The sequence below is a fragment of the Paracidovorax sp. genome, assembly GCF_057642795.1.
On sequence record NZ_JBXYZY010000015.1, the window covers coordinates 1 to 47839 of the forward strand.

Annotated in this window: 45 protein-coding genes, 1 tRNA gene and 5 pseudogenes; 17 read left to right on the plus strand and 34 right to left on the minus strand. The window is 62.5% G+C overall.

Annotation, left to right across the window (positions count from 1 at the left end; genetic code table 11):
• The 7 genes and pseudogenes from AC3A84_RS06040 to AC3A84_RS06070 form a co-directional block, all read right to left on the minus strand.
• Positions 1-201: pseudogene (locus AC3A84_RS06040) on the minus strand (energy transducer TonB); the annotation flags it as partial.
• A 104-nt stretch (positions 202-305) separates the two neighbouring features.
• Positions 306-578 (minus strand): (2Fe-2S)-binding protein, encoded by a 273-nt coding sequence (locus AC3A84_RS06045; RefSeq protein ID WP_487968730.1) that lies wholly within the window; start codon positions 576-578, stop codon positions 306-308.
• Between the two features lie 136 nt (positions 579-714).
• Positions 715-1857, minus strand: coding sequence for an alpha-hydroxy acid oxidase (locus tag AC3A84_RS06050; RefSeq protein ID WP_487968731.1), 1143 nt, complete (start codon positions 1855-1857; stop codon positions 715-717).
• A gap of 120 nt (positions 1858-1977) precedes the next feature.
• Positions 1978-2670, minus strand: a complete 693-nt coding sequence (locus AC3A84_RS06055) for a Fe2+-dependent dioxygenase (protein ID WP_487968733.1) — start codon at positions 2668-2670, stop codon at positions 1978-1980.
• Between the two features lie 66 nt (positions 2671-2736).
• Positions 2737-4959, minus strand: a complete 2223-nt coding sequence (locus tag AC3A84_RS06060) for a TonB-dependent receptor (protein ID WP_487968759.1) — start codon at positions 4957-4959, stop codon at positions 2737-2739.
• A gap of 270 nt (positions 4960-5229) precedes the next feature.
• Positions 5230-5538: an SWIB/MDM2 domain-containing protein gene (locus AC3A84_RS06065; RefSeq protein ID WP_092938961.1), complete on the minus strand. Its 309-nt coding sequence runs from the start codon at positions 5536-5538 to the stop codon at positions 5230-5232.
• A 211-nt stretch (positions 5539-5749) separates the two neighbouring features.
• Positions 5750-6703, minus strand: a complete 954-nt coding sequence (locus AC3A84_RS06070; protein WP_487968734.1) for a DMT family transporter — start codon at positions 6701-6703, stop codon at positions 5750-5752.
• A 35-nt stretch (positions 6704-6738) separates the two neighbouring features.
• Here AC3A84_RS06070 and AC3A84_RS06075 point away from each other — a divergent pair, with 35 nt between their 5' ends.
• The 11 genes from AC3A84_RS06075 (at position 6739) to AC3A84_RS06125 (ending at position 17181) form a co-directional block, all read left to right on the plus strand.
• Entirely contained in the window at positions 6739-7182 is a 444-nt protein-coding gene (locus tag AC3A84_RS06075; RefSeq protein WP_487968735.1) for a gamma-glutamylcyclotransferase family protein, read from the plus strand.
• Between the two features lie 266 nt (positions 7183-7448).
• Entirely contained in the window at positions 7449-8780 is a 1332-nt protein-coding gene (gene aceA / locus AC3A84_RS06080) for an isocitrate lyase (RefSeq protein WP_092938964.1), read from the plus strand.
• 351 nt (positions 8781-9131) lie between these two features.
• Positions 9132-11051, plus strand: a complete 1920-nt coding sequence (gene thrS / locus AC3A84_RS06085) for a threonine--tRNA ligase (protein WP_092938965.1) — start codon at positions 9132-9134, stop codon at positions 11049-11051.
• Positions 11052-11135: 84 nt separating this feature from the next.
• Positions 11136-11735 carry a translation initiation factor IF-3 gene (gene infC / locus AC3A84_RS06090; RefSeq protein ID WP_288513037.1) on the plus strand — a complete coding sequence of 200 codons (600 nt, stop codon included), beginning with the start codon at positions 11136-11138 and terminating at the stop codon, positions 11733-11735.
• Between the two features lie 204 nt (positions 11736-11939).
• Positions 11940-12143 carry a 50S ribosomal protein L35 gene (rpmI, locus tag AC3A84_RS06095; RefSeq protein WP_055402683.1) on the plus strand — a complete coding sequence of 68 codons (204 nt, stop codon included), beginning with the start codon at positions 11940-11942 and terminating at the stop codon, positions 12141-12143.
• Positions 12144-12168: 25 nt separating this feature from the next.
• Positions 12169-12528, plus strand: coding sequence for a 50S ribosomal protein L20 (gene rplT, locus AC3A84_RS06100; RefSeq protein WP_056667373.1), 360 nt, complete (start codon positions 12169-12171; stop codon positions 12526-12528).
• A gap of 101 nt (positions 12529-12629) precedes the next feature.
• Positions 12630-13682: a phenylalanine--tRNA ligase subunit alpha gene (pheS, locus tag AC3A84_RS06105; RefSeq protein WP_487968736.1), complete on the plus strand. Its 1053-nt coding sequence runs from the start codon at positions 12630-12632 to the stop codon at positions 13680-13682.
• Positions 13683-13769: 87 nt separating this feature from the next.
• Complete coding sequence (pheT, locus tag AC3A84_RS06110; protein WP_487968737.1) at positions 13770-16214, plus strand: phenylalanine--tRNA ligase subunit beta; 2445 nt, start codon at positions 13770-13772, stop codon at positions 16212-16214.
• 29 nt (positions 16215-16243) lie between these two features.
• A complete protein-coding gene (locus AC3A84_RS06115) occupies positions 16244-16570 on the plus strand; it encodes an integration host factor subunit alpha (protein WP_245785138.1) in 327 nt (108 codons plus the stop codon).
• Positions 16571-16660: 90 nt separating this feature from the next.
• Complete coding sequence (locus tag AC3A84_RS06120) at positions 16661-17077, plus strand: MerR family transcriptional regulator (RefSeq protein WP_487968738.1); 417 nt, start codon at positions 16661-16663, stop codon at positions 17075-17077.
• A 27-nt stretch (positions 17078-17104) separates the two neighbouring features.
• Positions 17105-17181: transfer RNA gene (locus tag AC3A84_RS06125), tRNA-Pro, on the plus strand.
• Between the two features lie 248 nt (positions 17182-17429).
• Here AC3A84_RS06125 and AC3A84_RS06130 read toward each other — a convergent pair.
• The 7 genes from AC3A84_RS06130 to AC3A84_RS06160 all read right to left on the minus strand — a co-directional run bounded on the left by AC3A84_RS06130 (position 17430) and on the right by AC3A84_RS06160 (position 23486).
• A complete protein-coding gene (locus tag AC3A84_RS06130; protein ID WP_487968739.1) occupies positions 17430-18815 on the minus strand; it encodes a hypothetical protein in 1386 nt (461 codons plus the stop codon).
• Between the two features lie 209 nt (positions 18816-19024).
• Entirely contained in the window at positions 19025-20305 is a 1281-nt protein-coding gene (locus AC3A84_RS06135; protein WP_487968740.1) for a hypothetical protein, read from the minus strand.
• Positions 20306-20479: 174 nt separating this feature from the next.
• Entirely contained in the window at positions 20480-21037 is a 558-nt protein-coding gene (locus AC3A84_RS06140) for a hypothetical protein (RefSeq protein ID WP_487968741.1), read from the minus strand.
• 57 nt (positions 21038-21094) lie between these two features.
• Positions 21095-21421, minus strand: coding sequence for a type I restriction endonuclease subunit M (locus AC3A84_RS06145; RefSeq protein WP_487968742.1), 327 nt, complete (start codon positions 21419-21421; stop codon positions 21095-21097).
• An 87-nt stretch (positions 21422-21508) separates the two neighbouring features.
• Positions 21509-22003 (minus strand): siphovirus Gp157 family protein, encoded by a 495-nt coding sequence (locus AC3A84_RS06150; RefSeq protein WP_487968743.1) that lies wholly within the window; start codon positions 22001-22003, stop codon positions 21509-21511.
• Positions 22004-22024: 21 nt separating this feature from the next.
• A complete protein-coding gene (locus tag AC3A84_RS06155; RefSeq protein WP_487968744.1) occupies positions 22025-23158 on the minus strand; it encodes a hypothetical protein in 1134 nt (377 codons plus the stop codon).
• 1 nt (position 23159) lies between these two features.
• Positions 23160-23486, minus strand: a complete 327-nt coding sequence (locus AC3A84_RS06160; RefSeq protein ID WP_487968745.1) for a type I restriction endonuclease subunit M — start codon at positions 23484-23486, stop codon at positions 23160-23162.
• A gap of 507 nt (positions 23487-23993) precedes the next feature.
• On the opposite strand from AC3A84_RS06160, the gene AC3A84_RS06165 reads away from it, so the two are divergent.
• Entirely contained in the window at positions 23994-24266 is a 273-nt protein-coding gene (locus tag AC3A84_RS06165; protein WP_487968746.1) for an H-NS histone family protein, read from the plus strand.
• A gap of 466 nt (positions 24267-24732) precedes the next feature.
• Here AC3A84_RS06165 and AC3A84_RS06170 read toward each other — a convergent pair whose 3' ends face one another.
• The 17 genes and pseudogenes from AC3A84_RS06170 to AC3A84_RS06250 form a co-directional block, all read right to left on the minus strand.
• The gene (locus tag AC3A84_RS06170) at positions 24733-24957 is read right to left on the minus strand and encodes a LysR substrate-binding domain-containing protein (protein WP_043741450.1); all 225 of its coding nucleotides are present in this window, start codon (positions 24955-24957) and stop codon (positions 24733-24735) included.
• 148 nt (positions 24958-25105) lie between these two features.
• Positions 25106-25795, minus strand: a complete 690-nt coding sequence (locus AC3A84_RS06175) for a LysR family transcriptional regulator (protein ID WP_487968747.1) — start codon at positions 25793-25795, stop codon at positions 25106-25108.
• A gap of 232 nt (positions 25796-26027) precedes the next feature.
• Complete coding sequence (locus AC3A84_RS06180) at positions 26028-27179, minus strand: S1C family serine protease (protein WP_487968748.1); 1152 nt, start codon at positions 27177-27179, stop codon at positions 26028-26030.
• A 23-nt stretch (positions 27180-27202) separates the two neighbouring features.
• Positions 27203-28168: a zinc metalloprotease HtpX gene (locus tag AC3A84_RS06185; protein ID WP_487968749.1), complete on the minus strand. Its 966-nt coding sequence runs from the start codon at positions 28166-28168 to the stop codon at positions 27203-27205.
• Positions 28149-28643 carry a heat resistance protein PsiE-GI gene (gene psiE-GI, locus AC3A84_RS06190; RefSeq protein ID WP_382259474.1) on the minus strand — a complete coding sequence of 165 codons (495 nt, stop codon included), beginning with the start codon at positions 28641-28643 and terminating at the stop codon, positions 28149-28151. Before psiE-GI ends, AC3A84_RS06185 begins: the two co-directional genes overlap by 20 nt.
• Positions 28640-30355, minus strand: coding sequence for a heat resistance system K+/H+ antiporter KefB-GI (gene kefB-GI / locus AC3A84_RS06195; protein WP_487968750.1), 1716 nt, complete (start codon positions 30353-30355; stop codon positions 28640-28642). The genes psiE-GI and kefB-GI overlap by 4 nt, the downstream gene beginning before the upstream one ends.
• Positions 30356-30358: 3 nt before the next feature.
• Entirely contained in the window at positions 30359-30799 is a 441-nt protein-coding gene (gene trx-GI, locus AC3A84_RS06200) for a heat resistance system thioredoxin Trx-GI (protein ID WP_176087790.1), read from the minus strand.
• Positions 30789-31934: a hypothetical protein gene (locus AC3A84_RS06205; protein ID WP_487968751.1), complete on the minus strand. Its 1146-nt coding sequence runs from the start codon at positions 31932-31934 to the stop codon at positions 30789-30791. The genes trx-GI and AC3A84_RS06205 overlap by 11 nt, the downstream gene beginning before the upstream one ends.
• 79 nt (positions 31935-32013) lie before the next feature.
• Positions 32014-32625, minus strand: a complete 612-nt coding sequence (gene hdeD-GI, locus AC3A84_RS06210; protein ID WP_016451631.1) for a heat resistance membrane protein HdeD-GI — start codon at positions 32623-32625, stop codon at positions 32014-32016.
• Between the two features lie 89 nt (positions 32626-32714).
• Positions 32715-33602: a heat resistance protein YfdX2 gene (gene yfdX2 / locus AC3A84_RS06215; protein WP_131660562.1), complete on the minus strand. Its 888-nt coding sequence runs from the start codon at positions 33600-33602 to the stop codon at positions 32715-32717.
• A 102-nt stretch (positions 33603-33704) separates the two neighbouring features.
• Complete coding sequence (yfdX1, locus tag AC3A84_RS06220) at positions 33705-34619, minus strand: heat resistance protein YfdX1 (RefSeq protein WP_487968752.1); 915 nt, start codon at positions 34617-34619, stop codon at positions 33705-33707.
• Between the two features lie 22 nt (positions 34620-34641).
• Positions 34642-35099 (minus strand): annotated as a pseudogene (gene hsp20-GI / locus AC3A84_RS06225) (small heat shock protein sHSP20-GI).
• A 78-nt stretch (positions 35100-35177) separates the two neighbouring features.
• Entirely contained in the window at positions 35178-37007 is a 1830-nt protein-coding gene (gene ftsH, locus AC3A84_RS06230) for an ATP-dependent zinc metalloprotease FtsH (RefSeq protein ID WP_487968753.1), read from the minus strand.
• A gap of 27 nt (positions 37008-37034) precedes the next feature.
• Entirely contained in the window at positions 37035-38465 is a 1431-nt protein-coding gene (cls, locus tag AC3A84_RS06235) for a cardiolipin synthase (RefSeq protein ID WP_104609723.1), read from the minus strand.
• Positions 38466-38481: 16 nt separating this feature from the next.
• Complete coding sequence (gene clpK / locus AC3A84_RS06240) at positions 38482-41331, minus strand: heat shock survival AAA family ATPase ClpK (protein ID WP_487968754.1); 2850 nt, start codon at positions 41329-41331, stop codon at positions 38482-38484.
• A gap of 92 nt (positions 41332-41423) precedes the next feature.
• Positions 41424-41993, minus strand: a complete 570-nt coding sequence (locus AC3A84_RS06245) for an Hsp20/alpha crystallin family protein (RefSeq protein WP_207372978.1) — start codon at positions 41991-41993, stop codon at positions 41424-41426.
• Positions 41994-42028: 35 nt separating this feature from the next.
• On the minus strand, positions 42029-42391 hold the full coding sequence (locus tag AC3A84_RS06250) for a helix-turn-helix domain-containing protein (RefSeq protein ID WP_487968755.1): 363 nt from the start codon (positions 42389-42391) through the stop codon (positions 42029-42031).
• Between the two features lie 202 nt (positions 42392-42593).
• Between AC3A84_RS06250 and AC3A84_RS06255 the strand changes: the two are divergent.
• Positions 42594-42887: pseudogene (locus tag AC3A84_RS06255) on the plus strand (IS110 family transposase); the annotation flags it as partial.
• Between the two features lie 121 nt (positions 42888-43008).
• Here AC3A84_RS06255 and AC3A84_RS06260 read toward each other — a convergent pair.
• Positions 43009-43438 (minus strand): annotated as a pseudogene (locus AC3A84_RS06260) (transposase domain-containing protein); the annotation flags it as partial.
• 140 nt (positions 43439-43578) lie between these two features.
• Between AC3A84_RS06260 and AC3A84_RS06265 the strand changes: the two are divergent.
• The 4 genes and pseudogenes from AC3A84_RS06265 to AC3A84_RS06280 form a co-directional block, all read left to right on the plus strand.
• Positions 43579-44532, plus strand: a complete 954-nt coding sequence (locus AC3A84_RS06265; RefSeq protein ID WP_262246028.1) for a LysR family transcriptional regulator — start codon at positions 43579-43581, stop codon at positions 44530-44532.
• A gap of 493 nt (positions 44533-45025) precedes the next feature.
• Entirely contained in the window at positions 45026-45784 is a 759-nt protein-coding gene (locus tag AC3A84_RS06270; RefSeq protein ID WP_487968757.1) for an ATP-binding protein, read from the plus strand.
• A 141-nt stretch (positions 45785-45925) separates the two neighbouring features.
• On the plus strand, positions 45926-46144 hold the full coding sequence (locus AC3A84_RS06275) for an AlpA family transcriptional regulator (RefSeq protein ID WP_129323691.1): 219 nt from the start codon (positions 45926-45928) through the stop codon (positions 46142-46144).
• Positions 46145-46184: 40 nt separating this feature from the next.
• Positions 46185-46376 (plus strand): annotated as a pseudogene (locus tag AC3A84_RS06280) (ParA family protein); the annotation flags it as partial.
• Between the two features lie 108 nt (positions 46377-46484).
• Here AC3A84_RS06280 and AC3A84_RS06285 read toward each other — a convergent pair.
• Both AC3A84_RS06285 and AC3A84_RS06290 read right to left on the minus strand, forming a co-directional pair.
• Complete coding sequence (locus AC3A84_RS06285) at positions 46485-46769, minus strand: DUF4124 domain-containing protein (RefSeq protein WP_487968758.1); 285 nt, start codon at positions 46767-46769, stop codon at positions 46485-46487.
• Between the two features lie 16 nt (positions 46770-46785).
• The gene (locus AC3A84_RS06290; RefSeq protein ID WP_487968760.1) at positions 46786-47706 is read right to left on the minus strand and encodes a restriction endonuclease; all 921 of its coding nucleotides are present in this window, start codon (positions 47704-47706) and stop codon (positions 46786-46788) included.
• Positions 47707-47839 lie beyond the last annotated feature (133 nt).

A 47839-nucleotide genomic window follows, 5' to 3' on the forward strand; every position in this document is an offset into this window, starting at 1 on the left:
GACCTTGGGCGGTGCGGGGGGGGCGGGCGGGGCGATGAATTCGCTGAGCACCTCGGCCGGCACGATCACCTCGGCCGCCTTGCGCACCAGGCCAGATTGCAGGGCCCAGATGCCGGCTACGTGCAGCGCCACCACGGAGCCGACGATCACGGCATTGCGGCTCACACCGCCGGGGGGAGCGAAACGATCAGGGTGAGACATAAAAAGAAAGGAAGGGCAGCGCCGAACCCCCACATAGGGCCGGCGTTGCCGAATAGACCCGGACTATTTGCGAAAGATCCACCAGGCCGAACCGGCGACCAGGATCAGGCTGCCTGCGAGGCCAGAGAGGAGTTCCATGACTTGCTTTCCAGGATGGAGCTGGCAAGCTGGATCGTCTGCGGCACCGCGTCGTTGCGCAAGGCGGCTACCGGCTGCGAAACACTGCACTGCGCCACCACGTCGCGGGCGCAGCTTTCGCAGCATCCGCATTGGGTGGCCACGCCCAATTCGAACTGGATCTCATCGAAGCTCAGGCCTGCGCGCGCATGGCGGGCAATCTCTCGGTCCGAAACCCGGTGGCAAACACAGACGATCATGGCGGCAGGCAGTATGGCTGGCTGTTGAAAGGATGATCGGCATTATAAATACGAATATATCGCATTTGCAATAAATCATTCCTGCTGAAAGGGGGAAGGGTGAACCGGCCTCTCCAGGGGCGCAGGTGCCCCGGCCTCAGACCGAGCGCGATGGGGCCACTTGCTGCCCATCCAGCAGTGCCGACGTGGCATCTGCCAGCGTGGCGCACCCCGTCAGCGCCATGGCAACCTCCAATTCGTCGCGCAGCAGGCGCAGCACGTGGGCCACGCCCGCTGCCCCTGCATTGGCCAGGCCCCACACGGCAGGGCGGCCCACCAGCACGGCGGAGGCACCCAGTGCCATGGCCTTGAGCACGTCGGTGCCGCGCTGGATGCCTCCATCCACCAGCACCGGCACCGCGCCGCCCACGGCCTGCGCCACCCCGGGCAGGGCGGTTGCCGTGGCCGGGGCGGTGTCGAGCGTGCGGCCACCGTGGTTGGACACGATGAGGCCCGCCGCCCCCAGCGACACGGCCTGGCGCGCGTCGGCGGGGTGCAGCACGCCCTTGAGCAGCACCGGCAACCGGGTGATGGATCGCAGCCAGGCGATGTCCTCCCAGGTCGGCGCATGGTGCAACAAGCCGTCGAACAGGGCGCTCTGGCCGGGGCTCAGTGCTGAGGGGGCCGGCGCCCGCAGGCCGGCCAGGTTGACGGCGCCCACGCCGGCCGGCAGCCGAAAGCCCGCGCGCCGCTCCCGGTCGCGCACGCCGCTGGTGGGGGCGTCCACCGTGAGCACCAAGGCCTCGTAGCCAGCGGACTCGGCACGCTGCACCAGCGCCTCGGTGAAGCCCCGATCGGGCTGTAGATAGAGCTGAAACCACAGCGGGCCGCGCCCCGGGTCCGGCAGCACGGCCTGGGCCACCTTCTCCAGCGGCACACTGGCCTGGGTGCTGAGCACCACGCCCGCGCCCAGCGCCGCTGCGGCATAGGCCAGGGCCAGTTCGCCATCAGGGTGCGCCAGGCGCTGGAAGGCCACCGGTGCCAGCAGGATGGGGTGCGCGAGCGTGCGGCCCAGCAGGGTCACCCGCGTGTGCCCACCCGCGAGCGGTCGCAGCACGCGGGGCCACAGCGGCAGGGCGTCCCAGGCGCTGCGGTTGGCGCGCAGGCTGATCTCATCGGCCGCGCCACCGCTGAAGTAAGCCCAGGCGTTGTCGTCCAGTTGCGTGCGCGCATGCTGCTCGTGGTCGGCCAGTGTGACCACGCCCGGAGGAATGCCTTGTCGTGCAGGAAATTGGGTCATGCAAACAAAAATAGCACCCAGCGCTGGTGCAGTATGCGCTGGGTGCTATCAAATTTATAGGTGGATGGCAGGTGTTTCGAGCCTTCGGCCGCGGCCTGGGCTGAGTGCGCCGGCCGTGCTTCACACATCGGCCCACATGCGCAGCAGGTTGTGGTACGTGCCCGAAAGCGCGATGGCCGACGGATCGGTTTCGCCATGGGCCTGGCGCAGCTTGAGCAGTGCCATGTCCATGTCGAACAGCAACTGGCGCTGCTCCAGCCCACGCACCATGCTTTCGACCCAGAAGAAGCTGCTCACGCGGTGCCCTCGCGTGACCGGTGCGACCTGGTGCACGGTGCTGCTGGGGTACAGGATCATGTCGCCCGCTGGCAGCTTGATGCGCTTTTCGCCCAGGGCTTCGGTAATCACCAGTTCGCCGCCGTCATAGTCTTCGGGCGGGGTGAGGAACAGCGTGCACGACAGGTCGCTGCGTACCCAGCAGCTGTCGGCGCGGGAGTGCATGACGGCGCTGTCCACATGGCTGCCATAGTAGTTGGCTCCATCGCCATACTTGTTGAACAGTGGGTTGTAGATGCGGCGCGGTAGCGCGGCCGAAAAGAAGAGGGCGTTGCGATTCAACGCGGCCTTGACCAGGCCCTGGAGCTGGGCGGACAGCTCGCTGGCTTGCGCGAGCTGCAGGTTGTTTTTCTGGTGCACCGCCTGGCTGCCCGCGCTGCGTGCGCCGTCCACCCAGGGGGCGTCGGCCGTCCAGAGCTTTTGCCGGAAGAACGCAACCTCGTCGGCGGTGAGAACGTCTTGGATGTGCAGGAGCATGGAGCCATTGTGAACCGGCCCCGGGCGGTGCCGGGGCCGGTTCATTCGAGGGACTTCAGGGGTGCGTCAGAAGCGTGTCTTCAGCGTCAGCTGCACGGCGCGGGGAGCGCCGGGCGTGTAGAAGCCGCGGTACAGGCCTTCGGCATACGTGCGGTCGAACAGGTTGCTCACGTTCAGCTTCAGTGAGGTCTTGTCGTCAAACGCGTACTCGGCCATGGCGTCCACCACCGCAAAGCCGCTGGCGTACACGGCGCGCGAGCCTTCGGGGTTCTGCTTGGCGCGGTACGTCACGCCAGCGCCCACACGCAGCTTCGAGGTGGCAGCGTAGGTGCTCCACACGCTGCCGCTGTGCTTGGGGGTAAGCCCGGGGCGATCGCCCTGCACCTGTGCGCCGCCGCCGTTGGACGCCAGCACCACGTTGCTCTTGTCGATCTTGGCGGACGGGATCCAGGTGTGGTTGAAGAACAGTTCCCACTGGGGCGTGAGGCGGCCCGCCAGGTTGAACTCCATGCCCGTGGCGTGGCGCTTGCCCGAGAGCAGTTCCTGCGCGGCGGCGGTGTCGGGGTCGGTGTTGCGCTCGTTGTACTTCTGGCTGTAGAAGGCGGCCACGCCCAGCAGCGCACGGCGCTCGAACAGCTCGAACTTCCCGCCGACTTCGACGTTGCGGCTCTTCTCGGGCGGCGTGTTGGACGCGCGCGCCGTTGTGTTGCCAGGGTTGCCGAACTGGTAGGTGTCGCCCGAGGTGTTGTACGAAGTGCCGTACGAAAGGTAGTACGACGTCAGCTCGTCAGGCTGGAAGATGAGGCCCGCGCGGGGGCTGAACAGGCTGTCGGAGCGGGAGTTGCTCAGGCTGCCCGTGGCGTTGCGGTACGAGGCGCGGAAGTTGTCGTGGCGCAGGCCGCCGACGAGCTTGAGCGTGTCGGTCAGCGAGATCGTGTCCTGGAAGTACACGCCCAGATTGCGCGACGTGAACGTGTTCCATTGCACCGGGGCGCGGCCGTCGGCTACCCACGCGCCGTCGTTGGGCGTGCCCACCGTGGTGGTAGGGCGAGGAGTGGTGTTGGGGTAGTTCTGGTTGCGCTTGGCGTCGTCGTCGTAATAGTCCACGCCGGTCAGCACAGCGTGCTTGCGGCCACCCCAGGTGAAGGTGTTGCTGTAGTCGCTTTGCAATTGCAGGACATCGCTCTCCCCCAGCCGGCCCTTGGAGCCACGGGTCAGCACCGTGTTGTCGTTGATCTGCCCCAGCGTAATGTTGCCATTCTGGAAGCCGATGGTGCTGGCCAGCAGGTCGCGTTCATACTGGCCGTAGCGCAGCCGCGTGGCCAGTTCGCCGTTGTCGTCGAAACGGTGGATGTGGCCAAGCGTGACGTACTGAGACGAGGTGTCGTTGTGGTCGCTGGCCAGGCCGTAGTAGTTGCGGGCGTCCAGCGGCGTGTTGATCTTGCCGTCCGCCGAGAGGCGCCAGGGGTGGTTGTACAGCGGGCGGCCCTTGGATTCGAGGTAGTACAGCCCGATCGAGAATTCATCGCGCGTGCCGATGCCCCATGCGAACGTGGGCGCGATGCCGCGCTTGTCCTGCTTGGCTCCGTAGTTGTCGTACTCCTGAACCATGGCGTTCAGGCGGAAGGCCGCGTTCTCACCGGTCTTGAAGTTGAAGTCGCCCGTGGCGCGGTGGAACTGGCCGGTGCCGAAGGTGTAGCTGGCTTCGTGCTGGTCGATCAGCAACGGGTACTTGTTGACCTGATTGACCACGCCGCCGGTCGAACCCTTGCCGAACAGCATGGAGGCCGAGCCCTTGAGGACTTCGATGCGGTCGTTGTTGAAGGTGTCGCGCTCGATCAGCGGCGCGTCCTTCATCCCGTCCACATAGATGTCGCCCGCCAGACCCAACGAGAAGCCGCGCAGACGCACGTCTTCTTCACCCGTTTCGCCGGACTGGAACGTCACCCCGGCGGTGGTGCGCAGCACCTCGCGGAAGTCGTCCTGGTTGCGGTCGTTCATCAGCTTTTCGGTAAACACCGTCACGGACTGGGGGATGTCCTTGATGTCCTGTTTGCCCTTGCCCACCGTCGTTTTTTTGATGAGCAGGGTGTCCTTGCCCTGGACGTCAGCGGCTTCCTTCACCGTCACGGTGGACAGGGTGGTATCGGACGTGCCGGTCTGTGCCATGGCGCCCATCGAAGCAGCCAGCATCAACGCGCCCAGAGGCAGCACGGCCCTGTCGGACTGTGCCGCCTGCGAAGGCGCTGCGGTGGGGGAAACAAGAAATGCGGGAGCAGAGCGCAGCATGCCGCTGCGACGCTGGGCGCGAGATTTAGCCAAAAGGGCCTCCGTCAATAGGGGTGTGCAGGTGGTGCGCAGGGGCGCCAAGAGCAGGCGAGAGGCAGTGGCTAGATCAACATGGCTGTGCGTCGGCGTGCTGCTTTATGTTACATCAAATGCGGCTCGTTCTCATTTGCATTGATGCCTGCGCGCTACACTTTTATGACGCAGGGACGTAAAAAAACCGGCTGGGCCGGTTTTCTTGCTGAAGCGACACAGGTCGCGAAGCGCCTTCGCTTACTTCACGTGCTTGCCGATCAGGCCGGCCATCTCAAACATCGAGACTTGGGGCTTGCCGAAGACTTCCTTGAGCTTGGCGTCGGCGTTGATCATGCGCTTGTTGGAGGCATCCTGCAGGTTGTTCGCCTTGATGTAGACCCACAGCTTGCTGATGATTTCGGTACGCGGCAGCGGAGCTGCGCCGACCACGGCAGCCAGTGCGGGGCTGGGGGTCAGGGCCTTCATGAAGGCGGCGTTCGGGGTGCGCTTCTTAGCGGGAGCTGCGGCCTTGGCCTCGGAGGCGGGCGCTTTTTTTGCAGTTGCCATGTTGGGTTTTCCTTGTTGGAAGTGAAATACGGGACCAGCGAAAACCTGCTTCTCCACTGGCCCGCAGATGCTAATGGCAAAAAAACGCCTTTCCAAGGGAGAGAAGTGATTTTTTGCCTCCAGTTGTTGCGGTCCTGCCCGCCCGGCGCGCTGCGTTGGCGCAAGGCGGGCGCAGTAGTCGGGCCGGATCGCTCCGTGCGGGCGGCCGCCTTCAGTGCACCGGACGGGCGGTCGCGGCGCGGGATGCTCTTGATGGAAGCGTAGCCAGCACCACGCTGGCCAGTGCGATGCAGAAGGCCAGCACCTGCATTCCCGTGAAGCGTTCTCCCAGTGCCAGCACCCCAACCAGTGCGGCGCTGACGGGCAGCAGCACCGTAAATATGCCGCCCTGGGCAGCGGGCACGGCTTTGAGCCCGGTCATCCAGAGCCAGACCGTCCATACGCAAGCCGCCAAGGCATAGAACACCAGAAGCAGCCAGGTGCCGAGACTGACCGCTTGGAAGTCGAAGCCCCAGGCGGTGTAGAGCCCCAGGGGCGTGGCCAGAGCGAATCCCCACGCATTGATGAGCGACGTGATGCGCCTGGGCCCCAGCGTGCCCGTCAGTTTCTTGCCGATGACCGAGTAGGCCGCTTCGCAGATCGAGGCGGCGAGCAGCAGCAGGTAGCCGATCCACGCGGCATGGCCGGGTCCGTGAGCGCCCGGTGCGGCGTCCACAGCCCCGTGGGCGCCTGGCTTGGAAAGCGCAAAGAGCAGGATGCCGACCACCGCCAGCACGACCGAGCACCAGGTGCGCGGTGCCACTCGCTCACGCAGGAACAGCCAGCTCATGACGGCCACCGCTGCCGGGATGGAGGCCATGATCACTCCCGCCGATGTGGCGCTGGTCAGGCTGACGCCATAGATCATGAAGACCGTGAACAGGAAGTTGCCCATCAGGGACTGTAGAAAGAGCAGTCCCACGGTGCCGCGGCTCAGTGCAGGCTCCGTAGCGGGCTTCTTGAGCCAGTGCAGCATCGCCGCGCCGCCGATGCCGAAGCGCAGCCAAGCCAGCAGGAAGACGGGAAATGACGCTGCCAGCGGCTTGGACAGAGCCACATAGCTGCCGACCAGCGACATGCTGAGAGCCAGACATAAATAAGCAATGGGGCGGCGGGGCGTATTCACTAGACTGGGGCCACGGAATTGAAAGTCTCTGAATCATGCCCCACGAAACCACCTCCCGCGGCGCGCAGCCGGCGCGCCACGTCTTTGTCTATGGAACGCTGCGGCGTGGCGGCAGCAACGACATTACACGGCTGAAACCCGCCCCGGTGTGGGTTGGTGGGGCTTGCCTGCGTGGCGCGCTTTACAGCCTGGGGCCTTATCCCGGCATGCGGCTCGACGGCCATGACGAGCAAGACCCTCCGGTGATCGGCGAGGTCTACGCCGTTACTCCGGCACTGGAGCGTCAGCTGGACCTGATCGAAGGCCTTGCCCCCGACCGGCCCGCCACGGACGAGGATGAATACGCCAAACGCGACGTGGTGGTGCAGGTGGAGGGCCGGCCTTTGGCTTGCTTTATGTACGTGATTCACCGGCGCTATGCCGCGCCGCAAGCCCGGTTGCTGCACGGCGACTGGTTTCGGGCGGCGCCGCCGCCGTAGCACGAAAGCCGGATTGCGGCCTTTCCTTTATGCAGAAATGTGTTTTCACGATGTGGCATAGAGGAATGCGGCGCTGCACAAAAATTTCTCAATATGAGAAACGTTTTTTCGTATTGAGGAAATTTAGGTTTATGTCATTGATTTTAAAAGGGAAAATTTATCTCTTATATAAGACATAAGAGATTGCATGTGTCTTATAGAAGACTTAAAGTTGTTCCCAAGGGCAGCCCCGCCCGATGATCCGAAGACCTCAACAGGAGTGAACCATGCCGCAATCGCTGAATGCCCAACTGAGTCGTGAACAACAGATCGCCGCCCTCGAGCTCGACTGGGCGCAAAACCCGCGCTGGAAGGGCGTCAAGCGCAACTATTCGGCCGCGGACGTGGTGCGCCTGCGCGGCAGCCTGCAGCCCCAGCACACGCTGGCACAGCGCGGTGCGGAAAAGCTCTGGGACAAGGTCAACGGCGGCGCCAAGAAGGGCTACGTGAACGCCTTCGGCGCCATCTCCGCGGGCCAGGCCATGCAGCAGGCCAAGGCGGGCCTGGAAGCCGTTTACCTGTCGGGCTGGCAGGTGGCGGCGGACGGCAACACGTCGGAAACCATGTACCCCGACCAGTCCCTCTACGCCTATGACTCGGTGCCCACCATGGTCCGCCGCATCAACAACACCTTCAAGCGCGCTGACGAGATCCAGTGGGGCCGCGGCATCAACCCCGGCGACAAGGAATTCATCGACTACTTCCTGCCCATCGTGGCGGATGCAGAAGCCGGGTTCGGCGGCGTGCTCAACGCCTTCGAACTGATGAAGAACATGATCGCCGCGGGTGCCGCCGGCGTTCACTTCGAAGACCAGCTCGCCGCCGTGAAGAAGTGTGGCCACATGGGTGGCAAGGTGCTGGTGCCCACGCAGGAGGCCGTCGAGAAGCTGCTGGCCGCCCGCTTCGCCGCCGACACCATGGGCGTGCCGACCATCATCCTGGCCCGCACCGATGCCGAAGCCGCGAACCTCATCACCTCCGACCATGATGCGAACGACAAGCCCTTCCTGACGGGCGAGCGTACGCAGGAAGGCTTCTACCGCGTGAAGAACGGCCTGGAGCAAGCTATCAGCCGCGGCGTGGCCTACGCGCCCTACGCCGATCTGGTGTGGTGCGAAACCGGCGTGCCGGACATCGGCTTTGCCCGCGAGTTCGCACAGGCCGTGCATGCTGCCTGCCCCGGCAAACTGCTCTCGTACAACTGCTCTCCTTCCTTCAACTGGAAGAAGAACCTCAACGACAAGCAGATCGCCTCGTTCCAGGAAGAGCTGTCCGCGCTGGGCTACAAGTATCAGTTCATCACGCTGGCCGGCATCCACATCAACTGGTACAACACCTTCCAGTTCGCCCACGCCTATGCCCGCGGCGAAGGCATGAAGCACTACGTGGAGCAAGTGCAGGAACCCGAATTCGCCGCTCGCGAGAAGGGCTACACCTTCGTGTCGCACCAGCAGGAAGTGGGCGCAGGCTACTTCGACGATGTGACCACCGTGATCCAGGGCGGCACCTCCAGCGTGAAGGCGCTGACCGGCTCCACCGAGGAAGAGCAGTTCCATTGATCGACTGAAACTGCCCGGGCGCATGGCCCGGGCGGATGCTTCGCTCCAAGCCCGGTTGGCGTATCGCCACCCGGGCTTTTTCGTGTTGGCGCTCCGGGGCCTTGCCGCGCGCTCGTGAGCGCGGGGGTAAAATCTGCGGCTACTTCAATCAGCAAGAGCGAGAAAGGCAATCTGGTTATGACACCGCGAACTACTTCGGAGCACTCCACCGGCCGCTAGAGGCTGGACGTTCGCGCCTGCACACCTGATTTGCACCTTCCCTCCAAAAGCGCGGACATCGTTCCGCGCTTTTGTTTTTTCGGCGCTGCGCGGGCTCTCATTCGATCGATTGACCCACAGGATTTTTTCTCCATGATTCAGATCACGCTTCCCGACAATTCCCAGCGCGAATTCCCCGGCCCGGTCTCGGTGTCCGACGTGGCGCGCGCCATCGGCCCGGGCCTGGCCAAGATCACGGTGGCCGGCAAGGTGGATGGCCGCCTGGTGGATGCCAGCGACCTCATCGACCACGACGCGCGCCTGCAGATCATCACCCCGCGCGATCAGGAAGGCGTGGAGATCATCCGCCACTCGTGCGCCCACCTGGTGGGGCATGCCGTCAAGCAGCTCTATCCCACGGCCCGGATGGTGATCGGCCCGGTGATCGAGGAAGGCTTCTATTACGACATCGCCTTCGAGCGCCCGTTCACGCCCGATGACATCGCCGCCATCGAAAAGCGCATGAAGGAGCTGATCGCCCAGGACTACGACGTCATCAAGAAGATGACGCCCCGCGCCGAGGTGATCGAGGTCTTCAAGTCGCGCGGCGAAGAGTACAAGCTGCGTCTGATCGAGGACATGCCGGACGAGACCGCCATGGGCCTCTACTACCACCAGGAATACGTGGACATGTGCCGCGGCCCGCACGTGCCCAATACGCGCTTCCTGAAGGCATTCAAGCTCACGCGCGTCTCGGGCGCCTACTGGCGCGGGGATGCCAAGAACGAGCAGCTGCAGCGCATCTACGGCACGGCCTGGGCCGACAAGAAGGATCTCGACGCCTACATCCAGCGCATCGAAGAAGCCGAAAAGCGCGACCACCGCAGGCTCGGCCGCGAGTTGGACCTGTTCCACATCGACGAGCATTCCCCCGGCACGGTGTTCTGGCACCCCAAGGGCTGGACCGTATGGCAGGGCGTGGAGCAATACATGCGGCAGGTCTATCGCGACAACGGCTACCAGGAGGTCAAGGGCCCGCAGATCCTCGACAAACACCTCTGGGAAAAGACCGGCCATTGGGACAAGTACCGCGAGAACATGTTCACGACGGAGAGCGAGAAGCACGACTACGCGCTCAAGCCGATGAACTGCCCCGGCCACATCCTGATCTTTAATCAGGGCGTAAAGAGTTACCGTGATCTGCCGCTGCGCTTCGGTGAGTTCGGGCAATGCCACCGCAATGAGCCCACGGGCGGCCTGCACGGCATCATGCGCGTGCGTGCCTTCACGCAAGACGATGGCCACATCTTCTGCACTGAAGAGCAGATCCAGCAGGAGTGCATCAACTTCACGGCGCTGCTGCAAAAGGTCTATAAGGACTTCGGTTTCACAGACATCATCTACAAGGTCGCTACGCGGCCTGAAAAGCGCATCGGTTCGGAAGAGAGCTGGGACCGCGCGGAGCATGCGCTGATCGAAAGCCTGAAGGCCTCCGGCTGCGAATACCAGATCGCCGTGGGCGACGGTGCGTTCTATGGCCCCAAGCTCGAATACACGCTGCGCGACGCCATCGGCCGCCACTGGCAGTGCGGCACGATCCAGGTCGATCCGTCGATGCCGGCGCGCCTGGGCGCCGAATACGTGGGCGAGGACGGCGCACGGCACACGCCCATCCTGCTGCACCGCGCCATCGTGGGCAGCCTGGAGCGTTTCATCGGCATCCTGATCGAGCAGCACGCGGGCGCGCTGCCCACCTGGTTGGCTCCGGTGCAGGTCGCGGTGCTCAACATCACGGGTGCGCAGGACGAATACTGTCGCGAAATCGCCGCAAAACTGCAAAAAGCACTGCCGCATCAAAACCTTAGAGTCATCACCGACCTGCGTAACGAAAAGATCACGTATAAAATACGGGAGCATTCGTTGCAAAAGCTGCCTTACATCCTCGTCGCTGGCGAGAAGGAAAAGGCAGCCGGCGCCGTCGCAGTGCGCGCCCGGGGTAATCGAGACCTCGGTGTGATGTCCCTCGAAGCGTTCGTCGCGCTCATCGCAGAAGACATCGCCTCTAAAGCCTGATCTGGATTGAAACAGCTTTAGCTCGCGTGGGCCGGGCGGCATCAGCTACTATTTTTGTAGCATTTTGATTGAAGGAAAATAGTCATCGCTACTGAATTTCGTGATCGTCGTCACCGCGAAGAGCGCAAGCATCGCCTGAATCGGGAAATCATGGCCCCTGAGGTTCGCCTCTCGGGTCCTGACAATGAGCCTCTGGGCGTGGTGAGTCTGATGGAAGCCCTCCGCATGGCGGGCGAGTTGGATGTGGACCTGGTGGAGATCGCCGCCACGGCCAGCCCTCCCGTGTGCCGTCTCATGGACTACGGCAAGTTCAAGTACCTTGAACAAAAGCGCGCGGCAGAAGCCAAGGCCAAGCAGACGGTCATCGAAATCAAGGAAGTGAAGTTCCGTCCCGGTACCGATGACGGCGACTACAACATCAAGATGCGCAACATCCGCCGCTTCCTGGCGGAGGGTGACAAGTGCAAGATCACCCTGCGGTTCCGTGGTCGCGAGATCACCCACCAGGAACTCGGTCTGGCCTTGCTCAATCGCATCCGCGATGACCTGGGTGATTCGATCCTCGTCGAGCAGTTTCCCAAGCTCGAAGGCCGCCAGATGATCATGATGATCGCGCCCGGCCGCAAGAAGCCTGCTTCCAAGCCCGCTGGCGAAGCGGCAGGGTCTGCGACTCCGGCAGCTTGATTTGATGAGGTAGGGCGGGCCGATGGCCTGCCCTCAAAGATGTGTATTGCGGGTCTGAAAAGTCCCGCAATGCAACAGATGGCGTGCACAATGCGCGCCGTCGTGCAGCGCAGCGATGCGGCTGCAGAAAAAGTGGCTCGGGGCCAACAAGTTCGCGAATCGGTTCGCGAACGCCTCACGAGCACAAAGAAAAGGAGCATTTACATGCCCAAAATGAAGACCAAGAGCAGCGCGAAAAAGCGTTTCCGCGTTCGTCCCGGTGGCACCGTCAAGCGCGGTCAAGCCTTCAAGCGTCACATCTTGACCAAGAAGACCACCAAGAACAAGCGCCATCTGCGTGGTGCAGTCGCCGTGCATGAGACCAATATGGGCTCCATCGCACAGATGCTGCCTAGCGCTGGCCTGTAATAACTGACGAACAAGGAGTACTCACATGCCTCGCGTCAAACGTGGTGTAACGGCCCGTGCCCGTCACAAGAAAGTTCTAGCCCTCGCCAAGGGTTTCCGTGGTCGCCGCGGTAATGTCTTCCGCATCGCCAAGCAGGCGGTGATGAAGGCTGGGCAATATGCCTACCGTGACCGCCGCACCAAGAAGCGCGTGTTCCGCCAACTGTGGATCGCCCGTATCAACGCCGCTTCGCGCGAACTGGGCCTGACCTACAGCCAGTTCACGAACGGCCTGAAGAAGGCATCCATCGAGATCGACCGCAAGATGCTGGCCGACCTCGCGGTGCATGACAAGGCTGCCTTCGGCAGCATCGTGGAACAGGTCAAGGCCAAGCTGGCTGCTTGATTTCACGGTTGGGTGCTATCGTCTTGGTAGCACTCTGCGCAGTAACAACAAGGGCTAGAGCTTGAAAAGGCACTAGCCCTTGTTCATTTTCAAGAGTCGATATGAACGAGCTGGATTCCCTGGTCGAAAGCGCGCGGCAGCTTTTCGCGCAAACCGCAACCCCTGCTGATCTGGAAAATGCCAAGGCGCAGTTTCTGGGCAAGTCCGGTCGTCTGACCGAGCTGATGAAGGGCATGGCGCAGCTGTCGGTCGAGGAAAAGAAATCGCGTGGCGCTGCGATCAATCTGGCCAAGCAGGCAGTCGAAGCCGCGCTGACCGAGCGCCGCCAGGCCCTGGCCGATGCCGAACTGCAGGTGCAGCTCAAGGCCGAAGCGCTGGATGTTTCCCTGCCGGGCCGTCGCCGCGGACAGGGCGGTCTGCATCCCGTCACCCTCACGCTGGAGCGGATCGAGCAGATCTTCGGCTCCATGGGTTTCGATGTGGCCGAGGGCCCCGAGATCGAGACCGACTGGTTCAACTTCACCGCGCTGAACACGCCGCAGGACCATCCCGCGCGTTCGATGCACGACACCTTCTATGTCGAAGGCGGCACCGAGGCCGCGCCCCACCTGCTGCGCACGCACACCAGCCCGATGCAGGTGCGTCACGCCGTGCAGCACGTCAAGCGCCACCGTGCCCGGATCGATGCAGGGCAGGGCATGCCCGAGATCCGCGTGATCGCGCCCGGCCGCACCTACCGCGTTGACAGCGATGCCACCCATTCGCCCATGTTCCACCAGTGCGAAGGCCTGTGGATCGGCGAGAACGTGAGCTTCAAGGATCTGAAGGTCGTGTTCACCGACTTCTGCCGCACCTTCTTCGAGAGCGACGATCTGGTGCTGCGCTTCCGTCCCAGCTTCTTTCCTTTCACCGAGCCCAGCGCGGAGATTGATATCCAGTTCCAGGCCGGCCCGCTCGCGGGCCGCTGGCTCGAAGTGGCGGGTTCCGGTCAGGTGCATCCCAACGTGGTGCGCAACATGGGGCTGGACCCGGAGACCTATATCGGCTTCGCCTTCGGCATGGGCCCTGACCGGCTGACGATGCTGCGCTACGGGGTCAACGACCTGCGCCTCTTCTTCGATGGCGACATCCGCTTCCTGTCGCAGTTCCAGTAAGAACGAGAAGACGCGGCCCTGGCAGGCCATGGCACCGGTGGATCGCCGGCCGGTGCCCCCAACCGACCGAATCACGAGAATCCGAAAATGCAATTTCCAGAATCCTGGCTGCGAGAGTTCTGCAATCCGCCGCTGACCACCGCCGAGCTGGCGGAGACCCTGACCATGGCCGGTCTCGAGGTGGAGGAACTCCGCCCCGTCGCGCCCGCCTTCAGCAAGATCGTGGTGGGTGAGATCAAGGAAGCCGTGCAGCACCCGAACGCCGACCGCCTGCGCATCTGCCAGGTGGATGTGGGGCAGGAGGCGCTGCTGAACATCGTCTGCGGCGCGCCCAATGCGCGGGTCGGCATCAAGGTGCCGTGCGCCTTGGTGGGCGCGCAGCTGCCCCCCGGCCCCGACGGCAAGCCGTTCATGATCAAGCTGGGCAAGCTGCGCGGCGTCGAAAGCCAGGGCATGCTGTGCTCCGCGCGCGAATTGCAGATCACGGAAGATCAGGATGGCCTGCTGGAGCTGGCCGGCGATGCCGTGGTGGGCCGCGACATCCGCGAGCAGCTAAATCTGGACGACACGCTGTTCACCCTGAAGCTCACGCCCAACCTCGCCCATGCCCTGAGTGTGCATGGCATCGCGCGCGAGTTGTCGGCGCTGACCGGCGCGCCCCTGCGCTCGCCGGAATTCCCGCCCGTGGCCGCTGCGCTGGATGAGCGGCTGCCGGTCCAGGTATCTGCCCCGGACCTGTGCGGCCGTTTCTCGGGCCGCATCGTGCGCAACGTCAACACGCGCGTCGCCACGCCCGCCTGGATGGTGGACCGCCTGGCCCGCTGCGGGCAGCGCAGCGTGTCGCCGCTGGTGGACATCTCCAACTATGTGATGTTCGAGCTGGGCCGGCCCTCGCACATCTTCGATCTGGACAAGATCCATGGCGGCCTGGACGTGCGCTGGGGCCGCCCCGGCGAGCAGCTCAAGCTGCTCAACGGCAACACCATCACCGTCGATGAAGCCGTGGGCGTCATCGCCGACGACCAGGCCGTGGAGTCGCTGGCCGGCATCATGGGCGGCGACGCGACGGCCGTGTCGGACGATACGCGCCACATCTACGTCGAGGCCGCCTTCTGGTGGCCCAAATCGGTGGCGGGCCGTTCGCGCCGCTACAACTTCTCGACCGACGCCGGACACCGCTTCGAGCGCGGCGTCGATCCGCAAGGCACCGTGGAGCACATCGAGCGCATCACGCAGCTCATCCTGCAGATCTGCGGCACGCCCGAAACCGCCTGCGGCCCCGTGGACGACCAGCAGGTCCGCATGCCCGAGTCGCGCACGGTGTCGCTGCGCGTGGCCCGCGCTGCCAAGGTCATCGGCATGCCGCTGGCGCAAGCCCAGTGCGAAGACGCGCTGCAGCGTCTGGGCCTGCCCGTGCGTGCCGAAGACGGCGTGCTGCACGTGGTGCCGCCCTCGTACCGGTTCGACCTGACCATTGAGGAAGACCTCATCGAAGAGGTGGCCCGCATGGTCGGCTACGAGCATCTGCCCACCACGCCGCCCATCGCGCCGATCACGCCCAAGCTGCGTGCCGAGTCGCGCCGCGGTCCCTTCGCCGTGCGCCGCGAGCTCGCTGCACTGGGCTATCAGGAAACCATCAACTTCAGCTTTGTCGAGGCGGCCTGGGAGCGCGATCTGGCGGGCAATGCCCAGCCCATCCAGCTGCTCAACCCCATCGCCAGCCAGCTGAGCGTCATGCGTTCGTCGCTGCTGGGTTCGCTGCTGCAGGTGCTCAAGTTCAACCTCGACCGCAAGGCCCCGCGTGTGCGCGTCTTTGAGCTGGGCCGCGTGTTCCTGCGCGATGGCTCCGTCGTCGATTCCGACACTACGGTAGCGGGCGTGCATCAACCCATGCGCGTGGCAGGGTTGGCCTATGGCGCCAGCGACATGCTGCAGTGGGGCGACAAGGACAAGGCGGTCGATTTCTTCGACATCAAGGGCGACGTCGAAGCGCTGCTGGCGCCCCTCGATGCCGTCTATGAGCCGGGCAACCATCCGGCCATGCACCCGGGCCGTTGCGCGCGCGTGATGCTGGATGGCGAATGCATCGGCCATGTGGGCGAGCTGCATCCGCAATGGCGCCAGTCCTGGGGCCTGCCGATGGCACCCGTGCTGTTCGAGCTGGAACTCGACGCGGTGCTGCGCCGGCGTGTGCCCGTGTTCGCTCCGGTGGCCAAGCACCAGGCTGTGGAGCGGGACATCGCCGTGGTGGTGGCCGAACGCGTGACGCATGCGGAGGTCATGGCCGCGATTGAGGTGGCCATGCCACAGGGCCTGCTGCGCTCAGCCGTGCTGTTCGATGTCTTCCGTCCCAAGCCGCTGCGCGAGGGCGAGGTGCCTGCCGCCGGCGCGCTGGTGGCGGGCGAGAAGAGTCTGGCCGTGCGCCTGACCCTGGGCAGCGGCGAGGCGACCTTGACCGACGCCGAGATCGAGTCCGCCGTGCAGGCGGCCCTGCAGGAGCTGTCGCGCCGCACGGGCGCCCGGCTGCGGTGAGCATGTTGAAAGACCACGAAGGAGGCGCGATGGAATTCGCGGTGGAGAGTCTGGAGACGCCGGCGCTGACCAAGGCGCAGCTGGCCGATCTGCTGTTCGACCACATCGGGTTGAACAAGCGCGAGTCCAAGGACATGGTCGATGCGTTCTTCGACCTGATATCGCAAAGCTTGGTCGAGGGCGACGATGTGAAGCTGTCGGGTTTCGGCAATTTCCAGATCCGCACGAAGGCGCCTCGTCCGGGGCGCAACCCGCGGACCGGGGAGTCGATTCCCATCGAGGCTCGCCGTGTCGTCACCTTCCATGCCAGCAGCAAGCTCAAGGAGCAGATCCAGGGCGCGGCACCGGCGCCGTGAATCCTTGCGGAATCCCCCGGGTTTTAGGGTGGCACGCCCGCAAGCCCTGCGGTACGCTCGCCGGCTGACCGGTTCTGTTCGCGAAGTCCCATGAGTACAACGCTGCCCTCCATTCCTGCCAAGCGCTACTTCACCATCGGCGAGGTGGCGGAGCTGTGCGGGGTCAAGCCCCATGTGCTTCGCTATTGGGAGCAGGAGTTCACGCAGCTGCGCCCGATGAAACGCCGTGGCAACCGGCGCTACTACCAGCACCACGAAGTGCTCATGATCCGGCGCATCCGGGATCTGCTCTACGACCAGGGCTTCACCATCAGCGGCGCTCGCAACCGTCTGCAGGATGACCCCGAGGGCCACGATGCCGCCGCCGAGCTGCATGCCGATGCCGCCATGGGGGCGGAGACATCCGGCGGTGCGCCCATGGGCGTGCCTTCGGTACCTTGCGCATTGGATTCGAAGGCCATGCGCAAGGAATTGAACGAAATTCGCCAACTTCTTTTCTTGGGCTGAAAATTCACTATATAATTTGAGTCTTGTCGGCGTGTAGCGCAGCCTGGTAGCGCACTTGCATGGGGTGCAAGGGGTCGCGAGTTCGAATCCCGCCACGCCGACCATTAAAATCAACGACTTACAGCTCGCAAGGCTGTAAGTCGTTTTTCTTTTCCGGTCTTCAAACTGCCATTGCAGGAACCGTTGCAGGAACTCCTGCAGTCTCCTATGGTGTGCGGCACATCACAACATTCAAGATAGCTGATCAGTAGTACCGCTGAACAGCGTCACTCTGTGAGTGATACGGCCCGCTTGATTGGTCGCACAGCGATGCCGAAACTGGCCCCCAGCGCCTTCTACCTATTGATCCCAATCAAGGCGAGTCGGTTTTTGGCGACAAGGTTGGTTTACCGTTTAGGTGCTCATCGATGGTGTCCCCGATCCACGTCAGGCACTCAGCCATGTCAATGACCTCGCCGACATCCGAGCCCGGCGATTCCCTGGCCTCCACGTGACCATCATTGCTGGCCAACCCGCGAACCACGGTTCGCGGGTTGGCCAGCACGAGCACTGGCTGTGCCGCAGGATCTCTGAGCACTGCCTGATTGTTTTCAAGGCCGTGCAGGATGTGGTGCAAGCCCTCGATGGCTTCGGTCACCGTCGCGGCCACCTCGGAGGCCCAGGTTTGTAGCTCGGAAACCAGTGTGGTGGGCGGAACCAACAAGCTGTCCTCCACCTCTGTGGTGCCTGTGAACACAGAGGCATTGTTGACCTTCCAGCCTTTGGCGCTCATCTGCGGGGCCAGTCGCTCGAAACACTCGGCGGTCAATGCCTGGTCGGTCGTGACCGTCAGTGACAACACCATGCCCTCGTACCAGACCGACTGCTCAAGCCGAACCTCTGCGGCTTGCACCTGTCCGCAACGCAGCCACAAGCTTTCGGGCGTCAGCGTCAATCCCGCCTTGTCATAGCGCAGGCGATCCTTGGCATCCAGTTGCAGCTTCCATGCGGAGGGCACTCCTGACGAGTCATTGGCGGTGCTCAGTTTTCGGTTGATTTCATCGACCAGCAGTTGCCACCAGACCAGGCGCAATGCCGGTACGTCGGCGGTCGCCATGTTCATTTTCTCGTGATACCAGATGGTCACATCCAGCGTCTCCAGGCTCTCGCCAATCAGCGGTGCGATGTCATTGAACGCGGTCACCAGGCGATCTTCCGGGATGCGCTTGCCCAGCACCCGCTGACCAAAGTTGATGACCCACACGTCGGGCTTGATGGTGGAGACCCCGCAGCGCAGCAGCAGCCAGTGAAACACTGCGATGCCCATGCCTTTGACCCGTCCCTTGAAGTCCCGATCAAAGTCGGCCTGCTTCGCCCATGCGTGAAGGCTCGCTTGGTCGGTGACACCGATAGAAGCCAGGAACGGTAGGAAGCGGCGCAGCAGCTCAATGCGTGTCCAGTGCTTGTTGCCCCAAAAGAACTGCGCTGCTGCCTTGTTGCCATCCTCCGTGTCCGGGTAGATGTTCAGGGCGCCTTGCAGTTGCTCGTGCGTGTGAATGTCATGCTGGTGCTGTATGTTGTGCTCAAAGTACAGCAGGGCCTTGACCACCACCGGCTCTTGCATCTGGAAATTCAGCACAGTTTCCAATACGTCTGATAGGTAGCTGGTCGGTTGGCGTTGCTGGCGAATGAATGGCAAGTTGGCTGTGGCGATCAGCAGCTGCTGGAACTGCTCAGGGGTGAGTTGTTTCTTTTTCATGGTGATCTGAGTTGGAGGGAGAGCGGCTTTGGCAATCAGTCAGCCAAATCAAGCAGCATTTCCTCCGCGATGACGCTGGTTAGTGCCAGCACCGAGTCGATGCTGACTTTGCTGCTGCTGTCGAAGCTCAAGTGGAGGCCCGCTTTTTCAGGTTTTGACTCAGAAAGTGGCCCCCCACCAGCCTGAAGAAGTTCTAGCGCCCCCCGGCCCTAGAATTTTTTTTCATTGCTGGCTTCACTTGTGACATCAACCCCCACCAGCCCGGTATCAAGCGCCAGTGCAGCCCCCTGCGGCTTTCCCGCCAGTGCCACCATGCCGCACATCAGCAGCCAATGCTCGGTCGCCTTGAGCGCCGTCTCCAGCGCCCAGCGCTTCACGTCAGCCACTGGCATATCTTTGGGCACCCATACTGCTTCATCCCAGTGCCATGTCGCCAACCATGTGGCTTGGTGACCGCCATTTGCACTGGCATACCGCAACTGAGGTGACCGGTGCCCCGCCGCCTCAAACCGCTCGGCAATGGCCATTTGGTGCATCGCCGACAGCCGCCCCTCGCCCTGAATCTCCAGCCACAGCCCCAAGCCTTGCGCCCAGCTCCGTTGGCGCAGTCGCAGCGCTGTGACCACGGGCGCATGGGCCTGCAGTTCCCTCGCTTGCGGCTCCAGCACCACGCCCGCCTCGGAATAGCGCAATGCCAACGCTGGTGATAATTCAACACGCCATTCGTCGCTGCTGGCGGCGGTGCTTGTTTCTTGGGCCACATGCACCTGCAACGCCTCGGCCACACACTGCCACCACAGCACTCGCAGGCCCGACGCATCGTCAACGCCCATCGCTGCCCGTTCCCAATGGGCCACTTGCCGGGCCAGCACCCTTTGCGGCACACCCATCGCCTCTGCCGCATCCCGAAACGCCAACATGGCAGGCCCCTCACTGACCGAATGCCCCAGCGCCCTGCGGGCAAACCGCAAGACCCAGGCATGATCAGTGCGCCCTGACTTGGCCTGCCACAGCAGCACCACCGCCCCCGCGCCCAGCGTTTCGAGCGATTCACGCAAAGCTTCTTCAAACCCCACCGTGTCCATCCACGCATGCCACTGCCCCAGCTCGGTAACGTCATACGCCGCCATGAACCACACCAGCAAGTGCAGCGCCCGCACATGCTCCTGGGCTTCCACCCCCCATAGCAAGCGCGCCACTTCGGCATCGCCTTCGTCACTTTGCGGGTACTGCTCCAGCAAGGCTTGCAGATCCCGCCAGGACACCAAGCCCAGGCGGTGGCGGGCGTGCTTGCAGAAATATTGCACCATTGCCATTCGCAGTGGCTCAGCGGGCGGTGTGTGCAGCGCCATATCCATCAACTCCAGCAGCAGTAACGCCGTACTATCACTGGCGTCGTGGGGGGATGCCTGCTCAGGCGAGGGTGGTAACGCCAGCAGCGCGGTGAGTAGCCGCTCCAGCGGCGGGGGCATCAAGGAATCGTTGGGCATAACAAAGCACCTCCAAAAAAGCAAAACAACGTACAAAAGAACTCCCGCCCAGCCGCTCGCCCATGCGGCGGCTGCACCTGGTACCAAGCCCGGCGACTGCAAACGGAAGTTCAGGAAGAAAAGAAAGAGAAAAAGTGGGCGAGCGAAGCGGAAAGACGAGCCGTGTCGAACGGCCTACTCGTCCTCGTTCACTGGCGCCACAGGCGACAGCACCAACACCGCGTCGATGTTCACGCGCTCGCTGAACGTCGCTACAGCGCGCCGTGGCTGCTTGGTCGCCCAGCCGGTCAGCATGGCATTCCAGGGCACCAGCGGTGTCGGTGCCATGGCAGGGTCAAGCACTAACAAATCGACAGGGTTACCTGCCTCGCAGCGCACACCCACGGCCAGCACCCAGTGCATGTATCGCTCGGTAGAGAAGCACACCAAACACAGCTTGCCTTCGGCCAGGGCATCCAAGGTGCGTTCCGCCACGCGCGAGCGCAATTCCTTGCAGTGCACTTGCTCGGCGTAGGGGGCCAGTTGCTGCTGCAGCTCTTGGACCTCGCAGCCATCGAAGTAGTACCGCTGCGCCACTTTGCGCAGGGCTTGCAGGCGCGCGTCGCGGGTGTCCCAAATCAACGCATTGCGCCGCACTTGGCCAAACACCATCAACGCCATCAAAACGCAGTGGTAGCCGCAGGTGGCATCCACCTCCCCCTGGCGCACATGCAGCCGCTGGTTGCCAACCATGGGGCCATGCATGCCAGCACTGATTCGGGGGTGGCAATGGTAGGAATGCAGCATTGCTCAGTATTCCTCCGGCAGCAGCAACGTGGTCGAGCGCCGGTCTGCCTCGGTGATGATCCACAGCCGGTGGTTCGGAGGGATGTCGTAGGCCGACAGCAAACGGCTGCCGTAAGTGAGCGCTGCAGCATTCGCTTGCTTGTCCTCTGTGCACAGGTCACCCCAATCCCCGGCAACGTGGCGCAGGATAAACGGCAGCGGTGCCAACTGCAGTGCTTCGAGCATGTCGAGTGCACCGGGGGTAATTAGCACGGCGCCCAAAGTGAACAAAGGGGCGGTTTGTTTTTTGTCTTGCGCCAATGCGGCGGCCTGACCAGGCGATGAGGTCATGGGAAAGCTCCTGAGAAGAAAGGGAAAAAAGGAAGGAAAACGAAGCGCGCAGAAGCTCAACTTCATTGACGCCTAGATCTGACAGGCTTACTTGATCACCAGGCGTTTGTCGCGCTCCAAGTGCGCACCGGGGACCTCTTCACCATCGAGCAGCCGCTTGCGGATTTCATCCTTGCGGATCGTGACGATGGTTTCCTTGACTTTGAACGCCTTCGGGATAGCGTCCTCGTCGTCGATCACGGTCCTGGGCGGGTTTTCGCGGGTGCGAATGACGAATTCGGGGCTGTCGATTTCGGTGATGCCGGTTCGCAGCAGTTGCACCAGCAGGTATTGCCGCAGCCAGTCGATGCGTTTTTCGAGCGACTTGCGGCGCTGGCTCATACGCTGCTCGGCATCCTTGATCATGGCGGCTTCGCCTTCGCTTTGCTGGATCAGCGCAGCCACGTTCCAGGCCTTTTCTTCCAGGTCGCCCGATGCGCCTTCCAGCGTGTCAGCTATGACTTCCTCGGGCAGATCGTGGTCGGCCAGCAGTTGGGCGATAGCCAGGTATTCGTCGGCCAACTTGTAGAGCGGTGTGTTCATGGAATACTCCTTCCCTCGGTGTCAGTTGTGATGGCCTGCCGAACTGGCAGCCGCTTCGGCATCTGCCCACTGACCCAGCTTCTTGTGCAAGGTGGTCAGCATGGGGAGCGGAAGTTGTTCAAGCCGTGACACTTGCCCTTTCGTGGCTTGGTACAACCAGTTCAAGACGCGCTGCTCCGCAAAGCCGTGGTCGGCGATGGCCTCGCGCAGGTCCTGAAGCTGTTCGACACCGATCAACTCGTTGGTGGTCGCCAAAGGCTGTCGGGGCAGTGCTTTCGCTGGTGGCCGAGAGGGTGTAGTTGGTGCGGTTACTGCTACGTCCGAGTCCCCCGCCAGAGGACGGTCTTCAAGGTCTTGCGTGAACACCTCGCTCAACCCTGCCAAACGCAACGTTGCGTCAATGTGCGCCGACTTGGCGACCATCTTGAGTGTCTTGTTGAGGTCACCGTAGTCCTGGCTGATATGCCGAGCGCCCGCGCCTTGCGCCACCACGTGGCCATGTGCGTCACGCAATTCGCAGCGCAGCATGATGGTGCGGATGTCGGCTTGCGCCAGAAAGGCGTCTTCGTAGGCAGGCAGCGTCGGGTAATGCACCGTCATGCCCAACATGCCGGTGATCTTCTCGGCACCGGCTTTGAAGAGTGCCGGCTTGCTCCAGTGTCCTGGGTCTTTGCATTCATGAACCCTCCCCATGCGAACCAGCTGGCAGCGGTCTTTGCCTGCGATGTGAATGCGACCGAAGTCCACCCCATCCACCAGAGCCGTACGCAGCCATTCCATCAACAAGGCGCGGTTGCGTTTGCGGCGATCCAGCCCAGCACTGAAGAACTCGGTGGGCAGGTCCAGTGGGGAAACACTGATGGCAGTGCTGGTTGCTGTGTCGTGAAGCGGCCCCAGTTCGGTACTGCTGGGCTGTGTCGAGGGTGTCACTGTGGCTGGCAAGGCAGGCTGCTCCGTCTTAGGTGAACCGGCCATGGCAAATGCCCCCGGTTCGTGATGCTCGTCGTCGAAAACATCATCAGGTGACTCAGCAGGCTCCGACGGCTCAACGACGACTGGCGAGCGGCGAACGACGCGGCGCTTGGTGCGCTCGCTGGTTTGAATGGCAGCAGCCTCTTGTTGTTGGCGCTGCAGGGTTTGAGCGAAAGCGGTCATGTCAATACTCCTCTGGCAGCAGGAACGTGGTGGCACTGCGGTCGGCTTCGGTGATGAGCCAGATGCGGTGTTCTCCTTGAAGGCGGTAGCTGGACACAATTCGAGTGCCATGAACCAGTGCGGCATCGTTGGCTTGGCGGTCCTCGACATCCAGCTCGCCCCAATCTCCGATGACGTGTCGAACCAGATATTCAAGGGGTGAGGTGTTCAACGCCTCGAACAACGCCATGGCACCCGGTGTGGCGACGACCTTCCCAAGGGAGAACAAGGGGCGTTTGAGTTGTGTTTGTTTCGGCCATGCGGCGGCCTGACCAGGCGAGGAGGTCATGGGAAAACTCCTGAGAAGAAAGGAAAGCGAGAAGGGAAAGGGAAAAAGAACGCAGCGCAGCTATGCGCTCGTCACCACCGACACCACGCCCTGGCGCGATCTGCCACCACACAAGCCATCCCCGCCGCGATGACACGGCCACGGCGGTGCCACGCGCGCTGTCATGGCGACAGCCGCGCGCACGCTACCGAGGGTTACGGCGCGAGGGAAATCAAGCTGGGGGATGGGGAGAACGCGACCTGGGAATACAGGCGGGGAGAAAGCTGATATTGATATATGAACCGGTGGCACATCAAATATCGAGCAATATCATTATATCACAAAGCAAAATCAGCAATATATCAGCGAAATATCACTCGATATTCAAACCTTGGCAAGAAAGCCATTCAAAACAGAATATCCAAAAGCAGAATTTGATGGCGAACACTATTTGAATAGGGCAAGAGGCGCTAAAAGACCAAGTGTTTAGCGCTATCCTCATAGGCTTTACCGGAAAAACAAAACCTCATGAGCACCTACCAAGAACTACTGGCTCAAAAGGCTGCACTGGATCAACAAATTGCCGTGGCGCACAAGGCGCAAGCGAAGCAAGCGCTGGAGACGGTCCATGAGTTGATAGCCGAGTTTGGCTTTACTGCGCAGCAGGTCTTTCCTTGGAAGCCTACGGTCAAAAGCGTTGCAGCTAAATACCGTGACCCACTGACAGGAGCGAGTTGGAGCGGCAGAGGAAGAGCGCCAAAATGGATCGAAGGGAAGAATCGGGCAGAGTTTTTAGTTTGACTCGCTTGTTGCTGCCAATGCTTGGCAGTGATCGCCCATCTCATCGACGGTCGCTGGTAATGTGGCCGCTTCAGGCTGCGTGCAGCCGGTCCCGTTCTGCAGCGGGAATGACGGCGGTCGCCGATACCGGACAGCGCGAGCTTGGGAAGTCACGCTACGAACTGTGGTCTTGTACTGCTGACATATGACGCGATATGCGCTCGTGATGCAGCGCAGCATCGAGCGTCTCAACGTCGTTGGGCCGATTTCCTTCGTGGTCCCTAATGATGATCGACTGTGTGGAGCGGGTGAAGGGAACATCATCGTGTTCCCAACTCGTTGATTGATAATGAGTTTTCCGCACTCGGCGAACCGAGATGGACATAATTATGGACTGAAAAACCACGCTTGGTCAACGCGCGCTCCGAGCAAGTCCAGTGCGAGCCATGGACAGCCAGCAGTAGCCAATGTACCCGAGCGCTCAACGTCACGAGGCCGGTTCATCTCCCTTTGGCAGGAACTCCTCGCGGGCGCGCTGCAGAAACCGCTTCATGGGCTCAGAGGGTTCGGCGCTGCGGCGCAGCAGGTAGGTGGACAGCATGGGCGGCGTGCCGGCCAAGGGGCGAACGGTTATGTCGGGGCGGTTCAGGGTCTGCACCTGCGAGGCAATGGCGAAACCTAGGCCATAACCGGCACCGACCAGAGTCAGCATCACGCCTAGCAGGCTGCTGAAATACTGCTGTAGAACTCGCAAAATGACGACTTTGAGGGTACCTCACCCCTTACCGGGTTCGAAATAATCGCTGGTAGGCCGTTTTACGCGGTCGATGTTTTTGGCTACCGATGGGCAAACCAGTATTTCAGCAGCCTGCTAGGCTCGTCACCTGATCTACCAGCTTGAGCGGCTTGGACGCACCTTGAAGCACCGCCTGGATCTGGTGGTGGCAGCCCGATCCCGCGTCCGGATGGCACAGTACCAACGGAAACTTCAAGGCTTCATCCAATGGCACTTCCGCGTGCGCCAACAAGGGGTGGCGCACGGGCACGATCACCGACAGAGGATCGGTCCACACGGGCTCGGCGACAAGGCCTTCGCTCACCGCGTCCGACAGCGCAAAGCCGATGTCCAGCAGATCGTTGTGCAGGCCCTTGAGCTGCTGCGCGAAAGGCAGCTCGAAGACGCGAATCTCCAGTTCGGGCTCTTCCTCGCGGCTGCGCGCCAGCAAGGTGGCAATGTGGGGCTGCGCCAAGCTGTCACAGATGGCGATGCGCAGATAACCCTGATAGCCCTGCGCCGCCGCCTTTGCGGCACTCACCGCCTGCTCCACGGTGGCCAGCACACGCCGGCACTCACCGAGGAACACTTGACCGGCCCAGGTCAGTCGCGTCTGGTGCGCGCTGCGGTCGAACAACTGCACGCCGAGCGTGGCTTCGAGATTGCGCATTGCGCGCGACACAGGCGATTGTTCTACGCCAAGGCGCTCGGCCGCTCGCGCGAAATGCAGTTCTTCCGCGACCGCAACGAAATAGCGCAGTAGTCTGAGTTCCAATGCGGCCTCCTGTTTGCCTCGTTCCTGGCCTGCGTCCACCTCATGCGGATTGCGCCTCGCTTTCTCCTTCGATGATTGGCAAGAGGTTCCGGCGTTGCATGCTTGCCTATTCGGATAGGCAGATCGCATCCGAAAATTACGGAGGTTGAGGCGGAACGCCCCCTGGCCGAAGACCCGAGAACCTCAATCGCCGCGACGCTGCACTACCGCCTGATCCACAGGTTCAGTTCAATCAATTCCCGGGTTGCAGCTCCACACGCACCTCGCGCGATTTGCCGGCCCGTTCCACTGACAAGACCACCACATCGCCGACCTTCCTGTCGTCTAGCTGCGCGAGCAGCTTGGCCACATCATCCGTCGCCTTGCCATCAACATCGATGATGCGGTCGCCCGGCACGATGCCTTGCGGCGTGACTTCGACACCCGCGAGGCCGGCCTTGTGCGCTGCCGAACCAGGGGTAACACGCAGCACGAACACGCCCTTGCTTCCGGTCAGTGCAAGCAGGCGCTGATTGAGCTGTTCGTCCACCTCAATGCCCAGCGCCGGACGGATGTACTTACCGGTCTTGATGAGTTGCGGGACTACGCGCATGACGGTGTCCACCGGCACGGCGAAACCAATCCCGGCCGAGGCGCCGGAGGGGCTATAGATCGCCGTGTTGATGCCGATGAGCCTTCCTGCCGAATCGAGCAGCGGCCCACCGGAGTTGCCAGGGTTGATGGCGGCGTCGGTCTGGATCAGGTGATCGATGGCCGGGCCGCCCGCTTCTCCGGGTAACGAGCGGTCGAGCGCGGAGACGACACCAGTGGTGAGCGTCCAGTCCAGGCCGAAGGGGTTGCCGATAGCGAACACCTTCTGACCCACCTTGAGGTCGGCGCTGGTGCCGACCGGCACGGCCGGCGGGCGCTTGAAACCGACGCCAATCTTGAGTACAGCGATGTCGTGCGCTGGGCTTGCCCCCACCAGCGCGGCCTGGTAGTCGCGGCCGTCGGCCAGTTTGACGGTGGCTTCGGACGCGCCCTGGATGACGTGGAAGTTGGTGACGACGTGGCCGGCGTCGTCCCAGATGAAACCCGAGCCTGTACCGCGCGGCACGGAGAACACGTTGCGCGTCCAGACATCGCGTACCAATTGCGCGGTGGTGATGTAGACCACCGAGGCGCGCGATTTTTCGAACAATTCGATGGTGGCTTTCTCGTCCGCCGCCAGGTCGCCGCGCGCCGTCACAGTGCGTTCTGCCGCCTCGCGCGGACTGAACCAGGCCTCGATGGCGGGCAGAAACTGCCACAGCAGCATGAGCGCGGCAATGCAGGCGGTGATGAAGAGCCAGCGACGGATAAAGTGGTCCTGTGGCGGGCGCGCGTACGGGTCGGGGTAGGCCATGACAAGTCTCCTGTTGAGGGCAATCAGCGCCACAGTCCACTCGGGCGCCAGCGCGGGGGGCGAAGCGTCACAGCGGATTCCGGCAAGAAATGGATCTCGTGAGACGGCAACGCTGATGCTGGCCTGGGCGCCAACGTCAGCAGGCGTGAGATGCGCTCTTGCGTTGCCGGATGCGTGCGCAACCAGGAGGGCTCGGGATTGCCCCATCCCGGCGACAGCCAGGCACGCCAGGAGCGGCTGACCCGCTCGATTTTCGCCAGCGCAGACGCAAGCCCCTGCGGGTCGCCAGTCAGTTCCGGCGCGAGGCGGTCAGCGTCGAACTCACGCACGCGAGACAAGCCGAGCTGTGCGAGCAGGGCCAGCTGGGGCGTTGCGGCCAATAACAATAGACCGGGCCAATAGACCTCCGCCGCGCCAACCAGCAGCTCGGGCAGGCTCAGAAGGATCGCAATCTGTCCCATAAGGGCCAGCAGGCTCGTGAGGCGACTGACGGAATCCGCCAGCCCCATGACACGCAGATCCTCATTAGCGATGTGCGCAACCTCGTGCGCGAGCACACCCGCCAGTTCGCGCGAACTCAGGTTGCGCAGCAGGCCATCGGTGAGGGCGATCGATGCATGCTGCTTCGAGCCGGTGGCGAAGGCGTTGATGACGGCACTGGGCACGTAGTGCGGCACCGGCGTGGCGGGCAAACCGGCACGGGCGGACAGCTCGCGCAACAGAGCCCAAATTTCCGGGGCTTCGTGCGGGCGCAAAGCCCGTGCGCGGCACAGGCGCAAGGTCAAGGCGGATGCGGCTGCCGGTTCCAGTAACAACGTGCCTGCAACTGCAAACAGCGCGAGCCACAGGCCGCTTTCCCCGAACAGCAGGCTTCCTGCGGTGGCTGCGATCCCGACCAGGGTCAGGCTCAACAGCCCGGTCTGCAGGCGGTTGAGCCAGCGATGTTGCAACCACGCAGCGCGCAGGTCACTAGGATGATGACGATTCATGCCCAGATTTCTCGGCGACGCGGTCGTCGCGATCGCGCAGCAGCCAGTAAGTGGTACCAAGCGCCAGTGTGGCGCCTGCCAGCGCGGCGATTTTGGCGGGACTCGTGTCGGGGTCGAGGACCACGAACTTGCGTGCCAGCGCGATCAGGCCGATGAGGATCACGGTCTTGACCTGGATGATGCTGTCCCGACGCAGCGCCACGCGCACGATGGAATGCTTGAACTCCATAGCAATCAAAAGCGTCATGATCATGCCGAACACGCTCTGGAATACCTTGTGATCCAGGGGATTGAAGGCATCGAGAACCAGCAGCGTGAAGACGATGGAGATGAGCTGGAACAGCGACACCACGATGATGACGGCAATCACCGCCGACAGCACGAGCGCGACGACCTGCTCGAAACGCTCGTAAAAACTCATGATGGCCCACTGGTCACGCAAGACCTGAAATGGGTTAAGGCGTGTTGATTTCATGACGATGAACTCCCTGGAAAACGGCTGCTGTCGAGACGGCGGCGCATTGCGCTGATGTGTCCTTCAATCAGCTCGGTCGACATGCCAAGCGTCGACATCACCTGTTCCGCCAGCCCAATAGCTGCGGCAAAGGATTGCTGGTACACGCGCACGTTGGGCATGGCGCGAAAAGCATCGACCGCGGTCGTACTTCTGCACGACACCCACAAGGTCAGCGCCGGACGGCGCTCGGCAATCGCTTGGGCGATGCGCAACGCTTGCTGGGCATGGGCGAACGTCAGCACCACCATGTGCGCATGCGTCACGCCGGCAGCCAGCAAGGTATCGGGCCGACTGGCATCGCCATGGAACACCGGCGCGCCGGCGGCACGCGCGGCCTCGACCTTCTGCGCGTCCGCCTCCAGCAGCAGATGCGCCACGCCGGCGTGGCGAAGAATCTCGCTGACTGTCAGGCCAAGCTCGCCCGCGCCGCAAACGATGACATGGTCTCGATATCGCGCCGTCTGCGCGGCGATCTCGACTTCTTCAGCCTGGGGTGGCTGAATGACGCCGCCGGTGCGGCTCAAGAACCGGGCAAGTACATCGTGATGGCGGATCAGTAGCGGTGCCAAGGCCATGCTGAGCACCAGCGCAACCAGCATGGGTTGTACGACGGTCGCGGGAATCAGATGCTGCTGCAAGACCATGCCCAACAACAGCAGGGCGAACTCGCCGCCATGCCCCAACGCTATGCCCGTGCGCCAGGCATCGAGGGCGGACAGGCGCGTCGCCCGCAAGGCCAGGGTGTTGAGCCCGATCTTGACCGGTACCAGCACTGCCAGCCACGCCAACACCGTCAGCGGTGCCGAAAGAATCTGTGCTCCGTCCAGCTGCAGGCCGACAGTCACGAAGAACACCCCCGACAACACATCGCGAAACGGTTTGAGGTGGTTTTCCATGTGGTGCCGGACGTCGCTCTCGCCCAGCACCATGCCGGCCAAAAACGCACCCAGGGCGGCGGATACGCCGACCGCGTGTGCAGCAGCGGCGGCAGCCACCACCACGCACAAGGAAACCAGCACGAAGGATTCTTCGTGGCCCTGCCGCGCCACCCAGCCCAGCAGGCCATGCAACAGACGACGGGAGGCGAGGGCCGCTGCCGCGAACAACATCAGCACGCCCAACACTTCGAGCAGCACGCTCTCGATCTTCGGCGACTCGCCGCGCGCCCAGATCGCCAGCAGGGCCAGCAGGGGCACGCTGGCCAGGTCCTGAAAGACCAGCACGCCGATGGCGCTGCGGCCGTGGCGGGTGGTGAGCTCGCCTTGGTCGGCCAACTGCCGGCTGACCAGCGCCGTGGAAGACATGGCCGCCGCAGCGCCGAGCAGTGCAGCGCTCTGGGCTGGCTGACCCAACCCGATCAGCACCAGGGTCAGTGGCGCAGCCACAACGACCATCTGCAAACTGCCAGCCACCAGTACGGTCTTGCGAGTGAGCCAAAAGTGCCCGAGGGAGAATTCCAGCCCAACCATGAACAGCAGCAGGGCCACGCCCAGCTCGGACAGAAAATCAAGCGCTTCTCCCGGCGCGATCACACCGCTGACCGTGGGGCCCAGCAAGGCGCCGACGGCGAGGTAACCCAGCAAGGCGGGTACTCTGAACGCCGCCGTCGCCACCGCCGCCAGGCTGCACGCCGCCAGCAGGATCAGGGTAGTGCCGAGCAAATCCTGCATCGGTCAGCGTCCCACATGTGCAGATGCCCAGCGCACGATGTCCTGCGCGCCCATGGCGCCTGCCTGGCGTGCGATCTCACGTCCGCCCTGGAACAGGGCGAGCGTCGGAATGCTGCGGATACCGAACTGCGCGGCCAGGTGGGGCTCAGCCTCGGTATTGACCTTGGCCAGCCGGATCCTGGGTTCGAGCTGGCGCGCCGCTTGCTGGAACTGCGGGGCCATCATCTTGCACGGCCCGCACCAAGGTGCCCAGAAATCGACCAACAGTGGCAGGTCGCTGCGCTCCACGTGGCGCGAGAACGTCGCCGTGGTCAACTCGATGGGTTCGCCCGTGAACAAGGGCTGCTGGCAGCGGCCGCAGTTGGGATGTTCCGATAGCTTCGCAGTCGGTACGCGGTTAATGGACTGGCAATGCGGACAGACGAGGTGAAGATCATTCTTCATGGTTCGCCTCCTTGGACCAGAGTGAGGCTGCCGCGCTTCGGGTCACAGACAATGCCGACCAATCAACGCCTTGGAGCCAATCGTTCCCGTCTTTGCTTACTCCGGCCTCTTCCAAATGAGCAGCGATAAACGCTTCGGCCTGCATGAGCCACCTTTGGACAGTATCTTCCTTACTAGGAATCAGCAGGATTTCAGAGACGCTGCTGGCATCCAGCCCGTCCACACGGATAAGCAGAAAAATGCGCCGCCACAAACGCGGCATGTCCTTCAGCAGGTCGAATGCAAAAGCGAACTCGCTCGACCAATCAACTAGCTCCTCCTGTTCCGCGATCGTTGCGGCATCGGGATGCTGACTGTCAGCGATGATATCGGCCAGCCTGAGTGTGTCATCGGGCTGATAAAATTCGAAGACTTCCTCTTCCACCATGGCCTCGGCGACGTCCTGGGCATCCGCTTCGACCGGCGCGTCCAGAGAAACGAATTCGCCAAATTGCCGGCTGTTTGCCACTTCGTGATCCAGGACGGCGAACAGATGCTTCAGAAGACCGAAGTAAGCCGCTTTTTCTTCCGGCACGGATTGCCATTCCACCTCAGCTTGGACAATCGCTTCATCCACCACGTCGCGCAGCGTCGGATAATCGCGCGGTACATCGCCGACGGCCCGCAGATAAGCCAGCTCACGCCTTGCGACAGCCTCAAGTTTCGACAGTAGAGGCATTCGGATCGCCTCGGCCTCATGGGCGGCTGATGCGGGTTTTGCGGCAATCCGCACCTTGAGCTCGCGCAAGCGCTCGCGTCGTGCTTTGCGCTTGATTTGATCCTGAGCATGCAGCCGGTCAAAATGCTTCTTGGCCTGACGGAACAACGACTGTGCGAGCATCTGCGCGAGGGGCGTCAGCTCGTCATGTGATGCAGTAACGCTGACAATCTTTTTGCCGGGCAGGTGCATATAGCCACTGGCCAGAAATTGCCGCTTGGTCTTGTCGCGATCAAGGACGATTTGAAGTCGCACTGAATCTTTAGTGTGTTTGTCGAGCAATGGCTTGAGGGCGTGCTCGATCACATTTCCCAAAGCTCTCTGCCATGGTTCATGAAACTCTTTGTCGATAGCTCGATAGCTATATTGCATCTGCATGCATGACTCCTTTGATGTCATTTCTATGGAGGCACGAACCGAAAATGCTCATATCCATAGAATTTAGTTTGACCCGATCTTATCCTTGGCGCGTTTTGCGAAGACGCCAACTCAAGAACAAAAGCGTGACACCATAGACTGCCGCATAGAAGCCCAACAGCCAGCCTGCGGCCAGGAATGACTCGACCGGACGGGAAAAAAATATCCACAAGACGATAGCGCCAAGGACAATCGAGAGCAGTCCACTGAAGGCAAGCCAAATTTCACCCTTGATTTCTTGACGCAGCCGAACGGCGGCGGATATCTCCAGCACACCGGTGAAAATCGCCCAGAAGCCCACGCTAGCCCATAAAAAAGAAGCCAAGACTATCGTGGCGACCCAAGGAGCAACCAGGACGACGACGCCGGTAAGTATGCCGACAATGCCGCTGAACAGCAGCCAGCCCCAGCGCTCTTTTTTCTGGATATGGCGCACCGCTGCAACCAAGTTGAAAGCGCCATTGACCAAGGAAAATGCGCCGAACATGATGGTCATGGCCAACAGAGCCGATTGTGGCATCCAGAACGCAAGGGCTGCAAAAATCAATGCCAAGACACCGCGCAGCACAAAAAGCCACCAATTTTGGCTCAGCGAACACAGTGCTTTGGTGGGGTCATCCGCATTGGAATTGGCGATGGTGTCTGTGTTCATGCAATATCTCCTAAAGATCTATACAAAATAAAAAATCAAACACTCATGGGACAAGAGAGGGGGCGCTATGCGCCCCCTCTCCAGGGATTTCAGAACAACTTGGACAGCTTTGCCTTGATTTCATCGAGCCAGCCTTTTCCGCCGCCTCCCCCAGCCGTCTTTTGCTTGACTTTCTTGAGTTCAGCATACAGGGGCTCAAAGTCCTTCTTCTTTCCATAGCCCAGCAGTTCTGCCATTTCCAACTGCTGCCGCGCTTCGTTCAATAATGTCTCCAGGCGCTCATTGGACGCTTCGCTCCGCTGACCATCTTCTACCAAGGTCTCGGCGCGCTTCAGGAGCAGCCTGGCGCGCAGGGCGGGCAGCGGATGCACGCTGCGCGTCTCGACCAGCGTGCTGAGCGCTGCCTGCAGCGCGGCTTTGGCTTCTTCAATCTTGCCCTGATCGATCAGCGGCACGACTGACTTCACGGCTGCGGGATAGGACGCCAGAGGGATGTTGGTGACCGCGATCACGATTTCACTGGCCAGCAAAGCCAGCACGTGACGTGCCTGTTGCACCTCGCCATGTTTGAGGGCATCCAGCGCCTCGTCGGTCATCGCCTCAATGGTTTCCGTGTTGGCGAACAAGTCGTGCACGATGGTGCGCACATCAACGGGGGCTAGGGCGAGCGTGGGTTCGCGCGCGACGATCAGCTCCAGCTTTCCCGTCACTTCGGCCAGCGTTGCCAATGCTCGTGCAGCGTCCTTGCCGTCAAGTGCGGCCAGCGCTGATTTGGTCAGCGCCAAGGCCGAAACGGCCTCATCGAGGACTTGTTTACGTTTGTCTGCCGCCTGCGAGTCCGTTTCCTTCTGAACCTCAGGATGTACCTCCGTGACGACTTCAGGCTTGGCCTCTGGACTGACAGGAAGGCTGCTTACCGCGGCCTGTTCGTTTATTTCTTTGTTCGTCGCATTGGGATTCGATGTTTGCTCATTCATGGTGATATGCCTCGTATGAGTTAGTGAAAATAGGCGAATCTATTGGGGCTGACTGCGAACATCGCGAGACTGACCGACAGAGCAGTCAGCCCCTTCATCACCTCAAAACAGCTTTTGGAGGCGCGTCTTCAACTCGTCGAACCATCCCTTGCCGCTTTTGCCACCAGCCGACTGTTGCTCAATGGACTTCACCTGATCGAAGATGGGCTTGAAGTCCGCCTTCTTGCCATAACCCAGGATCTGCGCCAGCTCGATTTCCGTGCGCACGTAGGCCAGCAGGGCGCTGAGCTCCTCGCTCTGTTTGGCATCGCGCTTGTCGGTCTCGGCCAGCTTTTCAGCTTTTGCCATCGCGGCTTCAGCCCGTAGCACGGGCAGAGGAAAGGCGACCGAGGTCACCACCAGCGTGTTCAGTGCTCGGGCGAGTTCCGCCTTGGCGTAGTCGATCTTGCCGCTGTCGATGAGCCGTGCGGCCGACTTGATCGCTGCCGGGTACGTTGCCATCGGCAGGTTGTCGGTTTCGATCACGATTTCGCTGGCAAGATTGGCAACAATGGGCCGTGCCTTTTGCACCTCGCCATCATCCAACAACTCCCGAGACAACTTGACCGCTTTCTTCACCGTTTCCACGTTGGCGTGGATATCGCGGGTGATGACGCGTACATTGACCGGCGCCAAAGCAAGTTTGGCGTCGCGTGCCAATACCAGTTCCAGCTTTCCGCTGGCCAGTTCCAGCGCAGCGAGCGCCTCCTTGGTCTTCTTTGCATCAAGAAGTGTCAAAGCCTCCTGGGTCTTGGTGAGCGCCGTGATGGCGTCCTGAGTGAGCTCAGCACGCTTTTTTTCGGCTTCCCGGGCGGCCTTGTCATCTACCTGTGGCTGCGCCGCCTTGGATGCGGCAGAGGGTGCTGCAGCACCTGGGCTAGAACCTGCCGCCGATTGGGCCTGGGCTGGTCCGCTCAGTCCGACGACGACCGCCAGGGCAAGTGCGGAGAAGGTTGATTGGGGCTGTTTGATATTCATGATATTGGGCTCCTAAGTAAAGTTAGTTGACTGAGATTTCAATCTGTTTCGGTTTGGCTTGCTCGGCCTTGACAAGCCGCACTTCCAGTGCGCCGTCTTTCATCGAAGCCGTCACCTTGGTCGGATCAATGTTGTCAGGCAAGACAAAGCTGCGCACAAAGCGGCCATACGCACGTTCGATGCGGTGGAACTTCTTGCCCTGCTCCTCTTTTTCCAGTTTGCGCTCGCCGCTGATGGTGAGCACGCCGTTTTCCGCGCTGACGCGCACGGCATCCTTGGGGACCTCCGGCAGATCCAGCTTGAGGATGAATGCGTTCTCATCCTCGCTGACGTCCACCATTGGTGCCCAGTCCGCCGTGGTCATGGCTTCGTTGCCGGTACGGGCGCCCTGTCGCTGGGGTGTCCGTCCAACATCGTCGCCAGGCGGTTTTGCAATTCATCCAGTTCCCGGAAGGGGTCCCACGGACTCAATGCAGTCATATCCGTTCTCCTTGAACAATGCCGGCGAATTGGATGACGCACCGAACAGAGCCGCCGGCTCACTCTGAATAGCGCCTACTACTTTTCGTTTCCATCAAGAACAAGTCCTTGGGTCAATTGAAGGATGTCGTTTTCGTTGAGCGTTTCCCGCGCCAGCAGTTCGCGCGCACAACGCTCCAGCACCGCGCGGTTGGTGTCGAGGATCCGGTAGGCGCGCTCGAACACGCCCATCACGATGTCGCGGATGGCCTGATCGATGCGCGCCTGGGTCGATTCGGCCACCCGGCAGCCGCCGTGGGCCAGCTCGGGGACGTCGAGAAAACGCGGCCGCTGCGCCTCAAACGCGATGTAGCCGAGCCCCTCGTCCATGCCAAAGCGGGTGATCATGTCGCGCGCGATGTCGGTGGCTCGCGCCAGATCGTCTGCGGCACCAGTCGACAGTTCGCCAAACACCAACTTCTCTGCGGCGCGCCCGCCCAACAGTACGGCGATCTTGTGCTCCAGATCGGCGCGCGTCATCAGGAACCGGTCCTCGGTGGGGCGTTGCAGCGTGTAGCCCAGTGCGCCGATGCCGCGCGGAATGATCGATATCTTGTGTACCGGGTCTGTGCCTGGTAGCGCCAGCGCCACCAAGGCATGGCCCATCTCGTGATAGGCCACGGTCTCCCGCTCCTTGGGGTTGAGCACGCGGTTCTTCTTTTCCAGGCCCGCCACGATGCGCTCGATGGCCGCGGTGAAATCCTGCAACTCCACGGCGGACGCTTTGCGCCGGGTCGCCGCCAGCGCCGCCTCGTTGACCAGGTTCGCCAGGTCCGCGCCGGAAAAGCCCGTGGTCAGCGCAGCCACCTGTTCGAGGTCGACATCCTGGGCCAGTGTCACCTTCTTGACGTGGACCTTCAGGATGTCCAGCCGTCCCTTCTTGTCGGGCCGGTCCACCAGCACCTGGCGGTCGAAGCGACCGGCGCGCAGCAGCGCCTGGTCGAGGATTTCGGGGCGGTTGGTGGCGGCGAGGATGATCAGCCCGACCGAGCTGTCGAAGCCGTCCATCTCGGTGAGCAGCTGGTTGAGCGTCTGCTCACGCTCGTCGTGGCCGCCGATGGGGCCTCCTACGCCGCGTGCACGGCCCAGCGCGTCGAGTTCATCGATGAAGATGATGGCCGGCGCCTGCCCGCGCGCCTGCTCGAACAGGTCGCGCACCCGCGCCGCGCCCACGCCGACAAACATCTCGACGAACTCCGAGCCGGAGATAGAGAAGAACGGTACCCCGGCCTCGCCCGCCACGGCCTTGGCCAGCAGGGTCTTGCCCGTGCCGGGCGGGCCAACCAGCAACACACCTTTCGGGATGCGCGCGCCGAGGCGGCCGTAATCCTGCGGGTTCTTCAGGAAGTCGACGATTTCGACCAGCTCGGCTTTGGCCTCATCGACACCCGCGACATCGGCAAAGGTGACGCCGGTGTTCTTCTCCATGAACACCTTGGCGCGGCTCTTGCCGATGCTCAGGAAACCACCCATGCCCTGCTTCTCGGCGAAGCGGCGGAACAGGAAGAACCAGACGCCGAAGAAGGCCACGGCCGGCAGAATCCAGGAGAGCACATCACGCAGCCAGGTGCTTTCCACCACTCGCGCGTAGGGCACGTCGTATTTCGACAGCCGATCAGCCAGATCGGGTTCGACACGGGTGGCCACGATGGTGGTCTTGCCCCGGCTGTCCGGCGATTTCAGGCGCCCGGTGACCGTGCGGTCCGACACCAGCACTTCGGCGACGCGCCCCTCGGCCAGCGCCTTCTCGAATTCGCTGTAGGGCACGGGCTCGACGGTCTTGGCCGCCTGCCAGTAGTTCTGCAGCGTCAGCAGCAACAGGCCGGCGACGATCCAGTAGCCAATGTTCCATTGATCTTTCTTTTCCATGGGCAATGTTCCTCGCAAGTCGTGCCGCTAGAGAATGGGGGTGAACAGACGGGCCACCCCGTCGCGCAAGCGGATGGCCAGCGGGTGGGCGCGCAACGCCATGGCCGATATCTCGTTCGATGCATCACGGGCGGCATCAAAAAGGGATTCCAGCCGCGTAGACAGCGCGGTGTCGTACACCTCCACATTGAACTCGAAGTTGAGGCGCAGGCTGCGCGCATCCCAATTGGCCGAACCCAGGCAGCACCACTGGCCGTCTATCAGCATCAGCTTGCTGTGGTCGAACGGGCCAGGCCGTTCGAAGATGCGTACACCGTGCTCCAGCACCTGCCAGTAGTGGGCGCGCGCGGCCCATTGCACCGTGGGATGGTCGCCGTTTGCGGGCGTCAGCACCTCGACGCGCACGCCGCGCAACGCGGCCGTGCTCAGCGCCGCGATCATCGGCTGATCGGGCACGAAGTAAGGTGTCCAGATGCGCACCGAATGCTTCGCCGCGCTCAAAGCGCCCATGAAGGTCCAGCGCAGCCGGTCCAGGGCCTCATCGGGACCGGCCTCGATGCCGCGCGCCCAAGAGGTTCCTTGCTCATCAGCCGTTGCGGGCGGTTCGCCCCAGAGACCCTCGTTGAGCCGCTCGCCCGTGGTATCGCACCAATCGTCGGTGAAGCACCGCATCAGATGCGCAACCACCGGCCCGCGCAGACGAAAGTGCAAATCGTGACAGGCCTGCTCCGGCGCATCGGGCCGCCAATACGGGCTGAAGATGTTCATGCCGCCGGTGAAACCCGTCTCGCCATCGATCACCAGCAGCTTGCGGTGATTGCGCAGATGCGCGGCATGCAGGCGCGCGGGAATCAACGTCGGGTTGAACGTCGCCGCCGGAACGCCGGCGCGTTGCAAGGCGCGGTAGGCGCTGCTGGGCGTCCACCGGGCAGAGACGTCGTCGATCAGCACCCGCACTTGCACGCCGCGCGCATGGGCCCGGCTCAGCGCATCGACGAACTGCGCCCCGATGCCTTGGCTGTCGAAGATGTACGAGGCCAAGGCGACGCTGTACCGCGCCGATTCGATGGCGGCGAGCATGGCCGGGTAGGCCTGCTCGCCATCGACAAGCGGCTCGATGCGGTTGCCGCCGGTCAGCGACTGGCCGGTGGCGCGTCCCACCAGGTGGGCCAGACCGGCAAGTGGCGGCGATACAGCCTCGGGCATCGTGGGCGAGAGATCCTGCCGAACAGCAGGATCTGCCCCCGGGAAGAGCCGCCGCGCCCGCCGCTGGTAACGGTTGATGCCGAACAGCCCATACAGCAGCGAACCGCCCAGCGGCAACAAGGCGATCAGCAATACCCACAGCGTGGCCGATCGAGGGTCACGCTTGTAGATGACCGCGTGCCCCGCTGTGGGGATAGCGACCGTCAGCGACACGAGGGTGGCTGCCCATGTCAGCCCGTTGGGGTCGGACACGACAGCCTCCCATCGCTCAAGATTCGCCGCCCGCTGACTTCTTCTTGCGCGCAGGCTTGCTCGCGTCGCTAGGCGGTGCCTCGGCCACCTTCGCGGCATCGGGCTTCTCAGGCTCGGCCGGCTTCGCGGGTGGCTCCTGGCGCTCGAAGACCACCCGTTCGGCCTTGTCATCCCAGCGTCCGCTGGCGTGATCGCCCTTGCCGATTCCGCCGCCGAGCATCTCGCGTGCCAGCGCGGTTTCCAGCTCGCTGCGGATCAGGCGCTTGAGTTCACGCGCACCGAACTCGGGCTTGTAGCCTTCCTCCGCGAAGTGATCGATCAAGGTCTGATCGAAGGTGAGCGTCACGCCCTGGCTGGCGGCGCTGCGTGCCACCCGATCGAGCTGCAGGCCGACGATGTGGCGAATCTCCTCCTTGCCCAGCGCATGGAAGACGATGATCTCGTCGATGCGGTTGATGAACTCGGGACGGAAGTGGCCGCGCAGCACGTCCATCACCTCGGCCTTGGTCTTTTCGTACTCCTCGCCGGCCGCCCCGCGCGCCTTCAGCCGACGCTGGATGATGTCCGAGCCCAAGTTCGAGGTGGCGATGATGATGGTATTGGTGAAATCCACCACCCGGCCCTTGCCGTCGGTGAGCCGCCCGTCGTCGAACACCTGCAGCAGGATGTTGTAGACGTCGGGGTGCGCCTTCTCGATCTCGTCCAGCAGCAACACGCTGTAGGGCTTGCGACGCACCTTCTCGGTGAGCTGGCCGCCCTCGTCATAGCCCACATAACCCGGAGGCGCGCCCACCAGGCGTGCCACGGTATGGCGTTCCCCGTACTCGGACATGTCGATGCGCAGCAGCGCACCTTCATCGCCATAGATGGACTCGGCCAGCGCCTTGGCGAGCTCGGTCTTGCCCACGCCGGTCGGCCCGAGGAACAGAAAAGTCGCCACCGGCTTGCCGCCTTCGCGCAGGCCCGCCCGCGACAGCCGCACGGCATCGGCCACCGCGCGCACCGCTTCGTCCTGGCCCACCAGGCGCTCGTGCAGCCGCTGCTCCAGATGCAGCAGCTTCTCGCGCTCTTCCACCGTCAGCTCGTTGACCGGAATGCCGGTCAGGCGCGAGACGATCTGCGCGACATGCTCGGCCTTGACTTCGGCGCTGCCCGAGGCGCGCTCGCGTTCCCATTCCTCGACAAGCTTCTTGAGTTCGGCCTCTTTGGCCTCGATGTGCTTGCCCAGCTCGGCGGCCTTGTCGTATTGCTTGCGCGAGGCCACATAGTCCTGCTCACGCCGCAGCTGGTGCAATTCGGACTCCAGCTCTTGCACCGCCACCGGGCGGGCCGTGGCCGACAGCTTCACGCGTGCGGCCGCCTGGTCGAGCAGGTCGATGGCCTTGTCAGGCAAAAAGCGTGCGGTGATGTAGCGGTCGGACAACTCGGCGGCGGCGATGATCGCATCCTCGGTGATGCTGACCTTGTGGTGCGCCTCGAAGGTGTCGCGCAGGCCGCGCAGGATCATCATGGTCTGCGCTACCGTCGGCTCGGGCACCATCACCGGCTGGAAGCGACGCTCCAGCGCGGCATCCTTTTCGATGTACTTCTGATACTCGTTGAGCGTGGTGGCGCCGATCAGGTTCAGCTCGCCGCGCGCCATCATCGGCTTGAAGACGTTGGCCACGTCCAGCCCGCCTTCGCCGCCACCCTGGCCGGCACCGACGATGGTGTGCACCTCGTCGATGAAGAGAATCAGCTCCCCCTGGTGCTCGGTCACTTCCTTGAGCACCTTCTGCACGCGCTCCTCGAACTCGCCGCGGTACTTGGCGCCGGCCACCATGGCATTGATGTTGAGTTCGACCAGGCGCTTGTCACGCAGCGTTTCGGGCACTTCGCCTGCGACCATGCGCTGCGCCAGCCCTTCGACGATGGCGGTCTTGCCGACGCCGGGTTCGCCGATCAGCACCGGGTTGTTCTTCTTGCGCCGGGCCAGCACTTCGATGGTCGTCTCGATCTCCTGCGCGCGGCCGATGACCGGATCGAGCTTGCCCTCGCGCGCCATCTTGGTGAGGTCGCGCGAATACTTGTCGAGTTCCGGCGTGTTGGTCGGCGTCTCGGCGCGGCCATCCTCGGCCCCTTTGCCGACCACCTTGCTGACCTGCTGGCGCAGCGCTTGCGGCGTGAGGCCGTAACGGCGCAGCAGGTTGGCCGCCAAACCTTCGCCTTCCTCGGCGAGCCCGATCAGGAAATGCTCCGGCCCGACATAAGAGTGGCCGAGTTCGTTGGAGGCCACGAAAGCACGGCTGAGCGCGTCCTTGACCCGGGGCGACACGCCGATCTCGCCCTCGAACGGCTTATCGCCACGTTTGGCTTCGGATTCGATTTGCCGCTTGAGGTCATCGACCTTGATCTTGAATTGCCCCAGGATGGTCTTTACAACGTCGCTGTCGATCAGCGCCAGCAGCAGGTGTTCGGTATCGACTTCGGGGCGGCCAAATTCGGCGGCATGTTTGGCGGCCTCCTGCAACAAAGCCTCGGACTGTTCGCTGATGCGGCTGGCGAGCCCACTGCCGCGCCGGCGCGTTGTTCCCGTAGCAGCCGGGGCGGGTTCGCCGAACGAGGCATCGACCACCTCGTCGGTATCGGCCGCCATGGACGGCGAATCGTCACCGATGCGGAAGAAGTCGCTGCCGAGGAAGTCTTCGAACAAGCCGCTGCGCGAGCCAAACAAGGCTTCGAGCGGCGAGACGGTGCGCTTTTGCTGGCGCACCAGTTGGCTATAGTGATCGTCACACAACAGCATGGTGCTGTGGCGACCATTGAGATTGGCTTCCACCCGCACCGTGGCGGGCTGGCCGCAGACTTGGCATTGTTTTCTGGCCATGCTCATGCTCCTGTAAAGATGGATTTGATGAGACGCCGCCGATCACGGCGCCTCATCCTTTTGTGGTTTTGAGAAAAGCGAGCCGACCAGCGTCAGCCGTTGATCGGGATCGAGCGGCCCTGCTTGGGCGCACTGGCCTCGCGCTTTTCCATCGTGATCGTGAGCACGCCGTTCTTGAAAGCGGCCTTGATCGTGTCCTGGTTGGCATCGGCCGGCAGGTTCAGAGCGCGCTGAAAGCTGCCGTAGGAGCGCTCCACCCGGTGGAAACCGCCGTCATTCATTTCCTGCTCCTGACGCTTTTCACCGCGCACCAGGAGCACGTCGTTGTCGAGCGTGATCTGGATGTCTTTTTCCTCGACGCCGGGCACTTCCAGGGCGATCTTGTACTGCTTGTCGGTCTCCTGGATGTCCAGCGCCGGCTTCAGCAGGCCCGGCCAGTCCGACGGCCAGCGTGGCATGGCCAGCGTCGGGAAACCGAAGCCTCGAAATGTGTCGTCGAACAGGCGGTCGATCTCGCGGTGCAATTGCAGGATGGGACTGACGGGCCCACCCGCCACCGGCAGGTCATTGCGCTGCACCGGCAGCGAGGCAGTGCTCTGTTGTTCTTCCTGCTCCTTCTTGAACCAGTTCCAGGGAGCCAATTTCTTGAAATCAATGGCCATGTCACACCTCCAGAAGAAAAATTGAAGACTCTCGCTCACTCCCTTTGCCTGCGGCGACGGACAGCGCGCCCAGACGACACGGAGTGTTCCGCTGACTTTGGCTGCTCATCTGTGCGTATCACCTCCTTTTTTCTGCCTGCTTGGGTCTGATCATTGATCCATCGATCGATCTCACTTTGACGAAACCGCCACGTCCCGCCGACCTTGAAGGCCGGAATCTCCCCGTGCGAGGCGAGCCGGTAAAGCGTCCGCTTGCCGACTTTCAAGTAGGCAGCCAACTCGTCGAGTGTGAAGATCGCCTGCTGGTGCGCTGTCATACCACCCCCACAAGTTCCGTCGTCACGCGGCCTCGCCTGAGGAAATTCTTGCAAGACTTTGCTGGATGGTGCACCTAACATGCAGAAAGTCAAGAGCCAACATCCAGCGATCTGCTGGCCGATCGATGTGACTCAATCGTAAGCAGCCAGGAAACAAATGTTGGCTGCCGCCGCGATGGTGCTCCCCAAGTCGTCAATCTGTAGCCATGTGAAGGGGAAGTCCATGAACGAGATTGCGCGAGTCGGGGTGGATCTGGCTAAGCGGGTTATCTAGGTGCATGCGGTGGATGCGCGCGTGGTGGTTGCCAAGGCGCTGGCCGCTGACAAGTTTGCGGCCCGGTGCGCGCAGTTGCCTCCCGGCTGCCCCTGGTGGCCCTGGAGGCCTGCGGCGGTGCGCATCACTGGGCACGCAAGCTGCGCGGCTATGGGCTGGGCGCGGCTGATTGCAGGCCACTTCGTCACGCCCTACCGCATGGCCGGCAAGGGACGCAAGAACGGTGCGGCCGATGCCGCAGCGATCTGCGAGGCTGCAACCCGCCCGCACATGCGCTTCGTGCCGGTGAAGCCGCCGGCGCAGACGCTGCTGACCAGCCATCAGCTGCGCAAACCTCCCGATTCACTCACGCAGCTGATTCCTGCTTGCCTAGGGACGACCATGTAAGCGGCAGATGGTCGGAGTCCTTTGCGACCAGCACCTACGCGAGCAGCCCGGAGGTGGGGATGCCCTTGGCGATGATCTCCGCCGGGACCGGCGCCTGGGTCAGCGTTCGGCACCTGTGCGCAGTTCCACTTGCCGCGGATGTGGCACTCGACCGTGAACACGCCCGGCGTGTAGTCCAGCTTCTCGCTGATGCGCTTGAGCGCACAGCCGCACGCGCAGCGGGTGTTCTCGGGCTCGTGGTGGCAGTCCACGCGCGGCAGGTCCGCCGGCAAGGCGGTGCGCTTAGGCATCGCGCCAGGCGTAGCCGGCGGCTTCTTCTTGCCCAGCAGTTCCTGGAGCTGCGCCTCAGCCGCGGCAAGGTCGGCGTCCAGAGCCTCGTCGAACAGCGCGCGTTGTTCGGCATCGAGCTGCTCGCTCCTCTTGCCGAACTTCAGGCGTCGCAGCTGGGCGATCTCGAACGAGAGCTTCGCCGTAGGCGCTGACATGGGCGAAAAGCATCCGAGCATCACCCCTCCAGGATGGCTCTCATCTCGATACAGAGGTGAATCCTCCGCACTATTCGGCTCCCTACGATGATATGGACTGATCACATCGGTAGGGAGAAAGCATGAACTTACGCCATCTTCGCTGCTTCATCGCCGTAGCCGAAGAACTGCACTTCGGCCGGGCTGCTCGACGGCTGCACATCGAACAGTCTCCACTGTCGCGCACGATCCGCCAGATGGAGGCGGATTTAGGGGTGCCGCTGCTCAACCGCTTGCCACGCAGTGTTCGTCTCACACCGGCGGGACAGGTCTTCCTCGAAGAAGCCCGGCGCGTACTGCTGGCCTTCGAGCAAGCGCAGACCAAGGCACGCGCCGCAGCGAACCAGCGGAACACGCTGCGCATCGCACTATCTGGTGACATGGGGCAGGCCCGCTTGTCGGCGTTGCTTGCGCTTTGCCGCGAGGAGGCACCACAGGTCGGCATTCGGATATTTGAAACGCCACTGGCGCAGTTGGTGACTGGACTGCGCAACGACTTGTATGACGCAGGTTTTGCATTGGCTGGTGAAATGGACGCCGGCATCGTCGCCATGCCGGTGTGGCGAGACCCGCTGGTGGTGGCTTTGCCCGCCAGGCATCCGCTGCTGGCTTTCAAGGAAGTGCCGCTGGAGGAAGTGGCGAGCTATCCGCTGGTGCTGTGCGATCCCCAGGTATGCGAAGGTTGCAGCCGGCAGCGCGAACGGCTGCTCCGCACGGTGGATGCGCAGCCGACGGTAGCCGAGTACGTCAAGACCCATTCCCTGATGCTGGCCCTCGTGGCCGCCGGCTACGGCGTGGGCTTTTCGAGCGCGGCGCATCTGGCGGGTTGCCATCAGGCCGATGTCGTCGTGCGGCCGCTGGCCGACGAGACCGCTTCGCTGACGACCTATCTACTGCGACCCGATGGCGAAATCATGGAGCCGCTGCGGCAGTTCATCGACCGCGTGGAGCGTGTCGGACGCCCGCAAGGCACCGATCAACGCCGATGTGACGCGGGGATTTTGGACGGTACGATTCCCTTTCGGTCTGGACCTTGACCCGCATTGCATCGGCGGCCGACCTTTTGCGTCACGGGCATGGATGGCGATTCGGGCCTATCCACCCGGCATCAAGCAAGGCACCTTCAAGCTGTCGAGGTCACTGCAGTGACGCAGAACGCATGAGCCCTTGCTGGATGCAAACCGGCTCAGCCGGAAGTCGCATTGGCGCTTTACCCCGCCCGTATTCCTACGAAAACTTTGCCCTGGTTTTCCGGTAAAGCGCGGCATCCCTTCCTGATCGAACTTGGATGCGCGGCTTTTCAGACCGTTGCGCCGGTAAAAAGATTTTTCGCAGGTGCATTATGGTTGAGGTGTAGCGGGCACCGCAAGGAGGTTTGCCCCCTGCGTAACGCTCGGCGACATCGCCGCACCCAACGTCCACCACGATGCCGACCGGCTCGCGCTTCATCGGGTTCTTTGGGCAATCGCTGCGCCCATGTGGGCCGCGCGCGCTTGCCATGTGTCGATCCGACGATGGCAAGCGCGCGATATGCCGAAATCGAGCAGCCACGCCTTTGGCGCAAAGACGTACTACCGACCGATCGAGGCGGCCGTCCGCTGGTGCGGTCTCCTGCGCTTCGAGCAGCGTATTCTGGAAGCGCTGGAGCAGCGTGCCATGCCGGAGCCCGGCGAATTCCCGCGCTGGCCGCTGCTGCGCCTGTATGCCGAGCGCATCTTCGACGCGCTGACGCATGGCGAATTGCCCGGTGGCAAGGCCGGCATCGTGCTGGACTCGCAGCGGCCGGCGCTCGACGACCCCGAGTTGACCGTGCGCCACGTGGACTTGAAAGCGTGGATGTCGCAGTTCTACCCCGGCGATCGGCCGGGGTTTTTGTTTGACGGCATCGAACGCGCGGTGCATCCGGCGGTGAGCGTGGACACGCTCAACATTCTGCTGGCCGATCGCGAAGCAGCGAAGTCGCAACTTGCCGAACTTGCCCTGGTGCATGAAGCGCCGCTCACCGCGCACGAAGCACTGGCGAAGGAACATGCCACGCGCGCGGCCAACGACGAACAGGCGCGCGAGCCTGGCCTGCGCAGCGAGACGACTTACCTCAACATCATCGGCGGACTGCTACCGTTTCTGCAGGGCAATTCGCCGTCAGGCGCAGCCTATTCGTCGTTCCGCAGCATGGATGCCGTGGTCAGCGCGCTGATCGCACACCATGAGGGGCGGCCGGGTCTCAGCGAGCGGACGCTGTGGAGCAAGCTCGCGCAGGCGCGGCGCCACCTGGAGGCGTCGCGCTGACGACGCGGCCAGCATGATGCCGATGCGGCGCACTGCAATTGCAGTCGCTGCTTCTGCAATTGAAGTGATTTCGGCGACCGCGGTGTATTGAATACGAGGCACTTTCCGAACAGCGCCAGTGAGCGTCAAGGAGTGTCTCTCATGTCTTCGCAGACCACCGCGCAGGCAGTGCCGGCCGAGCATCGCATCCTGCGTCGCGCCGAAGTCGAGGCCAAAACCGGCTTCAAGCGCGCGCACATCTACAGCCTGATGAAAGAAGGCAAGTTCCCCAAGGCGCTGCGCTTGGGCGTGCGCGCCGTGGGCTGGGACTCGGCGGAGGTCGAGCAATGGATCGCCGATCGCCTCAATGAGCGCGCCTGACGCTTTTCCTCGGTACATGCCATTCAACCGGGAGAAGCCCATGCAGGTGGTGTCCATCATTTCGACCAAGGGCGGCGTCGGCAAGACCACGACGGCGGCCAACCTGGGCGGCTTCGCAGCCGACGCCGGGCTGCGCGTGCTGCTGCTGGACCTGGACGTGCAGCCCACGCTGTCGAGCTACTTCACGCTGGCCGAGCGCGCGCCGGCCGGCATTTACGAGATGCTGGCCTACATGTTGATTTCCACGCAAAGCTGACCCACCGGGGGTGCGGACGAAAACTTGGACTACCAAGAGGTAGTTCATGTATTCCTACGAAGACCGAATCCGAGCCGTTGAGCTCTACATCAAGCTGGGTAAGCGCGTCAGACTGTGTTCAGCCCGCTGCACATCAGCACCCTTGCGGCTGGCTCCGGTCATTTTGTCCATGCCCTGTGTGGGTGTCGTGTCGATTTCCTTGGCCCCCACACAAGGTGCATCCGAATAGCTCACCTTGCCTGCTGTCTCGCAGCGGTAGACGGGTTTTTGTGCGTGGGCAGAGAGACTGAAGCTCAACAGGCCTAGCAGTGCGAACGGCCAATGAAGGTGGCGGGTCAGGTTCAAACGTGAAGAAGACAATAAGCGCATTGGTTTCCAACTCGAATTAGCTGGCAGCCACGGTTCCTCGGCATTTGGGGTAGGTGGTGCAGCCCCAGAACGTGTTACCGGAATTGGCCCCTTGTCTGGTGGTGCGCAGTGCCATGGCGGCACCACAACGTGGGCACTCGGGTTGAGCAGGAGCCTTGGCGGTAGCCTGGGGAGCTTGGGCTGCCGATTGGGGTTGAGGTGCCGGGGTCCCCATTGAGTTGGGAGTCTCGCGTTGTGCGGCTACTGGTTGGCCTTGGGCTCTCCGTGCCTGCTGAATCATCGCAAAGAGCCGGGGGCCGTCAACGAGTTCGATGTTGCGCCCTTGGGCGAAGTCTTTGGCATCGCTCGTGAATCGCCCCGAGGTGACGACAAAGCCACCCGTAGCAACTTTGGCAGCCATGACGCCATAGAGTTCACGCACGGTGGTCACGCCTACCTTGTAGGCCTTCCACTGTTTGCACTGCACAAAGAATTTTTCCGAACCCTTGGCCAGGACGAGGTCAACACCGCCGTCAGGACCGCCCCCACCGATTTCTGTCACGCGGTATCCCTGAAGTCGGTAGGCTTCACCGACCAACAGCTCAAACTCCCGCCAGCTCATGCCGTCCAGGGCGTCGGCATTGCGTGCTTGCGCCACGTCCGAAACCAGGGCTTGGCGCTGTTTGCGCCGCCAGGCTGAAAGGGCTGCCGCAGCAATGCAAAGCAGTGGCACGATGTACTGACCAGCGTTTGCCAAACCGTGGATGAGGGCCTTTTGGATCATGGCCCCCACCATGGCGCCTCCTTGGCCTTGAATGTCAGAGGCTTGGATGGGCGTCGCTAGACGGTGCAGTAGGAAATAGCTGACCGCTGCGAGCACCAGGCAGACCCACCAGGGGAGCATGGCAAGCAAGTCCAGGACATCTTCTAGTGGACTGGATTTCTTGCGTCTGGCCATGGTTCCTCCCGATGTTTTTGTGGCGTTTGCACTATTTTGGCGCAAGCGTTTGATCATGCCTGAATCGCCCCGGGTTTTCTAGACACCTCTGAGCCTCAAACCTGAGGCCCAATTGGAGGTGCCATGAGTAAAC

What these genes read in the sequence shown, in the direction of transcription:
- AC3A84_RS06045 (WP_487968730.1), bottom strand. Translation starts at nt 578, where the DNA reads ATGATCGTCTGTGTTTGCCACCGGGTTTCGGACCGAGAGATTGCCCGC.
- AC3A84_RS06050 (WP_487968731.1), bottom strand. Translation starts at nt 1,857, where the DNA reads ATGACCCAATTTCCTGCACGACAAGGCATTCCTCCGGGCGTGGTCACA.
- AC3A84_RS06055 (WP_487968733.1), bottom strand. Translation starts at nt 2,670, where the DNA reads ATGCTCCTGCACATCCAAGACGTTCTCACCGCCGACGAGGTTGCGTTC.
- AC3A84_RS06060 (WP_487968759.1), bottom strand. Translation starts at nt 4,959, where the DNA reads ATGCTGCGCTCTGCTCCCGCATTTCTTGTTTCCCCCACCGCAGCGCCT.
- AC3A84_RS06065 (WP_092938961.1), bottom strand. Translation starts at nt 5,538, where the DNA reads ATGGCAACTGCAAAAAAAGCGCCCGCCTCCGAGGCCAAGGCCGCAGCT.
- AC3A84_RS06075 (WP_487968735.1), top strand. Translation starts at nt 6,739, where the DNA reads ATGCCCCACGAAACCACCTCCCGCGGCGCGCAGCCGGCGCGCCACGTC.
- aceA (WP_092938964.1), top strand. Translation starts at nt 7,449, where the DNA reads ATGCCGCAATCGCTGAATGCCCAACTGAGTCGTGAACAACAGATCGCC.
- thrS (WP_092938965.1), top strand. Translation starts at nt 9,132, where the DNA reads ATGATTCAGATCACGCTTCCCGACAATTCCCAGCGCGAATTCCCCGGC.
- rpmI (WP_055402683.1), top strand. Translation starts at nt 11,940, where the DNA reads ATGCCCAAAATGAAGACCAAGAGCAGCGCGAAAAAGCGTTTCCGCGTT.
- rplT (WP_056667373.1), top strand. Translation starts at nt 12,169, where the DNA reads ATGCCTCGCGTCAAACGTGGTGTAACGGCCCGTGCCCGTCACAAGAAA.
- pheS (WP_487968736.1), top strand. Translation starts at nt 12,630, where the DNA reads ATGAACGAGCTGGATTCCCTGGTCGAAAGCGCGCGGCAGCTTTTCGCG.
- pheT (WP_487968737.1), top strand. Translation starts at nt 13,770, where the DNA reads ATGCAATTTCCAGAATCCTGGCTGCGAGAGTTCTGCAATCCGCCGCTG.
- AC3A84_RS06115 (WP_245785138.1), top strand. Translation starts at nt 16,244, where the DNA reads ATGGAATTCGCGGTGGAGAGTCTGGAGACGCCGGCGCTGACCAAGGCG.
- AC3A84_RS06120 (WP_487968738.1), top strand. Translation starts at nt 16,661, where the DNA reads ATGAGTACAACGCTGCCCTCCATTCCTGCCAAGCGCTACTTCACCATC.
- AC3A84_RS06130 (WP_487968739.1), bottom strand. Translation starts at nt 18,815, where the DNA reads ATGAAAAAGAAACAACTCACCCCTGAGCAGTTCCAGCAGCTGCTGATC.
- AC3A84_RS06135 (WP_487968740.1), bottom strand. Translation starts at nt 20,305, where the DNA reads ATGCCCAACGATTCCTTGATGCCCCCGCCGCTGGAGCGGCTACTCACC.
- AC3A84_RS06140 (WP_487968741.1), bottom strand. Translation starts at nt 21,037, where the DNA reads ATGGTTGGCAACCAGCGGCTGCATGTGCGCCAGGGGGAGGTGGATGCC.
- AC3A84_RS06145 (WP_487968742.1), bottom strand. Translation starts at nt 21,421, where the DNA reads ATGACCTCATCGCCTGGTCAGGCCGCCGCATTGGCGCAAGACAAAAAA.
- AC3A84_RS06150 (WP_487968743.1), bottom strand. Translation starts at nt 22,003, where the DNA reads ATGAACACACCGCTCTACAAGTTGGCCGACGAATACCTGGCTATCGCC.
- AC3A84_RS06155 (WP_487968744.1), bottom strand. Translation starts at nt 23,158, where the DNA reads ATGACCGCTTTCGCTCAAACCCTGCAGCGCCAACAACAAGAGGCTGCT.
- AC3A84_RS06160 (WP_487968745.1), bottom strand. Translation starts at nt 23,486, where the DNA reads ATGACCTCCTCGCCTGGTCAGGCCGCCGCATGGCCGAAACAAACACAA.
- AC3A84_RS06165 (WP_487968746.1), top strand. Translation starts at nt 23,994, where the DNA reads ATGAGCACCTACCAAGAACTACTGGCTCAAAAGGCTGCACTGGATCAA.
- AC3A84_RS06170 (WP_043741450.1), bottom strand. Translation starts at nt 24,957, where the DNA reads ATGCTGACTCTGGTCGGTGCCGGTTATGGCCTAGGTTTCGCCATTGCC.
- AC3A84_RS06180 (WP_487968748.1), bottom strand. Translation starts at nt 27,179, where the DNA reads ATGGCCTACCCCGACCCGTACGCGCGCCCGCCACAGGACCACTTTATC.
- AC3A84_RS06185 (WP_487968749.1), bottom strand. Translation starts at nt 28,168, where the DNA reads ATGAATCGTCATCATCCTAGTGACCTGCGCGCTGCGTGGTTGCAACAT.
- psiE-GI (WP_382259474.1), bottom strand. Translation starts at nt 28,643, where the DNA reads ATGAAATCAACACGCCTTAACCCATTTCAGGTCTTGCGTGACCAGTGG.
- kefB-GI (WP_487968750.1), bottom strand. Translation starts at nt 30,355, where the DNA reads ATGCAGGATTTGCTCGGCACTACCCTGATCCTGCTGGCGGCGTGCAGC.
- trx-GI (WP_176087790.1), bottom strand. Translation starts at nt 30,799, where the DNA reads ATGAAGAATGATCTTCACCTCGTCTGTCCGCATTGCCAGTCCATTAAC.
- AC3A84_RS06205 (WP_487968751.1), bottom strand. Translation starts at nt 31,934, where the DNA reads ATGCAGATGCAATATAGCTATCGAGCTATCGACAAAGAGTTTCATGAA.
- hdeD-GI (WP_016451631.1), bottom strand. Translation starts at nt 32,625, where the DNA reads ATGAACACAGACACCATCGCCAATTCCAATGCGGATGACCCCACCAAA.
- yfdX2 (WP_131660562.1), bottom strand. Translation starts at nt 33,602, where the DNA reads ATGAATGAGCAAACATCGAATCCCAATGCGACGAACAAAGAAATAAAC.
- yfdX1 (WP_487968752.1), bottom strand. Translation starts at nt 34,619, where the DNA reads ATGAATATCAAACAGCCCCAATCAACCTTCTCCGCACTTGCCCTGGCG.
- ftsH (WP_487968753.1), bottom strand. Translation starts at nt 37,007, where the DNA reads ATGGAAAAGAAAGATCAATGGAACATTGGCTACTGGATCGTCGCCGGC.
- clpK (WP_487968754.1), bottom strand. Translation starts at nt 41,331, where the DNA reads ATGGCCAGAAAACAATGCCAAGTCTGCGGCCAGCCCGCCACGGTGCGG.
- AC3A84_RS06245 (WP_207372978.1), bottom strand. Translation starts at nt 41,993, where the DNA reads ATGGCCATTGATTTCAAGAAATTGGCTCCCTGGAACTGGTTCAAGAAG.
- AC3A84_RS06250 (WP_487968755.1), bottom strand. Translation starts at nt 42,391, where the DNA reads ATGTTAGGTGCACCATCCAGCAAAGTCTTGCAAGAATTTCCTCAGGCG.
- AC3A84_RS06265 (WP_262246028.1), top strand. Translation starts at nt 43,579, where the DNA reads ATGAACTTACGCCATCTTCGCTGCTTCATCGCCGTAGCCGAAGAACTG.
- AC3A84_RS06270 (WP_487968757.1), top strand. Translation starts at nt 45,026, where the DNA reads ATGCCGAAATCGAGCAGCCACGCCTTTGGCGCAAAGACGTACTACCGA.
- AC3A84_RS06275 (WP_129323691.1), top strand. Translation starts at nt 45,926, where the DNA reads ATGTCTTCGCAGACCACCGCGCAGGCAGTGCCGGCCGAGCATCGCATC.
- AC3A84_RS06285 (WP_487968758.1), bottom strand. Translation starts at nt 46,769, where the DNA reads ATGCGCTTATTGTCTTCTTCACGTTTGAACCTGACCCGCCACCTTCAT.
- AC3A84_RS06290 (WP_487968760.1), bottom strand. Translation starts at nt 47,706, where the DNA reads ATGGCCAGACGCAAGAAATCCAGTCCACTAGAAGATGTCCTGGACTTG.